The sequence below is a fragment of the Streptomyces sp. NPDC001156 genome (genome assembly GCF_053598275.1).
Window position 1 is genome coordinate 1 of sequence record NZ_JBSFJX010000035.1, and the last position, 57,184, is coordinate 57,184.

Genomic DNA, 57,184 nt, shown 5'->3' on the forward strand with positions numbered 1-57,184 from the left:
ACGACATTGGCGGCGACGGCGTCGTGGCCCTCGCGGAAGACCGTCGCGGAGATCTCGAACTCCTCGCCCACCACCGCCTTCGCCGGACGGCGGCCCTGGAGGACGAGGGGGCGTACGTCCAGTACGGGGATCCGTCCCACAACGGGACCGGCTTGCGGGTTGAGGGTGGGACCCGGGCCCGCGGCGGGTGTCCGCGGAGCGGGGGGCACGGTGTCGGTCTGCTGTGTCGAGGATGAGCCGGTTGCCGGGGCTGCCGGCGAGTGGTGCGTCGGGGGCATGACCGCTCCTGTCCGCGTCAACGTCGGTGGCGGATGAGGGTGTCGGAAGGCGAGGTACCGGAGGAGCCTTCCACCCTGCGGGGGTGGGCATTCCGGCACTTTCTTAACTACTCACGCGTATGTCTACCTTCAAGACCGGCCGCATCCGTAACAGCGAGAAAATGTCCGGTCCCGCCTGCTGGAGGGGCGAGGCCTGCAACGTTACGCGTGTCCGGTTAATTCTTGTTTACGCGTGCCCGGTCGGCCGCAGTCAAGGATTGTCCACTTGCGTCGGCCTGTTCGGTGATCCGGCGCCGGTGCCCTTGACCGTGCCGGAGACCGCACGCTCACGAGCGCCCGGCTCACCAGCGCCGGGGAAACCCGGTGCCGGCCGGCGGGACGGAGCGCGAAGGCGTCCGCGACGTGCGCAGTCGTCATCGACGACTCGGCACCGTCGGGCCGAAGTTCACCTGGATCGGGGCTTCCCGGCGCGGCCGGTACGCCCGTGGGAGGGCTTTCGTCCGGCGCGAGGCCACCCGTCGACCGGGAGGGCGGAACCGGTCATATCAGCCCTCCTCGGCATGTAAAGGTTGCGTTGTTTTTTTGGACTGCTCGCGCAGGAGCGGGCGAGGGGGAGCGGCCGGGCGATCGCGACCCGTCCGGCGCGCGAGGACCGGGCCGTTCGGGCCCGATCGGGGTTCCGGAGCGCCGCTGCCGGGGTCCGTTCACCGCGACCGCGGCTGCCTGCGAACCCCTCGGGAAGCGAAACGCGCCCTTGCCGCGCGGCGTACCGTCGGGGGTGACACTCCGCGTACGTCCCCCGTGAAGGTGGAACTCGTGAAGGCCATCCGCAGGTTCACCGTACGTCCCGTCCTCCCCGAAGCCCTTCACCCGCTGAGCGATCTGGCGCGCAATCTGCGCTGGTCGTGGCATGCGGAGACCCGTGACCTCTTCCAGTCCGTCGACCCCGAGCGATGGGCGTCCTCCGGCGGCGACCCGGTGCGGCTGCTGGGGAGCGTGCCTCCCGCCCGGCTCGCGGAGCTCGCCGAGGACCGTCGCTTCCTGCGGCGTCTCGCCGCGGCCACCGACGATCTGGCCGACTATGTGACCGGCGACCGCTGGTACCAGTCCCGTGCGTCCGACTCCGACCTCCCCGCCGCCGTCGCCTACTTCTCGCCCGAGTTCGGCATCACGGCGGCGCTGCCCCAGTACTCCGGCGGCCTCGGCATCCTCGCCGGCGACCATCTGAAGGCGGCCAGCGACCTCGGCGTGCCGCTGATCGGCGTCGGACTGCTCTACCGGCACGGCTACTTCCGGCAGACCCTCTCGCGGGACGGCTGGCAGCAGGAGCACTATCCGGTGCTCGACCCGAACGAACTGCCCGTCGTGCCCCTGCGCGAGCTCGACGGCACCCCTGCCCAGGTCTCCCTCGGCCTGCCCGGCGGCCGACGGCTGCAGGCCCGTATCTGGCTCGCACAGGTGGGCCGGGTACCGCTGCTGATGCTCGACTCGGATGTGGAGGAGAACGCCCTCGGCGAGCGGGGCGTCACCGACCGGCTGTACGGCGGCGGCAGCGAGCACCGGCTGCTCCAGGAGATGCTGCTGGGCATCGGCGGGGTACGCGCGGTGCGCACGTACTGCCGGCTGACCGGGCACCCCGAGCCCGAGGTCTTCCACACCAACGAGGGCCACGCCGGCTTCCTCGGCCTGGAGCGGATCGCCGAGCTGTCCGACGCCGGCCTCGACTTCGACTCGGCCCTGGAGGCGGTGCGGGCAGGGACGGTCTTCACCACCCACACACCCGTCCCGGCCGGCATTGACCGCTTCGACCGGGAACTGGTGGCCCGGCACTTCGGACCCGGCGCGGAGCTCGAGCGGATCGAGGTGGGGCGGATCCTGCGGCTCGGGATGGAGACGTACCCGGGCGGCGAGCCGAACCTGTTCAACATGGCCGTGATGGGCCTGAGGCTGGGCCAGCGCGCCAACGGCGTCTCCCTGCTGCACGGCAATGTCAGCCGCCAGATGTTCTCGGGCCTCTGGCCGGGATTCGACGCGGACGAGGTGCCGATCACGTCCGTGACCAACGGGGTGCACGCGCCGACCTGGGTGGCGCCGGAGGTGTTCCGGCTCGGGGCGCGGCAGATCGGCGCCGAACGCACCGAGGACGCCATGACGGTGGGCGGTTCCGAACGCTGGGACGCGATCGCGGAGATCGCCGGCCAGGAGATCTGGGACCTGCGCCGGGTGCTGCGCGAGCAACTGGTGCTGGAAGTGCGGGAGCGGCTGTACGCCTCCTGGCGGCAGCGCGGCGCCGGGACGGCCGAACTCGGCTGGATCGACGGAGTCCTGGACCCCGACGTGCTGACGATCGGCTTCGCCCGCCGGGTGCCGTCGTACAAGCGCCTGACGCTGATGCTGCGCGACCGGGACCGGCTGATGGAGCTGCTGCTGCATCCGGAGCGCCCTGTCCAGATCGTGGTGGCCGGCAAGGCGCATCCGGCGGACGACGGCGGAAAGCGGCTGATCCAGGAGCTGGTCCGGTTCGCGGACGACCCCCGCGTGCGTCACCGCATCGTCTTCCTGCCCGACTACGGCATGGCGATGGCGCAGAAGCTCTACCCCGGCTGTGACGTGTGGCTGAACAACCCCCTGCGCCCGCTGGAGGCCTGCGGGACGAGCGGTATGAAGGCGGCGCTCAACGGCTGCCTCAACCTCTCCGTCCTGGACGGCTGGTGGGACGAGTGGTACCAGCCGGACTTCGGCTGGGCGATCCCCACCGCCGACGGCGTGGGAACGGACGAGGACCGGCGCGACGACCTGGAGGCGGCGGCGCTGTACGACCTGCTGGAGCAGCGGGTGGCGCCGCGCTTCTACGAGCGGGGCCGGGGCGGGCTGCCGGACCGCTGGATCGAGATGGTCCGCCAGACCCTCATGAACCTGGGGCCGAAGGTGCTCGCCGGGCGGATGGTGCGCGAGTACGTGGAGCGCCTGTACACCCCGGCGGCCCATGCGCACCGGGCGATGACGGCGGACGCGGCCCGGGAGCTGGCGGGCTGGAAGGCGCGGGTCCGGGCGGCCTGGCCGGGTGTGACGGTCGGCCATGTGGAGACCTCGGCCGCGACGGCGACGGCGGAACTGGGCACGACGCTCTCGCTGCGGGTCCGGGTCGGTCTCGGCGACCTGGGGCCCGACGACGTGGAGGTCCAGGCGGTCTCGGGGCGCGTCGACACGGACGACCGCCTCGAGGACGCGACGGCGACGGCCCTGAAACCGGCGGACGCCCCGGACACGGACGGCCGCTGGGTGTACGAGGGTCCGCTGTCACTGGATCGGACGGGTCCATTCGGCTGTACGGTCCGGATCCTTCCGGCCCACCGGTTGCTCGCGTCGGGCGCGGAGCTGGGCCTGGTGGCGGTACCGGCGGAGGAGCTGGCCGAGGCCGCAGGGGTGCTGATGCGGTGAGGACGCGTGCCGGCCGCCGCCTGTAAATGGCGTGGACAAGCCCCCCAACTCCTCATACGGAACAGATAAGTTGTGTCCAAAATCCACAGTGGACAACTGGGGGGCGTGGACATGAGCACGGCAGTGGCCGGCAGCACCGAGATCGTGCGGGCGCGGGAGGAGCATCTCGAGGAGATCCTCGCGTTGGCCGAGTCCTGGCGCCTGGACACTACCGACCCCGGACGCGCAGGACGCGACGGATTCCTGGTGTCCCGCTACACCATCGACGACTATCGGAACCGGCTCACCACGGCCGAGCACTTCTGGGTGGCCGTGAAGGGCGGCCAAGTGCTCGGTTTCGTGCTGGCCTACAGCGACGAGCGCATCGAGCCCGACGAATGGCTCAACCACCGGATCAAATGCACGCTCGGTGCGTTCCTCGTCATCAAACAGGTGTGCGTCGCCCGCTCCGTGGCCCGCTCTGGCATCGCCTCCGGGCTCTACCACCATGTGCTGGAGCAGTGGACGACGAGCCCGGTGATCGCGGCGGTCGTCTGTGTGCCCTACAACGAGGCGTCCGTCGGATTCCACCGCAAACTCGGTTTCGACGAGCTGACCCGGCTCACCCCGCCCGACGGCATTCAGCGGATGGTCTGGGTGGCGCGCAAGCCGAAGGAGGCACTGCTGCAGGCCCAGTACGCGGTCGCCGTCGACTTGTACAAACACGAGGACAACACCAACTGGCAGAAGCTGAACAACTTCTTCTACATCACCGCCGGTCTCGCCGCGGCGCTCGGGTTCACGTTCGGCGCCGACAAGGACTCCGGCTTGGCGCAGGACGTACGGAGCCTCGCGGTGGTCATCTGCGTCATCGGCCTCGGTTCCGCAATCGCCTTCGCGCAGATGCTGCGATTCGGCCGACGCTACCTCAGCGCCCGCAAGCACTCCGCGATGGAGCTGGAGGAGGTGCTGGCCTGGCACGGGGGGCAGCGGATCGTAGGAAGGGAAGCCGAGGCCGCGGGCAACGAGTGGCTCAAACAGTCGCCGACCGGGTTGGTGATGGTTCTGCTGCCGGCTCTGGTCGCGGCGTCCTGGACGGCGATGCTCATCGTGACGCTCCTGCACTGAGCGCTTCGGTGAAACGGGCGGTGCAGGATGCCTCAGACGGGGGAGTGCGGCTCGCACAGCCGGCGCATTGCCGCTCCGCAGCGTCGCGCGTATGCCTGCTGGAATCCTCGGGCCGCCGGGCCGCCTGCCTTCGCGTACCACTTGGCCGGGCGGCTGAAGCCCATGACCGTCAGCCAGACCGTGCCGTCTCCGGTGCGGTCCACGACGAACGCCTCCTCGCCACACTCGGGGTGGCCCGGCAGCGTGCCGTAGGCCCAGCCCGTGCGGCGGTGTTCCTCCACCGTCCAGACCACCCGGCACGGGGCCTTGATCACGCCGGCCAGGGTGACGGTGACGTCCACGCCCGGTGCCGCCCGCTCCGCGTCGACCTGGACGCCGACGCCCAGCGACCGGTGCATCTCCCAGCCGAGGAGGGCCTCGGACGCCCGGTCGAAGACCTCCTGGCCCTCGCCGATCCGCGTGCGGACGTGCAAGGCGCGGAAGCCGTCGGGGCAGTGACCGGGCTCGCGGGTCGCGCCGACATCCTCATAGGTGAAGTCCGCCAGTGACATGAGACCCCAGCGTAGGGCGGCCCCCTGCGCTGCCTTCGCGCCGGGGGCCGCTGTGTCGCTCTGTGCGTACTAGCTCACGTTGACTGCGGACCAGGCCGCCGCCACCGCGTTGTACTCCGCGCTGCCGGAGCCGTAGAGGGCGGCCGCCGCGGAGAGGGTGCCTGTGCGGGCGGACTTGTAGTTGGTCGTCGACGTGAAGTACGTCGTCAGCGCCTTGTACCAGATCTGCAGCGCCTTGGCGCGGCCGATGCCGGTGACGGTGGAGCCGTTGGACGTCGGGGAGTTGTAGCTGACCCCGTTGATGGTCTTGGCGCCGCTGCCCTCCGAGAGGAGGTAGAAGAAGTGGTTGGCGACACCGGACGAGTAGTGCACGTCGAGGTTGCCGACGGACGAGGACCAGGAGTCGGCGGAGCCGCCGTCCTTGCTGGGCTTGTCCATGTAGCGCAGCGGGGTGCCGTCGCCGTTGATGTCGATCTTCTCGCCGATGAGGTAGTCACCGGGGTCGGAGGCGTTGTTGGCGTAGAACTCCACGCCGGTGCCGAAGATGTCCGAGGTGGCCTCGTTCAGGCCGCCGGACTCGCCGGAGTAGTTCAGGCCCGCGGTGTTGGAGGTGACGCCGTGGCTCATCTCGTGGCCGGCCACGTCCAATGAGGTCAGCGGGTGCGTGTTCCCGGACCCGTCACCGTAGGTCATGCAGAAGCAGCTGTCGTCCCAGAACGCGTTCACGTACTGGTTGCCGTAGTGCACCCGGGAGTAGGCGGCCTTGCCGTCGTTCTTGATGCCGCTGCGGCCGAAGGTGTTCTTGTAGAAGTCCCAGGTCACCTGAGCGCCGTAGGCGGCGTCGACGGCCGCGGTCTGGTCGGTGGTGGAGCTGGAGGCCGAACCGGTGCCCCAGGTGTCGTCGGCGTCCGTGAACAGGGTGCCCGCGGAGGAGCTGGTGCCGTGCGCCTTGTTGTACGTCTTGTGGCCGCCGCGCGTGGTGTCGTTCAGCTGGTAGGACGAGCCCGACAGGGTGGTGTTCAGGCTGACTGTGCCCGAGTACAGGCTCTTGCCGGTGCCGGTCTCGATGCCCTGGTACTCGAACAGCTTCTTGCCGGTGGCGGCGTCCGTGATGACGTGCAGCTGGTTCGGGGTGCCGTCGTCCTGGAGTCCGCCGACGACCGTCTCGTACGCGAGGACCGGAGTGCCCGAGCCGGCCCAGACGACCTTGCGCGGCGCGGCGTCGGCGGCCGTCCTCGCCGAGCCCACCGACCGCGCGGCCGTCACGGCCTGCTTCTCGGCCTTGGCCGCGGTGATCTGCGGCTTGAGCGAGGCCACCTTGATGGCCGCCTTGTTCGCCCGGGTCACGCCCTCGGTCCTGCCGGACCCGGACTCATGGACGACGAGGTCGCCGCCGAGGACCGGCAGACCCGCGTAGGTGCGCTCGTAGCGGGTGTGGACGGTTCCGTCGGCGTCCTTCACGACGTCCTTGACGACCAGCTGCTCCTTGACGCCCAGGCCTATCTTCCGGGCCGTCTCGGACGCGCCGGCCTGGGCCTCCTTGATGAGGGAGGTACGCGCGGCCGCGGACAGCGCGAGCGGGGCGGCGGCGAGCGGCTTGGCGCTTGTGCCGGCCGGGGAGGCGGGGACCTGGGCGGAGGCGGCACCCGTGCTCAGGCCCGTGGTGAGCAGGGCCCCGGCGGCGACGGCGGTGGCGACGGCGAGAGTGGTGCGCTTGTGACGCGCGTAGAGGGGAGTCACGCAAGCTCCTTCTGTGGGGGCGCTCATGCGGCGTGGGGTGGCCGCACGGACGGAATGAAGTTGCGGTGCGGGTGAGCCGTGCGGTGGAAGAGTGACACTCAAGTCGCGTACATGTCAGGACCCCGACATGATGTTGGCTGAAAAAACACAGCCGAGTGAACGTTGCGGGAACGTGAACGGGCGCCGCCCCGGGGTGTCGTGACCCCGGGACGGCGCCCTGTCCATGCCACTTCCCCGTGAGGTCTACGGGAAGGTGAGCTTCCAGCTGTTCAGCTTGCCGGTGTCCAGCCTCGCCTGGTCCTGGACCTTCAACTTCCAGGTTCCGTTGGCCGTTTCGGACGAGGCGTTGACGGTGTAGGTGGCGTTCACGTTGTCCGCCGAGTCGGAGGAGCTGAAGTTCTTCAGGCGGTACGAGGCGCCCGAGGGACCCACCAGATCGATCACCAGGTCACCCCGCCAGGTGTGGGTGATGTCCACGGTCACCTGGAGGTTGCTCGGCGCGTTTCCGGTCCTGCCGGACACGTCGATCGACGAGGTGACCGCGGGCCCGTTGTCCGGAATGGACAGCGGGGTCGTGTTCTCGTACGAGGTCCCGCCACCGCCGCCCCCGCCGGAGCGGGATCCGACCGCGACGGCCGCCCACGCGTCCTGCACCGCCTTGTACTCGGCGCTGGTGGTGCCGTACAGCTCGCCCGCCGCTGCGAGCGTCCCGGTGCGCGCCGCCGCGTAGTTGGTGGTCGAGGTGAACTTGGTGGTGAGTGCCCGGTACCAGATCTGCAGCGCCTTGTCGCGGCCGATACCGGTGACCGGGAGGCCGTCCGCCGTCGGCGAGTTGTAGCTGACGCCGTTGATGACCTTGGCTCCGCTGCCCTCGCTGAGCAGGTAGAAGAAGTGGTTCGCGGGGCCCGACGAGTAGTGGACGTCGATCGACCCGATCCCCGAGTACCAGCTGTCCTTGGACGCGCCGTCCTTGCTGGGCTTGTCCATGTAGCGCAGCGGGGTGCCGTCGCCGTTGATGTCGATCTTCTCGCCGATGAGGTAGTCACCGGGGTCGGAGGCGTTGTTGGCGTAGAACTCCACGCCGGTGCCGAAGATGTCCGAGGTGGCCTCGTTCAGGCCGCCGGACTCACCCGAGTAGTTCAGGCCCGCGGTGTTGGAGGTGACACCGTGGCTCATCTCGTGGCCCGCCACATCCAGAGCCGTCAGCGGGTCCGCGTTGGCCGAGCCGTCGCCGTAGGTCATGCAGAAGCAGCTGTCGTCCCAGAACGCGTTCACGTACGAGTTGCCGTAGTGCACCCGGGAGTAGGCGGCCTTGCCGTCGTTCCTGATGCCGCTGCGACCGAAGGTGCTCTTGTAGAAGTCCCAGGTGGTCGCGGCGCCGTAGTGCGCGTCTGCGCCTGCGGTCGCGGCGTTCGACGTGGTGCCGTTGCCCCAGGTGTCGTTCGACTGCGAGAACAGCGTGCCGGTGCCGGACGTGCCGCGGTTGAGGTTGTACGTCTTGTGGCCGCCGCGCGAGCCGTCGTTCAGCGTGTACGTCGAACCCGACTGCGTGGTGGTCAGGGTGACCTGGCCGCTGTACTGGGTGTTGCCGATGCCGTTCTTGATGCCCTGGTACCGGAAGAGCTCCTTGCCGGTGGCCGCGTCGCTGATGACGTGCAGTTCGTTCGGGCTCCCGTCGTCCTGGAACCCGCCGATCACCGTCTCGTACGCCAGGACCGGCTTGCCGCTCGCCGCCCAGATCACCTTGCGGGGCGCGTGGTCGGCATCCGTCCTCGCCGAGCCCGCCGCCCGTGCGGCGGACAGCGCCTGCTTCTCGGCCTTGGCGGCGCTGACGGCCGGCGTGAGCGAGGCGACCTTGATGGTGGCCGTCGTGGCCTTGACGACCCGCTCGGTCGCGCCGGACGTGGCCGTGTCCACGACCAGATCGCCGCCGAGGACCGGAAGGCCCGCGTAGGTGCGCTCGTAGCGCGTGTGCAGGGTGCCGTCGCCGTCCTTGACCACGTCACGGACGGTCAGCTTCTCCTGCGCCCCGAGGCCTATCGCCCGGGCGGTGTCCGCCTTCGCCGCGTCGGCGTCGCGGATCAGCTCGGCGCGCTGCGAGGGGGAGAGCTTCAGGGCCATGTGCGCGGGGTCGGCCTTGCCGGCGGCGGGGCCGGTCGGGGCGGCGTTCGCGGCGCCCGACTGGACGGCGGCGGCCAGCAGGGCGGACACGCCGACGAGGGCGACGGCTGCGGCGCGCCGCGCGGGGGTGTGGGAGGTGCGTCTGCGAGAGGGACTGCTGCTCACACTGACTCCTTCTGCATGGCCGCGGATCGCGCGGCCAGGAGAGACCGGACGGAAGTCAGCCGTCCGGGCAGAACAGGCGGAACGCGGAACCAGGTGCATGAAGGTGACGGGCCACCGCACAGCGGGAAAACTGTGGGGTTGCTGTGAAGCGGCCGTGGGAAGCGTGCCAGAGGACGCCGCTTCCTGTCAGGAGCGCGTCAAGAACTTGTCCGGAATCGTTCGTTGGCCGGGAGGTCGTGTTCGGTATACGAACTGTTCGTGTTGCGGGGCCGGTTCAGGCGGAGGCCAGGTGGGTCTTCAGGGCCAGATGCACGTGCAGCGCCCGGTCGCCGTGGCGCCATTGCGGGCCGAGCAGTGCCGAGATCCCGTCGATGCGCTGATAGAGGGTGTTGACGTGGATGTAGAGCCCCGTGGCGGTACGGGTGAGGCTGCCGTCGCGGGCGAAGTATGTGAGCCCGGTGCGCACCAGGGCGCTGCCGCGGGTCTCGTGGTGGTCGAGCAGCGGGCCGATGGTGCGGCGGACGAAACGGGCGAGTTCCTCACGCCCCGCCTGACCGAGCAGGATGCCGAGGTCGTCGCGGGACGCTCCCTCGCCGGCCCGGTCGAGGGCGAGCAGGACGTCGACGCAGCCGGACCGCGTCGCGGTGCGCCTCGACGATCGCCGCCGCCCCGGGCGTCGCGGACTCCCCGCCCACGGTGACCGGACGCCCGGACCCGGCGGCCAGAGCCCCCGCCAGGGCGCGGGCGGCGCCGCCCGGCTCCCCGGCGCCGGGCAGGACGACGACGGTGCTGCCGCCGTACTCGCCCGCGACGCCCCGAGCCGGGTGGCGTAGGCACCGGCCGCGTCCGTGACCCGGCGCCGCCCGCCGCGGTCCTCGCCGCGGGACACCAGGACCACGTGCTCGCGCTCCAGATCCAGTCCCAACAGCAAGGACCGGCGGCGCAATCCCTCCCGTGCGGTGGACCTTCTACCCGTTCCTCATCAACTGCGGGGACGACCCGCAGGGCGAGATACTCCGGCACTGGCTCGGCGACCGCAACGTCAACCCGGCCGCCGCCACCCAGACCGGCACGTTCAGCGAGTACGACCAGGACCGCTACACCCCCGGCGGCTGGACCCAGTGGTACACCCTGGCGAGCTCGGGCTACCTCTACACGCCCGCCTCCTGCGCGGCGGGCGAGGCGTGCAAGCTGGTCGTCGCCCTGCACGGCTGCCTCAGCGACAACACGTTCGTCGGCGACCGCTTCGCCCGTGAGTCCCACCTCAACGAGTACGCGGACACCAACCACCTGGTGATCCTGTACCCGCAGACCGACATCAGCCTGCTGCGCCTCAACCCCCAGGGCTGCTGGGACTGGTGGGGATACACCGGCGGTGACTACGCCCAGAAGTCGGCACCGCAGATGCGCACGATCATGAACGAGGTCCACGCCCTCGGTGGCTGACCGGGCCCGCGGTGAGCGAAGCGAAGACCGAGGACCCGCCCGTGCTCCGTGCCGCCCCATGCCGGACGGTACGGAGCACGTCTGCACGACTCTGTCCGCAAGACCGCACCACGTCCGCTCAGGCCAGACTGTCCCGCCACGCCCGGTGCAGATCCGCGAACCGGCCGGTGCCCGCGATCAGTTCGGCCGGGCTGTCGTCCTCGACGATGCGGCCGTCCTCCATGACCAGGACGCGGTCCGCGATCTCCACCGTCGACAGCCGGTGGGCGATCACGACGGCCGTGCGGCCGCGCAGCACCGTCTCCATCGCCCGCTGCACGGCCCGTTCCCCGGGGATGTCCAGGGAGCTGGTCGCCTCGTCGAGGATCAGGACGGCCGGGTCCGCGAGCAACGCCCGGGCGAACGCGACGAGTTGCCGCTGCCCCGCCGAGATCCGGCCGCCGCGCTTGCGCACGTCGGTGTCGTAGCCCTCGGGCAGCGCGCTGATGAAATCGTGCGCGCCGATCGCCTTCGCCGCCTGCTCGATCTCCTCGCGGCTCGCGTCTGGACGGCCGATCGCGATGTTGTCGGCGACCGTGCCGGAGAACAGGAACGCCTCCTGGGTCACCATCACGACACCGCGCCGCAGCTCGGACAGGGCGAGGTCGCGCAGGTCCACTCCGTCCAGCAGGACCCGGCCGTCGGTGGGGTCGTAGAAGCGGGCGAGCAGTTTGGCGAGCGTCGACTTGCCGGCGCCCGTCGCGCCGACCACCGCGACCGTCTGCCCGGCGGGCAGGGTCAGCGAGAACCGCGGCAGCACCTCGCCGCCCGTGCGGTACGCGAACCGGACGTCCTCGAAGACGACCGTGCGGCCCGGGTGCTCGCCCTCCCGTGCGGGCAGCCGCACCGGGGTGGACGGCTCGGGGACCGAAGGGGTCTGCGCCAGCAGCCCCGCGATCTTCTCCAGTGAGGCCGCCGCCGACTGATAGGCGTTGAGGAACATCCCGAGCCGGTCGATCGGGTCGTACAGGCGCCGCAGGTAGAGCACCGCGGCCGCCAGCACGCCCAGCGCCAGCGAGCCCTCCGCCACCCGGTACGCGCCCCACAGCACGATCCCGGCCACCGCGGTGTTGGCCACCAGCCGGGAACCGACGACATACCGGGCCATCTCCAGGAGCGCGTCGCCGTTGGTCCGCGCGTGCCGCTCGTTGAGGACGGCGAAGTCGGCGTCGTTGGCCGCCTCGCGGCGGAACGCGCGCACCGGCCGGATGCCGTTCATCGTCTCCGCGAACTTCACGATGACCGCGGCGATCGCGGTGGACCGGCGGCGGAAGATGCGGCCCGACCGGCGCTGGTAGATCCGCACCAGCCCGTACAGCGGCACGAAGGACGCCACCGCGACCGCTCCGAGGCCGAGGTCCAGCCACAGCAGCATCGCCGAGATGTAGACGAACGACAGGATCACCGTGACGAGTTCCTGAAGGCCCTCGGCGAGCAGTTCGCGCAGCGACTCGACGTCCGTCGTGGAGCGGGAGATCAGCCGGCCCGAGGTGTAGCGCTCGTGGAAGTCGACGCTCAGTGCCTGGGCGTGCTTGAAGATCCGGCCGCGCAGCTCGAGCAGCACATCCTGGTTGACGCGGGCCGAGGCGCGAATGAACACGTACTGGAGCCCGCCGCCGGCCAGGGCGGACAGCAGATAGGCCACGGCCACCGCGATGAGCGGGCCGCGATCGTGGTGCCGGAAGGCCGGGACGGCGCGGTCGATGGCGTACGCCACCAGCAGCGGGCCCACCTGCACCGCGGCCTGCTGTAGCAGGAGCAGCAGGCAGGTCACCACGACCCGGGCCCTCAGCGGGGCGAGCAGCGAGCGCAGCAGCGCGGCCGTGGCGCCGGGGAGCGTGGGCAGGGCGTCCCGGTCGAAGGGGTCGTCGGAGGCCGCGGGCGGCGGGTCGGGCCGTTTGCCGGTCGCGTCCTCGCTGTCCCCGTTCTCCTCGCCGTTCGGCGCGGTCGACCGGGGTCTCCGCTGCTCGGACGAAGGTGAGAGCTTGGGGAAGGGCGCCGTCATCTGGCCTCCTCGCTGTTCCCGGAGTCTCCGGACATCAGATGGGCGTACTCGGCGTTCGTGCGCAGCAGTTCCTGGTGGGTTCCGACGGCGGCGATGCGGCCGCCGGAGAGGAGGGCGACGCGGTCGGCGAGCAGGACCGTGGACGGGCGGTGCGCCACCACCAGGGCGGTCGTCCCGCTCAGCACCTGGCGCAGAGCCGCCTCCACCGCGGCCTCCGTGTGCACGTCCAGGGCGGACAGGGGGTCGTCGAGGACCAGGAAGCGGGGGCTGCCGACGACCGCGCGGGCGAGCGCGAGACGCTGCCGCTGGCCGCCGGAGAGGCTGAGGCCCTGCTCGCCGACCTGGGTGCGGGCGCCCTGCGGAAGGGCGTACGCGAAGTCGGCCTGGGCGATGCCGAGGGCACGCTCGAGCTCCTGCTCGCCGGCCGTGCCCGGGGCGCCCATGAGAACGTTGTCGCCGACGGTGGCGGAGAAGAGCGTGGGCTCCTCGAAGGCGACGGCCACTCTCGTCCGCAGGTCGTCGCGGGACATGGCCGTGATGTCCTCGCCGTCCAGCGTGATACGGCCTGAGGTCAGCTCGTGCAGCCGGGGAATGAGCGCGGTGAGCGTGGTCTTCCCGCTGCCGGTGGCACCGACGAGTGCCATGGTCTCGCCGGGGCGGATGTGGAGGTCGATGCGGTCGAGAACGGGGAGCGAGTCGGCGGCGGCGTCGGGGTACCGGAACCGGACGCCGTGGAACCGGAGCCCGCTGTCCCCGGATTCCGGCGGCAGGCTGTCCTGGGCCGCGGGCCGTGCAGACTCGGGCGTCTCGTCTATGACTTCGAAGAACCGTTCCGTCGCCGTCGCCGCCTCCTGGCTCATCGCCAGCAGGAACCCGATCGAGTCGACGGGCCAGCGCAGCGCGAGCGCCGTGGACAGGAACGCCACCAAGGTCCCCGCGGAGAGCGCGTCGTTGGCCACCTGGATGATGCCCAGCACCAGCGCGGCCCCGATCGCCACCTCCGGCAGGGTGACGATGACCGCCCAGATCGACGCGAGCAGCCGCGCCTTCTCCAGCTCCGTACCGCGCAGGGTCCGCGACAGTTCGCCGAACGCCCGCGCCTGGCTGCGGTGGCGGCCGAACCCCTTGACGATCCGGATGCCGAGCACGCTCTCCTCGACCACCGTCGTCAGATCGCCCACCTGGTCCTGCGCCCGCCGCGCCACCAGCGCGTACCGCCGCTCGAAGATCGCGCACATGACCACGACCGGGATGCCCGGTCCCAGGATGACCAGTCCGAGCGTCCAGTCCTGGACCAGCATGATGATCACGCCGATCAGGATCGTCACCCCGTTGACCAGCAAGAAGGTCAGCGGGAAGGCAAGGAACATACGCACCAGCATCAGATCCGTCGTGCCCCGCGACAGCAGCTGGCCCGAGGCCCAGCGATCGTGGAAGGCGACCGGGAGCCGCTGCAGATGCCGGTACAGATCCGCCCGCATGTCCGCCTCGACCCAGGACAGCGGCCGCGCCACCAGCCACCGCCGTATCCCGAACAGCACCGCCTCGGCGATCCCGAGCAGAAGCAGGTACAGCGCCCCGAGCCATACGCCCGCGGGGTCCCGGTCGGCCACCGGTCCGTCCACGAGCCACTTCAGGACGAGGGGGATCACCAGGCCGACGCAGGACGCGACGATCGCGATGAACGCGGCCGTGAAGAGCCGCGTCCGCACCGGCCGCACGTACGGCCACAGGCGAAGCAGCGTCCGGACGGCGGAACGGTCCTTGGGTGTTACACGTTGTGTGGGCATCAGGGGCGAGCCTACGGTTCGGCACTGACAGTGCCCACCGAGTTTTGGCCGGACCCTGGTCCGCCTGAGGACCTACGACCTGGGTCTTCGACGGGCCGTAAGGCCGTGGCCGCCAGCCGGCCGGTACTCCTGCACATGCGTCCCCCTCGGCTCAGTCCACCACCCGGAGCAGCAGGACCGCCCGCGCCGGCACCGTCACCGTGGCGCCCGCCCGGTGCACCGTCCCCGGCGCCTGCGTCTGCTCCTCGCGGGAGGTGTCCACCACCAGTTCGTACCGCCGTGCCCACGGCGGACCGGGCAGCACGAAACTCGCCTGGCGGTCCCCGGCGTGCAGGACGGCGAGGAAGCTGTCGTCCACCACGGGCGCGCCCCGCGCGTCGCGGCCCGGAATGTCACGGCCGGAGAGATACATGCCCAGCGTCGCCGCGGGCGCATACCAGTCGCGTTCCGTCATCTCGGCCCCGCGTTCCGTGAACCACGCCAGGTCCCTGAGCCCGTCCGCCGAATGGGCCCGCCCGGAGAAGAACGCCCGGCGGCGCAGCACGGGATGACGGTGGCGCAGCTCGATCAGCCGTGAGGTGAGGTCGAACAGCGCGCGCCAGCCGGGCTCCTCCTTCAGGCTCCAGTCCACCCAGCCGATCTCGTTGTCCTGGCAGTAGGCGTTGTTGTTCCCGCGCTGGGTGCGGCCCATCTCGTCGCCCGCCACCAGCATCGGCACCCCTGTCGACAGCAGCAGCGTGGTCAGCAGGTTGCGCAACTGCCGCCGTCTGAGGGCCCGTACGCGCTCGTCGTCCGTCTCGCCCTCGGTGCCGCAGTTCCACGAGCGGTTGTTGTCGGAGCCGTCCCGGTTGCCCTCGCCGTTGGCCTCGTTGTGCTTGCGCTCGTACGACACCAGGTCGCGCAGTGTGAAACCGTCGTGTGCCGTGACGAAGTTGACCGACGCGTAGGGCCGCCGGCCGCCCCACGCGTACAGGTCGCTCGACCCCGACAGGCGGTACCCGAGGTCCCGTACGTCCGGCAGCGCACCGCGCCAGAAGTCCCGCACGGCGTTGCGGTAGCGGTCGTTCCACTCCGTCCACAGCGGTGGGAAGGCCCCGACCTGGTAGCCGCCCGAGCCCACGTCCCACGGTTCCGCGATCAGCTTCACCCGGCGCAGCACCGGGTCCTGGGCGATCACCGCCAGGAACGGGGACAGCATGTCGACGTCGTGCATCGACCGCGCCAGCGCCGCCGCCAGGTCGAAGCGGAAGCCGTCCACGCCCATCTCCGTCACCCAGTAGCGCAGGGAGTCCGTGATCAGCCGCAGGACGTGCGGCTGCACCACGTGCAGCGTGTTGCCGCAGCCGGTGTAGTCCGCGTACCGGCGGGCGTCGGACTGCAGCCGGTAGTAGCCGCGGTTGTCGATGCCCTTCAGGGACAGCATCGGGCCCAGTTCGCCCGCCTCCGCCGTGTGGTTGTAGACCACGTCGAGGATGACCTCGATGCTGGCCGAGTGCAGCGCCCGCACCATCCGCTTGAACTCGCCGACCTGCTGGCCTGTTGTGCCGGAGGCCGCGTACGCCGCGTGCGGGGCGAAGTAGCCGATCGAGTTGTAGCCCCAGTAGTTCTTCAGGCCCCTTCTGAGCAGATGGTCCTCGTGCGCGAACTGGTGCACAGGCAGCAGCTCCACAGCCGTCACGCCCAGCTTCACCAGATGGTCGACGGCCGCCGGGTGAGCCAGACCGGCGTAGGTGCCCCGCAGCTCCTCGGGGATGTCAGGGTGCAGCCGGGTGAAACCGCGGACGTGCAGCTCGTAGATGACCGAATCCGCCCACGGGGTCTTCGGACGCCGGTCGTCCGCCCAGTCGTCGTCATCGTGCACGACCACGCCCTTGGGGACGTACGGCGCCGAGTCCCGTTCGTCGCGCACGGTGTCCGCGACGTTCTGCTGCGGCCAGTCCCGCACATGGCCGTACACCTCCGGCGGCAGGCCGAAGTCGCCGTCCACCGCGCGCGCGTACGGGTCGAGGAGCAGTTTCGCCGGGTTCCAGCGCGCTCCGGTCCACGGGTCCCAGCGTCCGTGCACCCGGTAGCCGTACCGCTGCCCGGGCATCACTCCGGGCACGAAACCGTGCCAGATCTCGTGCGTCAGCTCGGTGAGCCGCACCCGGGTCTCCCGGCTGTCGGCGCCCCGGCCGTCGAACAGGCACAGTTCCACCGCCTCGGCACCGCCCGCCCACAGCGCGAAGTTGGTGCCCACGACCCCGTCCGGGCCCGCGCGGAAGCGCGCCCCGAGAGGGGTGGGCGCGCCCGGCCACAACGGCACGGCCGGCACCTTCTGCCGACTGCCGTCGAGCACGGCGGCCGGGCGCGCGGACCGTTCGTCGTCCGCCCGCTCCCCCTGCACTGCCTCCTGCTCGGCTGCGCTGGACACCTCTCAGCCTCCCCGCGGCTCGGTGGGGCGACACGGAAAGAGGGCGCACGGTGCCCCGCCCTCTTCCTGGCTTGCTCGCCTCCGGGGCGCCGGAGCCGGTGCCGGGAGGCCGGCCGTGCTCAGCCCCATGGGCGTTCGCACGCTCGGCCTCTCGGTTCCGGCACGCCCCTGCGGCTCACGGGCGCGGCTCCCCATCACGTCGTCCTCCCCACTGTTCTGCCCAGAGCGTGGCTCGCACTCACGTTTCCCCAGCAGGGGCTGGGTCGTTGGGATCGTCGTGATGCACGTACAGACGCGCGCGCGGCGCGCAGGGGCCGCACTGGCCGCGGCACTGATCTGGGCTGCTGTGCTGACGGGCTGCACTTCGCACGGGTTCGACGACCTGCTCGGCAAGGCGCATGCTCCCGACGAGGTCATCCGCGTCTCTCCCGACAACGGCAGCAAGGACGTTGGTGCCGGCCGGAGGCTGCGGGTCCGGGTGCCGAGCGGCCGCCTGGAGTCGGTGACCGTCGTCAGGTCCCTGGACGGTCAGGACACACCCGTGCCCGGCCATCTCTCCGGTGACGGCCGCGTTTGGGAGCCGGACGACCTCCGACTCACCCTCGCCGCCAAGTACACGGTCGACGCGGTGGCCGACGACGGCGGCGGCCATCGTGCCGCCCGCCACGCCACCTTCACCACCTTCGTCCCCGACCAGCGCTTCATCGGGTACCTGATGCCGGAGAACCGAGCCGTCGTGGGGACCGGAATGATCGTTTCCGTGCAGTTCGACCGGAAGATCGAGAACCGCGCCGTCGTCGAGCGCGCGATCCGGGTGAGCTCAAGACCCCCTGTCGAGATCCGCCCGCACTGGTTCGGCGAGGACCGCGTCGACTTCCGGCCCGCGACGTACTGGACCCCCGGCACCCGGGTCACGGTCGCCCTGCGGCTGCGCGACGTCGAGGGCGCGCCCGGCGTGTACGGACGGCAGTACAAGGACGTCCACTTCACCGTCGGCCGCAGCCAGGTCTCGCTCGTCGACGCGGCGGCGCACACCATGCAGGTCCGCCGCGGCGGCGTGCTGGTGGCCACCGTGCCGATCACCGCGGGTGCCCCCGAGAGCACCACGTACAACGGAAAGATGGTGGTCATGGAGATGCTCGAGGTCACGCGCATGGACGGCCGCACGGTCGGCTTCGGCGGCGAGTACGACATCCCCGACGTCCCGCACGCCTTGCGCCTGACCGAGTCCGGCACCTTCGTGCACGGCAACTACTGGGCCCCGAACGCCCCCGGGCACATCAACGTCAGCCACGGCTGCGTTGGTCTGAAGGACGTCAAGGGCGGCGGCGCCGAGACCCCCGCGCGCTGGTTCTTCGACCGCAGTCTCGTCGGTGACGTCATCGAAGTCGTGCACAGCGATGACAAGAAGGTCGCTCCCGACAACGGGCTGGGCGGATGGAACATGACCTGGAGCGAGTGGACGTCGGGCAGCGCGGTCCGGTAGCCGGGCCGGGGGCGCGCGGGGGGTGTGCACCTGATGGTCCCAATGCGCCTGAGCACGCCGCTGATTTGGGACTGAACAGTGACAATCGCGGGGAGTCATCGGGGCAGGGGGTGTGATTAATTTGCGCAGTGCACGCGGGTGTCGCGAGCTGTAGCCGCAAGGACGCGCCGGTGCCGGAAGGCCAAGTGAGCAGAGAGCCCCGAGGGCCGAGCACGATCGGTGTTGCGGCACCGGCTCGGCCGGTTCCGGGGCGGGGAAAAGTGGCGGGGTGCGGGCCTCAACAGGCCGTGCGAGGGGAGAAAGAACGTGAACGGGCGACCGATATCGGGGGCGTCGGTTGGTACGCGGATGCGTACGGGACGGAAAGGACTGTCGGCGCTGATATTCGGCGCCCTTCTGGTCACCGCCACCGCGTGCGGCGGGGGCGGGCACTCGGGGGCGACCACCGCCGACGGCAAGGGGCATGAGTCGGCCAAGGCCGCGAGCAAGCAGTCGCAGGCCGTGGTCACCATAGCCCCGAAGGACGGGGCCAAGGCCGTGGACACGAGCGGTGCCCTGAAGGTGACGGCGGCCAAGGGCAAGCTGACCGAGGTCAAGGTCGAGGACTCCAAGGGCCACGAGGTCACCGGGGCGATATCCGGCGGGGGTGCGACCTGGACGCCCTCCACGCACCTCGCAGCGGCCACCACGTACAAGGTGCACGCGGTGGCCAAGGACTCCGCGGGGCTGACCTCCGCCGAGGAGTCCTCCTTCACCACGCTGACTCCGCAGAACACCTTCATCGGCAACTTCACCCCCGAGGACGGTTCCACGGTCGGTGTCGGGATGCCGTTCTCGATCCGGTTCACCCGGGGCATCACCCACCCGGACGACGTGGAGAAGGCCATCTCCATCAAGACCGAGCCGGCCGTCGACGTCCGCGGCCACTGGTTCGGCAACGACCGGCTCGACTTCCGGCCCGAGAAGTACTGGAAGGCCGGCACCAAGGTCACCGTCAGCCTCAACCTCGACGGCGTCGAGGGCCGGCCCGGTGTCTACGGCAAGCAGGCCAAGACCATGCACTTCACCATCGGCCGCAGCCAGGTCTCCACCGTCGACGCCAAGACCCAGAAGATGGTCGTCAAGCGCGACGGCAAGGTCTTCAAGACCCTCTCCGTGACCACCGGCAAGCCGGGCTACGACACCTGGAACGGCCAGATGGTCATCAGCGAGCGGTTGGTCGTGACCCGGATGAACGGCGAGACCGTCGGCTACGGCGGCGAGTACGACATCAAGGACGTACCGCACGCCCAGCGCCTGACCGACTCCGGCACCTTCATCCATGGCAACTACTGGGGCGGCGGGGCCTTCGGCAACTACAACGCGAGCCACGGCTGCGTCGGTCTGCGCGATGTGCGCGGCGGCTACGACAAGTCGGTGCCGGCCGCCTGGTTCTACAACAACTCGATGATCGGTGACGTCGTGGTCGTGCAGCACTCCAACGACAGGACGGTCTCCCCGGACAACGGGCTCAACGGCTGGAACATGCCCTGGAGCGAGTGGATCAAGTAGGCCCGATCCGGTGACCCCGGGCCCGGTGTGCCGCTGTGAGCGAGCACACCGGGCCCGGGGTCGTTAGTGCCCGTTAACCTTCCTGCATGACTGTGCATCTGGAAGTCGCCGAGGGCGTGGGCACCCTCCGTCTGGACCGCCCGCCCATGAACGCGCTGGACGTCGCCACCCAGGACCGGCTCAGGGAACTCGCCGAAGAGGTCACGCGCCGCGAGGACGTGCGCGCCGTGGTCATCCACGGTGGGGAGAAGGTGTTCGCGGCGGGCGCGGACATCAAGGAGATGCAGGGCATGGACCACGCCGCGATGGTCCTGCGCTCCCGCGCTCTGCAGGAAGCCTTCACCGCCATCGCCCGTATCCCCAAGCCGGTTGTCGCCGCCGTCACGGGCTACGCCCTGGGTGGAGGCTGCGAGCTGGCGCTGTGCGCCGACTACCGCATCGCGGCCGAGAACGCGAAGCTGGGGCAGCCGGAGATCCTGCTCGGCCTGATCCCCGGTGCGGGCGGCACTCAGCGCCTTGCGCGGCTCATCGGCCCGTCCAAGGCCAAGGACCTGATCTTCACGGGCCGGATGGTGAAGGCGGACGAGGCGCTGACGCTGGGTCTGGTCGACCGGGTGGTGCCGGCCGGGGAGGTGTACACCGAGGCGCACGCCTGGGCCGCCAGACTCGCTCAGGGCCCGGCGATCGCCCTGCGCGCCGCCAAGGAGGCCGTCGACACGGGTCTGGAGACGGACATCGAAACGGGCCTCGCAGTGGAACGGACCTGGTTCGCGGGCTTGTTCGCCACCGAGGACCGTGAGCGCGGCATGCGCAGCTTCGTGGAAGAGGGGCCGGGCAAGGCGAAGTTCGTCTGAGCGATCCGTCACCGACCGTGCCCGGCAGCCGACTTCACAAGTAGACGTGAGAAATGTTCAGAAAGTCGCCCTGACCCTCTTGCAGTTGACGCGACGTCTCACCCGGTGTCCCTCGATGGAGCGGTTTATCGCAGCCTTAAGGCAACCTTAAGGCTGTCAACCTGAAGACACTTGGCGATTGCCCCCCACTGGCCTGTTCCCGCAGGTCAGTGGGGGTGCGCTCGGCCCACTGTTGCGCCTGGCATATGCCGACCGAATGGTGTGGAAAGTGTGCTTGCAGGGGTCGTGTTGCGCCGTAACGCCTCCGAACAGCCCCTTGGGTCGCCATCATGGATGCATGGCGGGGCTGGAGGGCATCGAACAGCCGCGGCGGCACGCAAGTGCGACCGCGGCGCGCTGGTCGCCTGCGGTCGAGGACGAACGGGCGCTCAAGGCACTGGAGTTGTGCGGCAATCCCACGGAGGCGGAGGTATCGCTGCCGTCCCGGCCCGAATCCGCGGCCACCGCTCGCCGGCTCGCCCAGGTCGTGATCCTGCGTCACTGGGGGCTGACCCCGAGGATGACCGAGGACGCGGTCCTGCTCGTCTCCGAGCTCGTGGGCAACGCCGTTCGGCACACCGGGGCGCGCTCCTTCGGGTTACGGATGCGCCGGCGCCGGGGGTGGATCCGTATCGAGGTCCGCGATCCCTCCCGCGGCCTGCCCTGTCTGATACCGGTTCAGGAACTGGACGTGAGCGGCCGCGGACTCTTCCTCGTGGACAAGCTCGCCGACCGGTGGGGCGTCGACCTGCTGCCGCGCGGGAAGACGACCTGGTTCGAGATGCGGGTCGCCGACCGCTGACGGCGGCCGCGCGCCCGCCCGGCGGCGCCCGCGCGCCCGGCGGCGCCCGCGCGCCCGGCCCGGCGGCGCCCGCGGTACCCGTCCGCGTACCGCTCCGGACGCCACGACCGACGGACGGTCAGGACCCCCTGCGACCCGCCCGACCTTCCTTGGGTCAAATCGCCCGATTTCCCGTCACCTTGTCCTTAAATGGGGAGAGTGACTACGCCCGTCCCTCCTACCCCACCGGACCGTGAGACGGGCACCGCGCGCACGGTGCCCGGCCGCCGGTCGGCACTGCGCGCGGGCGCGGGGCTCGCCGCAGGTACGTTCGCCACAGCCTGTTCCCCCGGTGGCCACATCCTCCACCGGCCCGTCGAGTCTCCCGCCTCCGCCGCCCCGCGCTCTCCGACCCCAGCACCCGAGCCCCGCGCCTATGCGCAGCAGCCCGGCCAGATCGACCACGGCCCGCGGGACCGCCCCCGGGTCGCCCTCACCTTCCACGGCCAGGGCGATCCCCGTTTCGCCAGGTCCATCCTGGACACGGCGGAGAAGGCGGGCGCGAAGATCACCGTGCTCGCGGTCGGCACCTGGCTCGACCAGCATCCCGAGGCCGCCCGCCGCATCCTCGCCGGCGGTCACGACCTCGGCAACCACACCCTGCGCCACCTCGGCATCAACACCATGTCCGAGACGGACGCGTACGCCGAGATCCAGGGGTGCGCGCAGCGGCTGCGGCGGCTGACCGGATCCATCGGCACCTGGTTCCGGCCCTCCCGCGCCCCGCGTGCCACCCCGCTCGTCGAACGCCTGGCCCGTCTCTCCGGCTATCCGCACGTCCTGTCGTACGACGTCGACTCGCTCGACTACACCTCGCCGGGCGCCTCCGCCATCACCCGCAAGGTGGTCGGCGAGGTGCGCAACGGGTCCGTGGTGAGCCTGCATTTCGGGTACGCGGACACGGTCACCGCTTTTCCCGCCCTGCTGAAAGAACTCGAACGCCGCGGCCTCACCGCGGTGACCACCACGGAGCTGCTGAGCTGATGCCCTCCACGACCGTCACGCGTGTACTGATCGCCGGCGCCGCCCTCGCCGTGCTCGCCGGATGCAGCAGCGGATCCGCCCACAAGGACAAGGGCCTCCCGTCCAAGAGCCCGGGCAGGACCGCACAGCGGCAGATGACTGTCCAGACCCTGCCGGGCATGCCGCCCGTGCTCGACCCGAAGGACGTCTACGCGGCCGACCGCCCGAACCAGCTGTCCCCGGTGGTCAAGGGCTTCCCGTCTCGCATCTACGTCCCCAACACCAACTCCAACACCGTGTCCGTCATCGACCCCGGCACCTACAAGGTCATCGACACGCTCCGGGTCGGCCGCCAGCCGCAGCACGTCGTGCCGTCCTGGGACCTGAAGACGCTGTGGGTCAACAACGACCTGGGCAACTCCCTCACCCCCATCGACCCGAGGACCGGTCACGCCGGCAAGCCGGTCGACGTGCACGATCCGTACAACCTGTACTTCACGCCGAACGGCAAGTACGCGGTGGTCATGGCATCCAGGGACCGCCGGCTGGTCTTCCGTGACGCGCACACCATGAAGGTGGCGAAGTCCGTGCCCGTGGACTGCGCCGGCGTCAACCACGCCGACTTCTCGCTCGACGGCCGCTACTTCATCGTCTCCTGCGAGTTCAGCGGCGAACTGCTCAAGGTCGACACCGAGAAGATGGAGGTGCTCGACCGGCAGAAGCTGCCGGTCCGCGGTTCCATGCCGCAGGACGTCAAGGTCGCGCCGGACGGCAGGACGTTCTACGTCGCCGACATGGTGGCCGACGGAATGTGGATCCTCGACGGCGACACCTTCGGCAAGCCGACCTTCCTGTACACCGGCAAGGGCGCACACGGCCTGTACGTCAGCCGCGACTCCCGCGAGATGTACATCTCCAACCGGGGCGAGGGCACCGTCTCCGTCTTCGACTTCACGACGAACCGCCTGACCAAGAAGTGGCGTCTGCCCGGCGGCGGCAGCCCGGACATGGGCGGCGTCTCGACGGACGGCACGGTGCTGTGGCTCTCCGGCCGCTACAACTCCGAGGTCTACGCGATCGACACCCGCACCGGCCGGCAGCTCGCCCGGATCAAGGTGGGCAGCGGCCCGCACGGCCTCGCGGTCTACCCGCAGCCCGGCCGCTATTCGCTGGGGCACACGGGTGTCTACCGATGAGGCGCACACGGCCGTGACGGCGGCTCCGGACCACCCTGGCAACGGCGAGTCCCGCTTCACGCGACGAGCAATGCCTCCGACGCCACCGGACGGTAACCAGCCGCCTGGAACGCCCGCAGACTGCGGGCGTTCCCCGCCGAGACCTGGGCCCACACCGGTTCGCCCCCGCCCAGCTGCCGCGCCGCCGAGACGAGCGCCCGCCCCAGTCCCTGGTGCCGTACGTCCGCGTCCACCTCGACGGCGGCCTCCAGGCGCCCCGCGACCCCGCGTCCCAGCACGAGGACACCGCCCGGCGTGGACCACACCCGCACCTCGTCCCGCCGTCTGAGGGAACTGACGACCCGAGGATGGGCGGGATCGTCGATCTTCTTCAGCGTGAGCGGCGGCTCGCCGGGCAGTGGGGAGCCGACCATGAGCACGTCGATCGTGTCGCTCCGGCGTTCCGTCCGTTCCATGAAGGCCGCCAGGAACCGTGCGTTCATCGTGGCGGCCAGCGCGTCGCAGTCCGTGCGCTTCAGCGTCTCGCGCACCCACTGCGGATCCTCGTCCGTGAACACGACGGAGTGCGCGGTGAAGGCGATGACCCCCGCGTCCCGGGGGGAGGGCTGGCGTACGACGCTGGTGGCGCCGTCCGCTGGAGGGAAGACGCCCCGTGCCGCCGCCTCCAGAATGTCCCGCAGACTCTCGGACATGGGTCCGTCCCTCCGGCTTGAGTCTCCACCCACTGGAAGGCCCAGACTCGCAGACATGATCGAAAACGGCACCGGCCTGTTCACCATCGGCGAACTGGCCCGGGCCACCGGACTGACCGTCCGCACCATCCGCTACTGGTCGGACGAGGGCGCCCTGCCCCCGTTGGCCCGGTCCCGGGGGGGCTACCGCCTGTACGACGCGGCGTCCGTGGCCCGCCTCGAACTGATCCGCACCCTGCGCGAACTGGGCCTCGGTCTGGACGACGTCCGCCGGGTGCTGGGCGGCGAGACGACCGTCGCCGAGGTGGCGGCGACGCATGTGGCGGCCCTGGACGCGCAGATCCGCGCCCTCAGGGTGACCCGGGCGGTGCTGTCGACCGTGGCGCGACGTGGCTCGAGTACGGAGGAGATGACCCTGATGAACAAACTGGCACGGCTGTCGGCGGCCGAGCGGAAACGGATCATGGAGGAGTTCGTGGAGGAGATGCTCCACGGGCTCGACACCGTCGACCCGGAGATCCGGGAGCGGATGCGGAACACCGCAGCGGACCTGCCGGAGGACCCGACGCCCGAGCAGGTCGACGCCTGGGTCGAGCTGGCCGAGATGATGCAGGACCCCGGGTTCCGGGCCCGGATGCGCAAGGCGGCCGAGTTCAACGCGGCCGACCGGGGGCCCGACGTGCCCGCCGGGGCGTCGATGTGGTTCGCGAGGCGTCTCGTCGACTTGGTGGGGCCGGCGCGCGAGCGCGGGGTGGCGCCCGAGGCGCCCGAGGCCGACGCGGTGCTGCGCGAGCTGCTGGGGAACGCCGACCGGACCGCCGTGCTCGAGCGTATGGAGACGGCCTTCGACGAGCGGGCCGCACGCTACCGCGAACTGCTGTCCGTCGTGAAAGGGCAGCCGGCACCGCCGCACAGGGAGGAGTTCGCCTGGGTGGTCGCGGCACTGAGGGCCCGGGCGGGCGGCTAATCTGACCTCCGTCAGTAGGACGGCCGTACGACGGCCAATGCACCAAGAAGGGGCGGATCGGTGGCGGACATCGAGGAAGCACGCATGCAGTTCGAGCGGATCGATGCGGACGGTGACGGGTTCATCACCGCCGCCGAGTTCAAGTCCGCCCTGGCCCAGGGCGGCGACTGGAACGTCACCGACACGGTGGCCGAGAGCATCATCAAGACCCGTGACCTCAACGGTGACAAGGTGCTGTCGTTCGACGAGTTCTGGACGTACCTGAGCAAGTGAGCAGGAGCCGAGGGGGCGCCCGCCCGGCGGGGAATGGGCGCCCGCTCGGCGTGCCGCCGTCAGCCGTTCGGCGTATATCCGGAATAGGCCGTCCGGCCCGGGGGTTGGTGCTGCCCGCACACACCGTGCGAGCACACGACCCCCGGAAGGGCGAGGCCAGTCATGAAGATCGGCATCATCGGCGCGGGAAACATCGGCGGCAATCTCACCCGGCGGCTCACCGCCCTCGGCCATGAGGTCTTCGTCGCCAACTCCCGCGGTCCGCACACGCTCACCGCGCTCGCCGAGGAGACGGGCGCGACCCCCGTCCCGGTCGAGGAGGCCGCCCGCGGCGCCGAGGTCGTCGTGATCACGGTCCCGGTGAAGGCGGTCCCGCACCTGCCGTCCGGAGTGCTGGACGGGGCGGCGGAGGGCGTCGCCGTGATCGACACCGGCAATTACTACCCCCGGGAGCGGGACGGACGGATCCCGGGCATCGAGGACGAGGGCGTCACCGAGAGCCGCTGGACCGAACAGCAGATCGGCCATCCCGTCGTCAAGGCCTTCAACGGTACCTACGCCCAGGACATCCTGGATGGCCCCCGCCCCGCCGGCGACCCCGACCGCATGGCGCTCCCGGTCGCGGGCGACGACGCGGCGGCCAAGCGCCGGGTGCGGGACCTCATCGACGAACTCGGCTTCGACACGGTCGACGCCGGCGGTATCGACGACTCCTGGCGTCAGCAGCCGGGCACCCCGGTCTACGGCCTGCGGGCCGGGACCGACGGGGTCACCAAGGCACTGGCGGAGGCGGCCCCCGAACGCACGCCGGAGTTCCGCGGCTAGGTCCGGACCGCCTCGGGGGACCGGTGCGGCCCGTCCGGCAGCCGCACGCGCCGCACCGGCCCCGCGACACGTGCGCTCAGGCGCTCCCGGCCCACTCCCGCAGCGCCGTCTTGGTGGTGAAGTTGGCGACGTCCTTGTCGATGGGGTCGGAGGAGTACTGGTGGAAACGCCATGCCGCCTGGATGCGCGGCTTGCCCGCGGTGACGTAGTCGGCGATCCACAGGCCGTCGCCCGCGTACGACGTGGTGTCGACGGTCAGCCAGAAGTTCCGGTTCGTGTACAGGACGACCCGGTTGTCCGGCCGGAGCTGTTTGACCTTGCGGATGAACAGGTCCTTCTCGGCGTTGCTCGCGTGCGTGCCGTCGCCGGTCGTCTCCCAGTCGACGGCCAGCAGGTCGCCGGCCTTCTCCGGGGTCTTGCCGACGAAGTACTCCGCTTGGGCCGTGAGGTTGCCCGGCCACAGGAAGTGGTAGAAGCCGACGACGCAACCGGCGTCCCGCGCGGTCTTGGTCTGGGCGGTGAGTTTCGGGTTCACGTACGAACGCCCCTCCGTCGCCTTGATGAAGACGAAGGAGAGGCCGCTCGTGTCGTATGCGGATGACTGGTATGCGCTGACGTCGACGCCTCGCAGCATGGGGGCTCCCTGAGTGTGCTGGTGGGGGTACAGGGATGGTTGCCTGTTTCGCCTGGCACGGGTGATATGCCCCAAAAGCACGAAGGTCAGCCCCGATCGGCCACCGAACCAAGGACGGAGGGCGAGGCGGCGGCCCAGTCGGAGGTGATCACGCTGGCGTGGTCGGACGCCAGCAGCCCGAGCCGTGCCGCCACTTCGGCGTCCGTGGGGTTCGTGGACGAGATCGCGGGGGACACGTTCGCCGCGTCCGTCATGATCAGGAAATAGTGGCTGGTGTCGTACCAGGACGTGTCGTAGCCGTTGTTGACGTACGTCGAGGCATCCCCGTCGAAGAACACGAACCACGGGCGGATGGACGTGTCGTAGCGGCTGGTGCGCGGATCACCCGAGGCGGCGCCGAGCACGGCGGGGAAGGCCTGGGCCTTCGAGATGTTCCCCGCGGCGTACAGGTCGCGCAGGTAGTCGCCGTACTCCCGGTCCGTCCAGTAGTGGTCGAACGGGTTGTTCATCTCGACCGTGCCGGGGATGAGTTCGAAGAGGACCTTGCCCTTGAGGTCGTCCCGGGAGGGCCAGGCGTTCGCCCTCGCGGCCGCGTCGAGCGTCGAGTACGTGGAGCCCAGCAGGTCGGACGGCTTGTAGACGATGCCGCCGAGCTTGGCGGACACCAGTGCGTCGAACTCGTCGGGTCCGAGGCCGCCGTTGTTGTTGAAGCCGTTCTTCATCTCCACCTTGAAGACGATCGGCCGGTGGTCGGGGTGCAGTTGATGCCAGGCGGCGATGTTGTCGAGGCAGCCGCCGAGGTCCTGGTTGCGGCTCTTGCTGTACAGCTCGCCCGGCGTCTTCGCCGCCTCGCAGTTGTTGTCGTTGCCGAACGGATTGCTGTGGCTGACCCGCCAGCGCTTGGTGATGCTGTCGGTGTAGACGTCGAGTTCGAGCAGCGAGGCACCGGAGTCGAGGGCCTGCGCGAAGTAGGTGTACTTGGCCTTGTCGTAGGCGTTGTGCGTTCCGATGGTGGTCGCGTCGGAGAACTTGGGCGCGGCCGCCTGGGCGGTGCCCCCTGCTGTCATCAGCATCGCGGCGGCACCCAGCAGCACCGCCAGCCGTCTTGTCGTCCGCACGTGTCAACTCCCCTTCGAAGGCGCCGAGTTGATGGCAGCCTAGGGAGAGTGGATTACCGTGCGGTAGCCCCGGGGGGAACATCGGCCTCGGGGGTCGCGGCGACCTGCGACCACCCCGGAGTCATGGGTGTGGGAGCCGGCGCGGCCGGATGTCGATCGTGCGGACGCGCAGCTGCATCAGCAAGCGATGCCGCGCTTGTCCATGGAGTCCTCTACTATGCGCAGCCCTTCCATGCCCGGCAGCTTCGCGATGTGCGAGTCGATGTCGCGGATGAGTCTGCGGCCCTCGGGGCCTGCGAAGAGGTGGGTCATGACGTGCGTGACCTCGCTTTCGGACATGACGCCCGAGCCGACCGGGCCCCAGGCTTTCTCGAGCGCGAACCGGGCGAACACACGGGCCTTCTTGCTCGCCGCGAGCCGTTCACGCGCCTGCGACGCGTAGAACGCGACGTGCTTCGTCTCCTGCTGTGCGATCCGCTTCAGCAGCGGTACCAGCACCGGGTGGCTCTCCAGCGCGGCAAGCCGGTGGTACGCCGCGGTCGCCGACCACTCGTTCGCCGCACCCCACGCCATGTGCACGGCGACGAAGTCATGTCCGATGAGCCGGCTCATCGCCGTCTGCTTCACCGTTCCCAGGCGGTCCCTCCAACCGAGCTTCAGACGGGTCGCCTTGAGCTCGTCGAAGTCGATTCGGACGCCGTGGCGCTCGAGCACGGCCGCGAGCGCTTCGCCGTGCCAGAACTCCTCGCGGTTCCACATCGTCATGAAAGCACCCACCGCGGGCTCGTTGTGAGACGGGGTCGTCAGCAGATCACGCATGTAGCAGACCGTGTGGTATTCGATGTCGCACATGTAGCGCAGCGTGCGCAGCGTCCCCACGGGCAGCGGGTTGCGCTCGAACTCGTCGAAGTCGAGGTCGGCCCACTGCACCCCGGTGGAGTTCTTCGTGTACTTGTCTATGTCGAAAGCCATCAGTCACTCTTCTCGTCGGTGCGCGCCGCAGTCGTCACCCGTGCAGCGATGACCTCGCTGCGTACACCCGAACCGCCTCTCTTCCAGCGGTGGATGTCCCAGTTCCTCTGGTGCGACTCGCGCGCCAGTTCGGCGTCGGGGTTGATCGCCGAGGGCTTGCCCAGCAGCGAGAGCCACGGCAGGTCGGAGTGGCTGTCGCCGTAGCCGTAGGAGGCCGCGAGGTCGTAGCCGCCCTCCTCGGCGTACCGCCGAAGCCACGCGGCCCTCGCCTCGTCGACGAGCGGCGGCTTCGCGAGGTAGCCGGTGAGCACATCGTCCTTCACGTGCATGGAGCTCCCGACGACCTCGTCGAACAGGCCTGCGAGCGGAGCGGCGAGCAGGCCGATGGAGCCGGTGACCAGGATGGTGCGGTGTCCCGCCGCCCGGTGCTCGCGGATGCGCCCCAGGGCGTCCGCGCTCGTGTGCCGCAGCATCGTGTCGGCGTAGCCGCGCCGTACGACCTCCTCGAGACGGGCGACGGGCATGCCGTGGTAGCGGCGCAGGAACGCACGGATGAACTCGCCTCGGTCGCGCTTCTCGGCGCGGAGGTAGCCGGGCAGCGAGGCGAGCAGGTCCGCGACCTCCTTCGGCCAGGCCGCCTTGCGGAAGCCTGAGGTACGCACCCAGAGGTACTGCTCGACGATGTTCGAGTCGACGACGGTCCGTTCGAGGTCGAAGACGGCGAGCACGTCGGTACGCTGCGGCAGCTCGGGTTTCGGGCGGTTCGCCGGCCGGGCGGTGGTGGCCTTCCGGCGACGGTGGGCCGCTGTCAGCTCGCTCATCGCGGGGAGGTGCACCTTCTGCAGGTACTCCTCCCAGTCGATCCGCTCCACATCGAAGCCACGGTCCTCGCGCGCCTCGGCCGGAAGAGCGTTGTTCAGTGCGCGGGCGTTGCGGTCGTCGAAGATGATCTCGGTCCGCACATACGCGCGGTAGAGGTCGGTGAAGTTGCTGAGGGTGGCGATGCCGGCGCGCAGCTTGGCGTTCTCGGCCGCGAGAGCACGCTTGCGCTCGTCGTTCGGCATCAGCCGCAGACCGGCGTCCCACAGGTCGGCCTTCTTCTTCGCCAGCAGAAGCCGTCGGTTGAACTTGCGCTCGCCCGCGAACTTCCAGGTCGGTACCTTGACGAAACCGTCCTCCTTGGGCAGCGGGTGCTGCGTGTAGTAGTCGCGTACGTTCTCGTACATGCGGTGGAAAGGCAGCGGATTCGACGCGCCCGAGGCGATGTGGAAGTACGTCGGTTCGTCGACAGGGGCCGGGTTGGCCGCCGCGGCGAGGATGGCGTTGACGACGAAGTCGACGGGGATGACATCGAGGATCGAGTCGGGCAGCCCCGGGAAGTCCGGCAGCTGGCCGCGGCCGTAGGCGAAGATCAGCGGATCGGCGACCTTGAAGCCGTCGATCCAGCCGGGGAACGGATGCTGGAGGGCGCTCTCGATGATCGAGGGCCGAACCACCGAAAGCCGGTGCCCGGCCTCGCCCCAGAGGTCTTCCGCGGCACGTTCCGCGAGCGCCTTCGTCAGTGTGTAGACGTCGGTCCACCCCAGGCTCTGGGCGCGCCGCCGGCCGGCGTCGACGAGGTGGGAACGCACCCACTCGCGCCGCGCGTTCTCGCTCGCGCGGGCCGCCGCGATCGGGCCCTCCTTGCCGTGGTTGCCGCGGGCGCGGGACATGAACCGCTCGAGCTGCGCCGGTTCCCGCGAGGTGAGCTCGGTGCGTTCGTGGGCCTGTGTCGCCGAGGTCCACTCGGTGCGCCAGTCGACGTCGTGCTCGAGCTTGGCCTCGGGCACCACACCGCGACGGAGTCCCCCGACGTAGCAGGTCGACACGTGGACGACGTGCGGGTCCGATCCGGAGGCGAGCAGGGCCTGGTAGAGGCTTACGGCGCCGTTGACGTTCGTGTCGAACGCCTCATGGATGGGCGGGTCGAACGAGACGGTCGACGCCGAGTGGATGACGACGTCGAGGTGGGAGGGAAGCTCAGGGATGCCGGTCATGCTGCCGTCGAGCACCGTGATCCGCTCACGGGCGATGCGCTCGGCCTCCTCGGCCCCCACAGCATCCCGCCAGCGCTCAAACACGGGTTTGCGCAGAAGCCTGCGGAGCCGGTCCTGCCCGGTCTGTCTGCCCTTCCCGCGTACGAGGAGCGAGATGCGGGTGGCGGGGTGATCGGTGAGCAGCCGCTCGAGCACGGCTTGCCCGACGAAGCCGGTCGCGCCGGTGAGCAGGACGTGCGCGCTGCCGAGTTCGGTCTTCGCGCTGTGCGGCATCACGGAAGGAGCCTCGATTCCACGGTGGATGCGACACCGGGACCGATGCCGGGGAGCGCGGCGACCATCGCGCGGATACGGCCCGCCTCGGCCCGTCCGCTCTGGTCGCCGAAGACATGGCGTTCGAAGAAGGTGCGCTCGTGCTTGGAGCGATCGACCGAGCCGAGCGGCCAGGCGGAGTGCCGGAGGGCGCGGCGGGTGATGCGCTGGGCGCGGACCGAGTGCCCGAGCCGCCGCTGCGACTCCTCGGCGAGGAAGCGGATGTGGCGCTGCTTGATCGCCACCACGGGGTTGATGATCGCCGCCACGGCGGGGGACACCCCGGCCAGGGGCCGGTAGGCCGCCTGCGTGATCCATTCGTCCACGAGGCTCGTCGTCACGTGTGCGGCGACGATCTGCGTACCGGTGACGGTGGCGATGAGGGAGCGACGGATCGGGCCACGGCGCTCGCGGCGCTCCGCCAGCACCCACCGTGCCGGGCCGGCGCTCGAAGGGAGGTCGCGGGCGGCGGGAGAAGCATCCAGGACGGCATCGAGGGCGTCGGCGATCCAGAACCTCTCGAACATCCACGTGGTGAGGAACGCGGTGACCCGGGCGTCCTTGTGTGTCGCCGTCACGAGGAGGTCGCGCACGCGGGGCAGCGTCGCACGTTCCATGTCGCGCAGCGCGCGAACGAGCCGGACGGATTCGGCGTCGAGCGGCTCTTCGGCGAGCGACCCGAGGTCGAGCGTTCCGCGGTGGCTGCCGTGTGCCGTACGGGCGAACTCACGCATGTCGAAGCCCGCTGTCTCGGGCGGCGCGGTCGTTGCTTCGTCGTTTGAGTTCATGCACGGACTTTCTGGGGCCGGAGCCGGGGTGGGTAACTCTGCAGAGGCCCCGGAACGTGCGAAAAGCCGTCGGGGGCTGTCACGTGAGACCGGGTAACCGGCGCATGTGTGACACGCGGCCTGATTCCGCATGGAGGCGGATGGTGAGAACTGCGCACTTTCGGCGGGACAACCCACGTCGGCACAGCACGCGATGAGGGTCTGTGGTCACAGGCCGATTCCTGAGTCCGCATGAGCATGTGCGGAAGCTCGTGTCACAGGTTCGATGCGTGCCCGGTCTAAGGGGACGAGCCGAGAAAAGAAGGGTGTGTCATGCGCGAGGAGTCAGCCATCGGCTGCTGCACGACCGCAGCAATTCACCTGGGTCGGCTCGTCGGGCATCGAACGCGGAAGCTTTCTGGGATCTCCACGTTCGCGCGCAGAAGCGGGTTGTTAACCAGGCGGTTCGGAAAGGCGGTGTCGGGCTCGACAGCGTGACCCGCTCGCCACCCCATGTAATAGCTACGAGCGGGGAGTTCGAATGTCGAGCAGATGCCGTATGAAACTATGCTGAGCCGTCCGGGAGTGGCACTTGTCACCGGTGCCACGTCGGGTATCGGAGCAGCGTTCGCGCACGCTCTGGCAGACCGTGGATGGGACCTTGTCCTGGTGGCGCGCGACAGGGAGCGGCTCGGCCGGACGGCGGTCGAGCTGGAATCCCGGGGTCGTGCCGTCGAGGTGCTGCCCGCCGACCTGTCCGATCGCGCCGATGTCGAGCGTGTCGCCGCCCGGCTGGAGGACCCCGCCCGTCCGGTGGACATGCTCGTGAACAACGCCGGTTTCGGCGTGCACGCACCGATCACCTCGGCCGACACCGCTCCGCATGACCGGGCGATCGAGGTCATGGGGCGCGCGGTGCTGGTGCTCGCCGGCGCCGCTGGGCGGTCCATGCGCGAACGCGGGCACGGCGCGATCGTCAATGTGTCGAGCACGGCTGGGTTCGTCACGATGGGGAGCTATTCGGCCGTCAAGGCCTTCGTCACCTCGCTCACCGAGGGACTGGCGAACGAGCTGCATGGAACGGGCGTCACCGTGACGGCACTTTGTCCGGGCTGGGTCCGCACGGAATTCCACGCCAGGGCCGGAATCCGATCGTCGAGCATTCCGGACTTCCTCTGGCTCGACGCCGAACGACTCGTGGAGACGAGTCTGCGCGACGTGCGGCGCGGACGGGTGATCTCCATGCCGAGCTTTCGGTACCGGCTGCTCATCTGGTTCACGCGTCATCTTCCGCGCCGCACGGTGCGGTGGATCTCGCGACGGATCTCAGCCGGCCGCAACGACAGTCCCACTCACTGAACGACAGTCCCACTCACTGAAAGAAGCAGTGCGGGCGAGCCCGCACCGGAAGGAAGCGGATGCCCGCGACGATGCGCGACCGTTTCACCTCACGCTCGCACGCAGCGGCGCGTTTCGTCGCGCAGCGAGGGCTGCTGAAGCCCGTCGTCTGGAGCGTGACCAGCGTCACGGTACTTGGGCGCGAGCGCCTGGAGAACGTCGAGGACACGTATGTCGTCGTCGCCAATCACACCTCGCACCTCGACACGCCCCTCATCATGGGCGCGCTGCCCCGCCGACTGGCGCGCTACCTCGCGGTGGGAGCCGCCGCCGACTATTTCTTCGACGTGTGGCGGCGGCGAGGCCTCACGGCACTCTTCTTCAACGCCTTCCCGGTCGACCGCACCGGAGTGAACGCGCGCAGAGTGAGCGCCAAGTCGTTGCTGAACCGGGGAGTGCCGCTCCTGATCTTTCCCGAGGGCACCCGCTCGCGCGACGGATCGCTCGGGGCGTTCAAGCCGGGGGCGGCGGCGCTCGCCTCGTCGGCCGAGGTGCCGGTGCTCCCCGTCGCGGTCATCGGCGCGCATGCGGCGCATCCCCGCGGATCCAATTGGCCCCAACCGGGCCGCCTGCCGGTCGGGGTTGTCTTCGGCGAACCGCTCACCGCCTTTCCCGGAGAGTCGGTGAGCGAGTTCACCGAACGCATCCGCTCGGCGATCGTCGCTCTGGCCGAGGAGAACTCCGACCGCATCCTCGGCGCGCATGCCACCTCACGTCGTCATACCTGAAGGAGACCGTCCGTGACCGAACCCACCAGCCGCACCGACGCGATGCGCACCGGTGATGTGAGACACATGAAGTGGTGGGGCTGGGGCGTGGAAGGCGTCGGCTTTCATCACGAGGACAAGCCCGGTTTCGCGCCGTTCGTCCAGAAGGCCGTCGGTCTCGATCTCTGGAAGGTCGAGCCCACCGAACGGCCCGACTTCTCCGAGTTGAAGGTGCCGGCCTCGACGGCACCGGAGGAATTCCTCACGGTCCTGAGCGGCATCGTCGGAGCCGGGAACGTCGTTGTCGACGACCTGTCCCGGGTCGTCCACACGTACGGCAAGAGCCTGCGTGACCTGGTCCGCATCCGATCCGGCGAGATCGCGCGCAGTCCCGATGTGATCGTCTACCCGGCCGATGAGGCGGAGGTGCAAAGCGTCGTCGAGGCGGCTGTCGAGGCGGACGCCGTGATCATCCCCTTTGGGGGCGGCAGCAATATCGCGGGCAGCCTCGAGCCGCACCCGGACGAGTCGCGGGTGGTCGTTTCACTCGACCTCGGCCGCCTGGGCCGGGTGCTGGAGATCGACACCGACGCCGGGCTGGCGCGCATCCAGGCCGGGGCGCTGGGCCCTGATCTTGAGGCTCAACTCAACCGGGACGGCTGGACGATGGGGCACTTCCCCGACTCGTTCACCCACTCGACGCTCGGTGGGTGGGTCGCCACGCGCTCGTCCGGCATGCAGTCGGACAAGTACGGCGACATCGCGGACATCGTCAAGGGGCTGCGTGTCGTGCGGGCCGGCGGCGTCCTCGTGATCCGTGCCGTTCCGAGCGCGTCGACCGGGCCGAGCGTGCGGGAGATGGTGGTGGGCTCGGAGGGGCGGCTCGGCGTCATCACCGAGGTCACGGTGCAGGTGCACCGGCTCCCGGAGAGGCGTGGCATCTACGCCTACTTCTTCAAGAACCTCGACCACGGCCTCGCCGCGATGCAGGAGATCGCCGAGAGTGACGTCTCGCCCTCGGTCACCCGTGTTTCGGACGCCCATGAGACGGGCTTCTCCCTGGCGACGAGCAAGGAGTCGAAGGGCATCCAGAAGATGGCACAGGCCGGCCTCATGGCGTATCTCAAGAGGCGTGGCTGGGACCTCGACGAGATGTGCCTCTCCTTCATCGGTTTCGAGGGCGGCGAGGCGTACGCGAAGCGGCAGAAGTCGCTCGTCGACCGGATGGTGCGCAAGTATCACGGCATCGGCGTCGGCAAGGGACCCGGTGCGCTCTACGACCAGAAGAAGTTCGACACGCCGTACATCCGCGACTTCCTGCTCGATCGCGGTGCCGCAGGCGACGTGAGCGAGACCGCCGGTCCGTGGTCGAAGCTGCGCGGCATCCACGCGGCGGTCTACGAGGCGGCCGACCGCGCCTACGAGAAGATCGGCCGCAAGGGCTGGACGATGTCGCATATGTCGCACTCGTACCACTCTGGCGCCTGTCTCTACTTCACTTTCGCCTTCGTCTTCGGTGACGACCCTCTCGGCGAGTACGACACGGTCAAGCGCGCCATCCAGCAGGCGTTCGTCGATGCCGGCGGCACCATCTCGCACCACCACGGGGTGGGCCTGGAGCACGCCCCGTGGCTGGAGGAGGACATCTCGCCTCAGGGCGTCGCGGTCATGTCGGGCCTCTTCGGCGCTGTCGACCCGGGCGGCAACTTCAACCCGCGCAAGATCGTGGTCTGAGCGCGGCGTTCCATGGCCCGCGCGTATGGGCGGTGCGCGGGCATCGGTGCGGCCACGCCGCGACCGCGGCACCGAGATACCCGTCCTCCTCGCGGATGGGGACGGTCTTGGGCGTCGGCGGACCACTGAGTGGCGTCGTAGAGGCCCGGTCGAGCCGCCGCGCGGGAGGTCACCGAATCAGGGCCCGTCCCCTCAGCACTCGATGATGTTGACCGCCAGCCCGCCGCGCGCCGTCTCCTTGTACTTCACGCTCATGTCCGCGCCGGTCTCCTTCATGGTCTTGATGACCTTGTCCAGGGAGACCTTGTGGGTGCCGTCGCCGCGCATCGCCATACGGGCCGCCGTGACGGCCTTGACCGCCGCCATGCCGTTGCGCTCGATGCACGGGATCTGGACCAGACCGCCGACCGGGTCGCAGGTCAGGCCGAGGTTGTGCTCCATGCCGATCTCGGCCGCGTTCTCCACCTGCTCGGGGGTGCCGCCCAGCACCTCCGCCAGCGCGCCCGCCGCCATCGAGCAGGCCGAGCCGACCTCGCCCTGGCAGCCGACCTCCGCGCCCGAGATCGAGGCGTTCTCCTTGAAGAGCATGCCGATGGCGCCGGCCGCGAGCAGGAAGCGCACGACCCCCTCCTCGTCGGCGCCCGGCACGAAGTTGATGTAGTAGTGCAGGACCGCCGGGATGATCCCCGCCGCGCCGTTCGTCGGGGCGGTCACGACCCTTCCGCCGGCCGCGTTCTCCTCGTTCACCGCCATCGCGTAGAGGGTGATCCACTCCATCGCGCGGGACACCGGGTCGCCCTCGGCGCGCAGCTGGCGCGCGGTGACGGCGGCGCGGCGGCGCACCCTGAGGCCGCCGGGCAGGATGCCCTCGCGGGACAAGCCACGCGACACGCACGCCTGCATGACCCGCCAGATGTCGAGCAGCCCCGACCGGATCTCCTCCTCCGTGCGCCAGGCCCGCTCGTTCTCCAGCATCAGCGAGGAGATGGACAGGCCCGTCTCCTTGGCCAGGCGCAGCAGCTCGTCGCCGGTGCGGAAGGGGTACTTCAGCACCGTGTCGTCCAGCTTGATGCGGTCCGCGCCCACCGCGTCCTCGTCGACGACGAAGCCGCCGCCCACCGAGTAGTACGTCTTCGCCAGCAGCTCGGCCCCCGAGGCGTCGTACGCCCACAGCGTCATGCCGTTCGCGTGGTACGGGAGCGTCTCGCGCCGGTGCAGGATCAGGTCGTCGAAGGAGAACGCGATCTCGTGCTCGCCGAGCAGCTGGATCCGGCCGGAGGTCTTGATGTCCTCCACCCGCTGGTCGGCGGTCTCCACGTCCACGGTGCGCGGCGAGGCGCCCTCCAGGCCGAGCAGCACCGCCTTCGGCGTGCCGTGGCCGTGGCCGGTGGCGCCGAGGGAGCCGTACAGCTCCGCGCGTATGGACGCGGCCGAGTCCAGGAGGTCCTCATTGCGCAGCCGGTGGGCGAACATGCGCGCCGCGCGCATCGGGCCGACCGTGTGGGAGCTCGACGGGCCGATGCCGATCGAGAACAGGTCGAAGACCGAGATGGCCACGGTGTCTCCTCAGTACGGGGGTGGTGCGGGGGCCGGCCGGGCACCGGGCACGTCCAGTGTGCGCGGTGCCCGACCGAAGTGACTTACTTGGTGAGACCCGGGTACAGCGGGTGCTTCTCGGCCAGGGCCTTCACCCGGGCCTTGAGCGCCTCGGCGTCGTAGGACGGCTTCAGCGTCTCGGCGATGACGTCAGCGACCTCGGCGAAGTCCTCGGCCGTGAAGCCGCGGGTCGCCAGGGCGGGCGTGCCGATGCGCAGACCCGAGGTGACCATCGGCGGGCGCGGGTCGTTCGGGACCGCGTTGCGGTTGACCGTGATGCCGACCTCGTGGAGGCGGTCCTCGGCCTGCTGCCCGTCCAGCTCGGAGTCGCGCAGATCGACCAGGACGAGATGCACGTCCGTGCCGCCGGACAGAACGGAGACACCGTGCTCCCGGACGTCGTCCCTGACCAGGCGCTCGGCGAGGATCCGCGCGCCGTCGAGGGTGCGCCGCTGCCGCTCCTGGAAGTCCTCGGAGGCCGCGACCTTGAAGGCGACCGCCTTGGCCGCGACCACATGCTCCAGCGGACCGCCCTGCTGACCCGGGAAGACCGCGGAGTTGATCTTCTTGGCGAGCTCGGCCGTCGACAGGATCACGCCACCGCGCGGACCGCCCAGCGTCTTGTGGGTCGTGGTGGTGACCACATGGGCGTGCGGCACCGGGTTCGGGTGCAGCCCCGCCGCCACCAGTCCGGCGAAGTGCGCCATGTCGACCATGAGGTATGCGCCGACCTCGTCCGCGATCCGCCGGAACGCGGCGAAGTCCAGTTGACGCGGGTAGGCGGACCAGCCCGCCACGATCAGCTTCGGCCGGGTCTCCTTGGCCAGCCGCTCCACCTCGTCCATGTCGACGAGACCGTCGGCACCGACGTGGTAGGGGACCACGGTGTAGAGCTTGCCGGAGAAGTTGATCTTCATTCCGTGGGTCAGGTGCCCGCCGTGCGCGAGGTTCAGACCCATGATCGTGTCGCCGGGCTGCAGCAGCGCGAACATCGCGGCCGCGTTGGCCTGCGCGCCCGAGTGCGGCTGCACATTGGCGTGCTCGGCGCCGAAGAGCTCCTTGACGCGGTCGATGGCGATCTGCTCGACCACGTCGACGTGCTCACAGCCGCCGTAGTAGCGGCGGCCCGGGTAGCCCTCGGCGTACTTGTTGGTGAGGACCGAGCCCTGCGCCTCCATGACCGCCACCGGGGCGAAGTTCTCGGAGGCGATCATCTCGAGGGTGGACTGCTGGCGGTGCAGTTCGGCGTCGACGGCGGCCGCGACGTCCGGGTCGAGCTCGTGCAGCGGGGTGTTCAGAACAGACATGTGTGCGGGTGACTCCTCAGCCGGCGATGTGGGTGTCGTACTCATCGGCGGAGAGCAGGTCGGCCGGCTCCTCCGTGACGCGCACCTTGAACAGCCAGCCGCCCTCGAAGGGGGCGGAGTTCACCAGCGACGGGTCGTTCACCACGTCCTCGTTGACCTCCGTCACCTCGCCGCTGACCGGCGAGTAGAGGTCGCTCACCGACTTGGTCGACTCCAGCTCACCGCAGGTGTCACCCGCGGTCACCGAGTCTCCGACCTCCGGGAGCTGGACGAACACGACATCGCCGAGCGCGTTGGCGGCATGCTCCGTGATGCCGATCGTCGAGACGCCGTCCTCGGCGGCCGACAGCCACTCGTGCTCCTTGCTGTAACGCAGCTGCTGGGGGTTGCTCATGGCCTGAATTCTCCTGTACGCGGGGAGTGGTGGTGAAAGGGGGACTGCTGGAGACGTGTGTGACCAGGGTCTACGGGTGGGGTGCCACGCCCGCCCCCGGCCCAGTCTCTACTTCTGGCGCTTGTAGAACGGCAGCGCCACGACCTCGTACGGTTCATGGCTGCCCCGGATGTCCACCCCGACCCCGGGCGTGCCCGGTGCGGAGTGCGCGGCGTCGACGTAGGCGATCGCGATCGGCTTGCCCAGCGTGGGGGAGGGCGCGCCGGAGGTGACCTCACCGATCACCTCGCCGCCGGAGACGACCGCGTACCCGGCGCGCGGGACGCGACGGCCCTCGGCGACCAGCCCGACGAGGACCCGCGGCGGGTTCTGCTCCGCGCGCTCCGCGGCCCCGAGCAGCGCGGCGCGCCCCACGAAGTCGCCCTCCTTCTCGAACTTCACCACGCGGCCGAGACCGGCGTCGAAGGGGGTCAGGGAGGTGGTCAGCTCGTGCCCGTACAGCGGCATGCCCGCCTCCAGGCGCAACGTGTCCCGGCAGGACAGCCCGCAGGGGATGAGGCCGACGGGCGCGCCCGCCTCGGTCAGCGCCTGCCACAGCTTCTCGGCGTGCTCGGGGGCGACGAACAGCTCGAAGCCGTCCTCGCCGGTGTAGCCGGTGCGCGCGATCAGCGCCGGGACGCCGGCGACCGTGCCGGGCAGACCCGCGTAGTACTTGAGGCCGTCGAGGTCGGCGTCGGTGAGGGACTTCAGGATGCCGGGCGACTCGGGGCCCTGGACGGCGAGCAGCGCGTAGGCGTCGCGGTCGTCGCGCACCTCGGCGTCGAAGCCGGCGGCGCGCTCCACGAGGGCGTCCAGCACCACCTGGGCGTTGGAGGCGTTGGCGACGACCATGTACTCCTGTTCACCGAGCCGGTACACGATCAGGTCGTCGAGGATGCCGCCGTCCTCCCGGCAGATCATGGTGTAGCGGGCCCGGCCGACGCCGACGGAGGAGATGTTGCCGACCAGGGCGTGGTCGAGGAGTCGGTTGGCCTGGGGCCCGGTCACGGTGATCTCGCCCATGTGCGAGAGGTCGAAGAGGCCCGCCTTCGTCCGGACGGCGATGTGCTCGTCGCGCTCGGATCCGTACCGCAGGGGCATGTCCCAGCCGGCGAAGTCGGTCATCGTCGCGCCGAGCTCACGATGCCGGGCATCAAGGGCGGTGCGGCGCAGGGGGCTGCTGCTCATCGGTTGTGCTCCCAAGGCGATGGGGGTCCCCCGGCGCGAGCGAAGCCGAGCGTGGGGGAGGGCGAGGTCGTTCCTCCCCATCTGTCATCGGAACCTGAGAGGTTCGCCATGACTCCCGCGGCGGGTCGTCACGGCTTGCACCTTGGGTGGAGCCGTCCGAAGCGGCTCGCTTTCCAGATGTGCCTCGCCCGCGCGGTATCGGGGCCTGAGAGATTCAAGGGAGGGACTTGCTCCTTCGGCGCCCGGACGGACGTACGGCGGACGTACGCGTACCCGGGACTCTCCCGCGCGGATTCAAGCGGCCGGTATGCAGTTGGCGCGCACATCATTGCACGCATCGCCGGATGGTGGCAGGGCCGCATCCGGAACCGGCCCGCGGCGGTACGCGAACGAAATCGCGAGACGCGCACATTACCTTCTCTTTACACTCGGTGGGGAGTGACTTCCTGACCAAGGGAGGGCGATGACAGTGGACAGGCCCACGGCGTATGCCACGACCTCGGGCATCGCGGTGCCCGGGCAGCCCGGCACCCCGGCGCGGGAGGCCCGCGGACCCCGGCGGAAGGCCGTGGTCCGGGATCTGCGCGCCTGCGCGGGGCGCAGCCCGCACGGGCTCACCTTCTCGGCGGGCGACCTCGTCGTCGTCACCGGTCTGCCCGGCAGCGGCAAGTCCACGCTGATGCGGCGCGCCGTACGGGGCGTGCGGGTCGACTCCCAGGACACCCGCGACCGCTGGGACACGCGCGTGGCCCGCTTCCTGCCGTACGGGGTCTACCGTCCCCTGGTCCGTCTCGCCCACTACGCGGGTCTGCGCCGCGCCCTGCGCGCGGGCACCGGGGTCGTCGTGCACGACTGCGGCACCCAGGCCTGGGTGCGCGGCTGGCTGGCCCGGGAGGCCCGGCGCCGGGGTGGCACACTCCATCTGCTCCTGCTCGACGTCCCCCCGGACACGGCCCTTGCGGGACAGTACGAGCGCGGCCGAGGTGTCTCGCGGTACGCGTTCGTCAAGCACCGCCGGGCCACCCGCCGCCTGCTGCGCGCCGTCGAGCAGGGCCGGCTGCCCGAGGGCTGCGGCTCGGTGGTGCTGCTCGACCGGGACGCGGCGGACGTCCTGCGCCGCATCGACTTCGCGGCCTGACCGCCCCCGCACCCCTGGCGCTAGCCTTTGGGGCCACAGCAGTGGTTCTGAGCAGGCGGTAGAACAGATGGACTTCCCAGCGGATCTTCCCGCGGACTTTCCCCCACAGGCGCACCCCCATCCGCACGGCGGATGGCCGGGCAACGAACTGGAGGAGGTGCTCTCCGCCTCGCTCGGCGTGCCCTCGGCCGGCGGCCGGATCATCGAGGTCCTCGGCCGCAGCTTCGTCTGGGTGCCGCTGCCCAACGACGGCGGACCGCACAGCGGCCCCCTCGACCTCCCCACCCTTCAGATCGAGGGCCAGGCCTACGTCCCGGTCTTCAGTTCGGAGGAGCAGTTCCGCCAAGTCGTCGGCAATCACATGTCGTACACGATCGCGCCCGCCGTCGAGTTCGCCCGCGGCCTGCCCCCGCAGGTCGGTATCGCGGTCAACCCGGACGGAGTGGTCGGTGTGCCGCTGCCGCCCGACGCGGTGGCCGAGCTGTGCCGCACCGGGCGCACCCCGCTCGACGGGCTGGTGAGCGGCGGCCGTGTCCGTCTCTTCGAACCCGACTGGCAGGACGAGCCGGTGGACTTCCTCGCCGCCGCCTCGGCCGAGTTCGCGCCGACCGGCGCGGTGCTCACCGCGCGGCGCTGCCTGGCCGCGATCGAGACCGCCGACCCCGTGATGTTCATAGGCGTTGAGCTCTCCTCCTGGGAGGCTGACGCACGCAGCCTCGTGCTGGACGCGCTCGGCCGGGCGCTCGGCAAGGTGCCGGTCAAGACGCCGGTGAACATGGTGTTCCTGGACGTGGCCCAGGATCCGGTGGGGGACTGGATGCGGGAGCGGGTGCGCCCCTTCTACCAGCACGGACTGTGAACCGTCCGCAGGCTTGGCGCGGGACGCCGGACCGAAGTGGGGTGGCGCGCATCAAGTTGCTGTCAGTATGGCGCCTTAACCTGGTTTCATGGCCGCAGCGGGAGTGGCCCGCGTCCGGCCGGGTCCGGCCCGCGGCGACGCCGCAGGAGGATCCGGTCTCCCCGGGGCAAGGGAGAATGACCCGGTCGGGGCGGTGCGGCTGGAATCCGCCCGCGCCGCAGCGGAGAGATCCGTCGGGGTCGGCAGGTTCGTGGTGAAGGGGCGGTAGAGGGTGAGCGCGTCGTCGGGCACGGCCGCGGCCGGGCAGGTCGAGCACATGCTGCGCCAGGTGACGCCCGGGCGTTACGACGCCTACGAGGCGCTCCTTCACGCGCTCGCGACCCCCTCCTCCGGGCAGGTCTGGATGCTGCTCTGGCACGGCCAGGCGGGCTCGCCCGACGCCCAGTACGGGAACATGGAGGTGGCCGGCCACGGCTACGCGCCCTGCGTCACCTCCGCCCAGGAACTCTCGGCCAGCGGCTGGAACCGCTCGTACGAGGTGGTCGACGGCCTCGACGTCGCCCGCACCCTCTACCCGGACCACTACGGCCTCTGGCTCAACCCCCACGCGCCGGGCGGCGGTGTCGGCATCCCCTGGCTCGATCTGCGCCGCATCGCCACCGGTCTCGAACGCCAGCCCGCGGGGCCGCTGAGGCTGTCCGAACCGGCCCTGGAGATCCCGCAGTTCTACGCCCTCCTCACGCAGAACGCCCACCGCACGGCCGCGGTCCGCTCGCTGCGCCGGGCCTGGGTGCAGCCCGCCCACGGCGCTCCGTACCTGGTGATCGGCCTGGATGTGTACGACACCTCACCGCTCGCCGTCGACTCGGTGCGCGCGATGATGCAGCAGTCCGTCGTGGCCGTGCCCGAGGGACTGTCCGTGTCGACCGTCGCGATGTCCGACGAGTACGACCCGGTCGTGATGTGGCTGCGCGCAGGCACCCGCCCGTTCTACGACCGCGAGGCCCACGCGGCCCAGGCCCCGGCCGTGGGCGGGTACGGCTATCCGCCGGCCCGCGGGGCCTACTGAGTTCGGCACCCCGGCGTCCGCCGCCGGATCTCCTCCAGGGGGACTTCTTCGCGCGTAGAACAGGGAGGACGATCACGCTTTGGTGTGCTGTGTGCCAAATGAGGCACGTCCGACGCCCGCTACCCGCTGTCCGGATAACGGAACCCCCCAGACCTCATCACGTTTACGCATCCATTCACCGCCAAGTCTGGCAAGTGATCGCCGATGCGTTGAAGACTCCCGCTTCAAGGGGTTCGCCCCTGTGTACGACGGACTGTTTCATGCCGCCACAGCGGCAAGCGCGGGCCGGTCACCGCCGGTTGAGAGGGGTCCCTGCCAGATGACGGCACCATTGCACGAGCCGACCGCGGAAGCGGCCCCAAGTGCTGCCGAGGAAGCGGCGGTCGCCAGAGCCGACGCGAAGGCCGTACAGGGGCGTTCCCTGGGCCGGATCGCCTGGGAGCGACTGAAGAGGGACAAGCTCGCCCTCACCGGCGGGGTAGTCGTGCTCGTCCTCATCCTGGTCGCCGTGCTCGCGCCGGTGATCACCAGCCTGGTCGGGCAGGATCCGGACGCCTACCACGAGAACCTGATCGACCCGCTGTTCGGTACTCCCACGGGCTCCCTGGGCGGCATCAGCGGCGACCACCTGCTGGGCGTCGAGCCGGTCAACGGCCGCGACATCTTCGCGCGCATCCTCTACGGCGCCCAGATCTCCCTCCTGGTCGGCTTCCTGTCGGCCGTGGTCGCCGTGGTCCTGGGCACCGTCCTCGGCATCCTGGCCGGCTTCTTCGGCGGCTGGGTCGACTCCCTGATCAGCCGCGTCATGGACGGTCTGCTCGCCTTCCCGCAGCTGCTGTTCACCATCGCCCTGGTCTCCGTCATGCCGAACGACATGCTGGGCCTGTCCGGCTCCAGCGTGCGCGTGCTGGTGATGATCGTGGTCATCGGCTTCTTCGGCTGGCCCTACATCGGACGCGTGGTGCGCGGCCAGACCCTCTCGCTGCGCGAGCGCGAATACGTCGAGGCCGCCCGATCGCTGGGCGCCGGGCGCTTGTACATCCTGTTCAAGGAACTGCTGCCCAACCTCGTCGCCCCGATCATCGTGTACACGACGATGATGATCCCCACCAACATCCTCACCGAGGCGGCACTCAGCTTCCTGGGCGTGGGCGTCAAGCCGCCCACGGCCTCATGGGGGCAGATGCTCTCCAGCGCGATCGACTACTACGAGTCGGACCCCATGTACATGGTGGTCCCGGGTGTAGCGATCTTCATCACTGTTCTCGCCTTCAACCTCTTCGGCGACGGCGTGCGGGATGCGCTGGACCCGAAGGGCTCCCGCTGAACTGCCGTACCCCAAGCGTCCCGTGCCACTGACACGGGGTCTCTCATCTAAACCGGAGGATCCGAGATCGTGACTACCCAACGCACCTCAGGGCGGCGGAAGCAGGCGTTGGCCGCTGCTGCCGCGGTCGCCGCGCTGCTGACCACGGCGGCGTGCGGCGGCGGTGGCGCTGACGACAACAAGGGCTCGAAGACCGGTGCCGCCGGCTTCGACGCGGCCAACAACAAGGTCGCGCAGGCCTCCCTCGCCAAGAAGGGCGGCACGCTGCGGTTCGGTGGCGCCCAGGACGCCGACTCGTGGGACACCACGCGTGGCTACTACGGCTTCATGTGGGACTTCGCGCGCTACTACAGCCGCCAGCTCGTCACGACCAAGGCCGAGCCGGGCAAGGCCGGCGCCGAGCTGACCCCGGACCTCGCCACCGGGCTTGCCAAGGTCTCCGACAGCGGCAAGACCTACACGTACACGCTGCGTGACGGCGTGACGTGGGAGGACGGCAAGCCGATCACGTCCAAGGACGTCAAGTACGGCATCGAGCGCGTGTGGGCGCAGGACGTGCTGTCCGGTGGTCCGACGTACCTGAAGGACGTCCTCGACCCCAAGGGCCAGTACCAGGGTCCCTACAAGGACAAGTCCGCGGACAAGCTGGGTCTGAAGGCGATCGACACGCCGGACGACAAGACCATCGTCTTCCACCTCCCGAAGGCCAACTCGGACTTCGAGGACATGCTGGCCCTGGTCTCGGCCTCCCCGGTCCGCCAGGACATGGACACCAAGTCCAAGTACGGTCTGCACCCCTTCTCCTCCGGCCCGTACAAGTTCCAGTCGTACAGCCCGGGCAAGGACCTGACCCTGGTCCGCAACGACCAGTGGAAGCAGGCGTCGGACCCGGTCCGCAAGGCCTACCCGGACAAGATCACCGTCCAGTTCTTCTCGGACGCCAACCAGCTGGACCAGCGTCTGCTCAACGGTGACCTGGACCTGGACATCAACCAGACCGGCATGTCGCCGCAGGGCCGCACCACCGCCCTGAAGGAGCACAAGGCCAACCTGGACAACCCGGTCTCCGGCTACATCCGTTACGCGGTCTTCCCGCAGAGCGTGAAGCCGTTCGACAACATCGAGTGCCGCAAGGCCGTCATCCTCGGCGCCGACCACGTGTCGATCCAGACCGCCCGTGGCGGCCCGATCGCCGGTGGCGACATCGGCACCAACATGCTCCCGCCGTCCATCCCGGGCGCCGAGGGCCAGAAGTACGACCCGTTCGAGATCGCCGGCGCGAACAAGAACGGCAACGAGGCCAAGGCCAAGGAGGCCCTGAAGGCCTGCGGCAAGCCGAACGGCTTCTCCACCACCATCGCCGTCCGCAACAACAAGCCGGTCGAGGTGGCCACCGCCCAGTCCCTGCAGGCGTCGCTGAAGAAGATCGGCATCACCGCGCAGATCGACCAGTACGACGGCTCGCAGACCACCGGCATCATCGGCAGCCCCTCGAACGTGCAGAAGAAGGGCTACGGCATCATCATCATGGGCTGGGGCCCGGACTTCCCGTCCGTCCAGGGCTTCGGTCTGCCGCTGTGGGACAGCAAGTACATCCTGCAGAGCGGTAACAACAACTACGCGCTGATCAAGGACAAGGCGATCGACGGCCTGTTCGACGACTACGTCAACACGCTGGACGCCGCCGGCAAGACCAAGATCGCCACGGAGATCAACCACAAGGTCATGGAGGGCGCCTACTACATGCCCTTCACCTTCGAGAAGTTCATCAACTGGCGCGGGGACAACCTGGCGAACGTGTACACGACCGACGGCTACAGCGGCACGTACGACTTCGTCAACCTCGGCCTGAAGTCCGCGAAGTAGAACCGGCACACCCGCCGTACGGCACGAAAGGCAGGTGAAGGCCGGCGACGCGTGATCGCGGGCCACCGGAAGACCTCCGGTGGCCCGTGGTCCGCGGCGGGCCGAGAGCTGTGCTCGCTTACCTCATCAGGCGGCTGTTCGCCGCCGCAGTGATGCTCGTGGTCATCATCATGGTGGTCTTCGGCATCTTCTTCCTCGTCCCCAAGTGGGCGGGCGTGGACATCGCCACGAGCTTCGTGGGCAAGCAGGCCGACCCGGCCGCCGTCGAAGCGGTGCGTGTGAAGCTGGGGCTCTCAGACCCGATCTACGCTCAGGTCTGGGAGTTCTTCAAGGGCATCTTCGCGGGCCGCACCTACGCGGCCGGCGGTGACGTCACCCACTGTGCCGCGCCGTGCTTCGGCTACTCCTTCCGCAGCGAGCAGGCCGTCTGGCCGGTGCTGACCGACCGCTTCCCGGTGACCCTGGGCCTGGCGCTCGGTGCCGCCGTGCTGTGGCTGGTCTTCGGTGTCGCGGCGGGTGTGCTCTCCGCGCTCAAGCGCGGCAGCATCTGGGACCGCGGCGCGATGGTCGTCGCGCTGTCGGGCGTCTCCCTCCCGATCTACTTCACGGGCATGCTCTCGCTGGCGATCTTCGCCTTCGGGCTCCACTGGATCGACGCCAAGTACGTGCCGCTGGATCAGAGTTTCACCGGCTGGCTGGGCGGCATGATCCTCCCGTGGATCACCCTCGCGTTCCTGTACGCGGCGATGTACGCCCGTATCACCCGCGCCACCATGCTGGAGATCCTCGGTGAGGACTACATCCGCACGGCGCGCGCGAAGGGCCTCAAGGAGCAGGCCGTCATCGGCAAGCACGCCATGCGCTCCACGATGACGCCCATCCTGACCATGCTCGGCATGGACCTCGGCGCCCTCATCGGCGGCGCGATCCTGACGGAGTCCACCTTCAACCTGCCCGGCCTCGGCCGCGCGGTGCTGGACGCCATCAAGAACCAGGACCTGCCGATCATCCTGGGCGTCACCCTGATCACTTCTCTCGCGGTGCTGATCGCCAACCTCGTGGTGGACATCCTGTACGCCGTGATCGACCCCCGAGTGAGGCTCTCATGACCGAACTCAGCAAGACCGGAGCTGCCGTGGGCGAGCCCACCTCCGCCTCGTCCGCCCCGACCTCCTTCCTGGAAGTGCGCGACCTGAAGGTGCACTTCCCGACCGACGACGGTTTGGTCAAGTCCGTCGACGGCCTCAGCTTCAAGCTGGAGAAGGGCAAGACCCTCGGCATCGTGGGCGAGTCGGGTTCGGGCAAGTCGGTGACCTCGCTCGGCATCATGGGTCTGCACACCGCCGGCCAGTACGGCAAGCGCAAGGCGCAGATCTCCGGCGAGATCTGGCTGAACGGCACCGAGCTGCTGTCCGCCGACCCCGACCACGTGCGCAAGCTGCGTGGCCGTGACATGGCGATGATCTTCCAGGACCCGCTGTCCGCGCTGCACCCGTACTACACGATCGGGCAGCAGATCGTGGAGGCGTACCGGATCCACCACGACGTCGACAAGAAGACCGCCCGCAAGCGGGCGATCGAGATGCTCGACCGGGTGGGCATCCCGCAGCCGGACAAGCGGGTGGACGGCTACCCGCACGAGTTCTCCGGCGGTATGCGCCAGCGCGCGATGATCGCGATGGCGCTGGTCAACAACCCCGAACTGCTCATCGCGGACGAGCCGACGACCGCCCTGGACGTGACCGTCCAGGCGCAGATCCTCGACCTGATCCGCGATCTGCAGAAGGAGTTCGGCTCCGCGGTCATCATCATCACCCACGACCTGGGCGTCGTCGCCGAGCTGGCCGACGACCTCCTGGTGATGTACGGCGGCCGCTGTGTGGAGCGCGGCCCGGCCGAGAAGGTGTTCTACGAGCCCCGACACCCCTACACCTGGGGTCTGCTCGGCTCGATGCCGCGTCTGGACCGCGAGCAGCAGGACCGCCTGATCCCGGTCAAGGGCTCCCCGCCCTCGCTGATCAACGTCCCGTCCGGCTGTGCCTTCAACCCGCGCTGCCCGTACGCCGACATCCCGAAGGACAACGTCACCCGCACGGTCCGCCCCGAGCTGACCGAGGTCGGCAGCCAGCACTGGGCCGCCTGCCACATGACGCAGGAGCAGCGGGAGCGTATCTGGATCGAAGAGATTGCGCCGAAGCTGTGAGCGAGAACCCCAAGGACGCAGCGGTGACCATTCCCGCGCAGAGCGATGGTGCCACCCTCACCAAGGACGCCGCTCCCGGCGAGACCCTGCTGAAGGTGACCGGGCTCCAGAAGCACTTCCCGATCCGCAAGGGCCTGCTCCAGCGGCAGGCCGGCGCGGTGCGTGCCGTCGACGGCCTCGACTTCGAGGTCAAGGCCGGCGAGACGCTCGGTGTCGTGGGCGAGTCGGGCTGCGGCAAGTCGACGATGGGCCGGCTGATCACCCGGCTGCTCGAACCGACGGCCGGCACGGTCGAGTTCCAGGGCAAGGACATCACCCACCTCGGCGTGGGCGGTATGCGTCCGCTGCGCCGCGATGTGCAGATGATCTTCCAGGACCCGTACTCGTCGCTGAACCCGCGCCACACCATCGGCACGATCATCGGTGCTCCCTTCAAGCTCCAGGGCGTCGTGCCCGAGGGCGGCATCAAGAAGGAAGTCCAGCGGCTGCTGTCGGTCGTGGGTCTCAACCCCGAGCACTACAACCGCTACCCGCACGAATTCTCCGGCGGCCAGCGCCAGCGCATCGGTATCGCCCGCGCGCTCGCGCTCAACCCGAAGCTGGTCGTGGCGGACGAGCCGGTGTCCGCGCTGGACGTGTCGATCCAGGCGCAGGTCGTGAACCTGCTGGACGACCTCCAGGAGGAGCTCGGCCTGACGTACGTGATCATCGCGCACGACCTCTCGGTCGTCCGGCACGTCTCGGACCGGATCGCGGTGATGTACCTCGGCAAGATCGTGGAGCTGGCGGACCGCGAATCGCTGTACAAGGCGCCGATGCACCCGTACACCAAGGCGCTGATGTCGGCGGTTCCGATCCCGGACCCGAGGCGCAAGAACGCCAAGAGCGAGCGCATCCTGCTCAAGGGCGACGTCCCCTCGCCGATCGCGCCGCCGAGCGGCTGCCGTTTCCACACGCGGTGCTGGAAGGCGACGGAGATCTGCCGGACGACCGAGCCGCAGCTCATCGAGCTGAAGCCGGGGCAGCGAGTGGCCTGCCACCACCCGGAGAACTTCGAGGACCAGGCTCCGCAGGACACGGTGCTGCTGTCGGCCGCGAAGGAAGCGGCCGAACTGGTGGCCGACGAGGTTCTGGCGGAGTCCGCTGCGACATCGGCGGCGGTGGCGGCGGAGGTGGAGGCTGCGGCCGCCGCGGAGACCGCGGCTGACACGGAGACCGCGGCCGGCACGGCCTCGGACACCGAGGAGCCGGCCGAGACGCCCGCTGGGGCTGCTTCCGAGGAGACCGCCTCCGAGGAGTCGGAAACCGACGGCACGAAGTAAAAGACATTCGCTCACGCGTATGCCCCGGAAACCGCAGGACTGGTTTCCGGGGCATACGTGTCGAGGAGGCGATCCGGGGATCAGGAACTGGTCTCCCAGTAATGCCACCCTACGGAACTCGCCGGCAGTTTCGCCGTGCCCGAGGCGAGCGTCGTGACCGTGCAGTTCGGGTTTGTGCGGTTCGATTCCCAGCTGACCTGGTAGCCGTTGGAGCCGTACTGCAGATTGCCGTACTTGCGGGCGTTGATGTTGTGCGAGTACGTGTGGCCGGTCGTGACGGCCACGGACTTCGTGATGCTGCCGCTCACCGACGCCTTGGCCGAGGCGAACAGGTAGCTCGCGCTCACCTCGAGCGAGGCGGACACGCTGTAGGTGATGGTGGTGGCCCGCGTGACGGAGGCCGTGATGGTGCCGCCAGGTCCGTCCTTGAAGTACGCGCCCTTGGCCGGAAGGCGATAGGCCTTGTGCGACTTGATGAGAACCCCGTAATCGACCGGGCACGACCTCTTCGGCGTGACGACCGCGGACGCCGGTGCCGCCCCCGCGAGAACCGGCATGATTCCGGCCACGACAAGTGCGGCCAGCTTTGCTCTCTTACGCATGAGAGAGTCCCCCATGTTGAGTGGTCGGATCTCCGCTGCTGCGGAAATCGGTCAAGCGCGAGCGAGCCTATGAATTTGACAGGGTGCGGTCAATCTTCCCCTTAATTGGTTGAGGAAGAATTGAGCCTGCGGCAGTGCCGATTCAAAAGTCCCGTAAATTCTTCGAAAAAGAGTGGTGCCGAATGCGATTTTGGGTCCCGCCCCGGTGGGCGTGCCCGCTGGAGCGGCAGGGCCTTCCGGCGGGGTGGGGGCGGGGCGACGGTTCGACGGGCTGCCCGGCAGTGACTCCTGCGGCGGAGTCGGCTTTGCAACATCGGCGTTTCCGTCCTGATACCTTGCTTTGCAAGGTGCACTCGCTTCAATGAGTAAGAATATAAGGGTGCTCCAGCAACTGTTCAGCCCTTCGGTCCAGCACACGCTGGACCTCGTCGGCATCTTCGTCTTCGCGATCTCCGGCGCGCTGCTGGCCGTCCGCAAGAACTTCGACGTCTTCGGTATCGCGGTGCTCGCCGAGGTCACCGCGCTGGGCGGAGGGTTGTTCCGTGACCTGATCATCGGGGCCGTGCCGCCGGCCGCGTTCACGGACCGGGGGTACTTCCTGACCCCGCTGCTCGCCGCCCTGCTGGTCTTCTTCCTCCACCCTCAGGTGGAGCGGATCCAGGTGGCCGTCAACGTCTTCGACGCGGCCGGTCTCGGTCTGTTCTGTGTGGCCGGGACGACGAAGGCGTACGAGTACGGGCTCGGCGTCACCTCGTCCGCCGCCCTGGGCCTGGCCACCGCCGTGGGCGGCGGCGTCCTGCGCGACGTCCTCGCCAACGAGGTGCCCTCGCTGCTGCGCTGGGACCGCGACCTGTACGCGGTACCCGCGATCGTCGGCGCCACGATGGCCGCGCTGTGCATCCGCTACGAGGCCCTGACGCCCTTGACCACCGGGCTCGCGGTGGTCACCGCTTTCGCACTACGCCTGCTGGCGATGCGGTTCCACTGGCGAGCGCCGCGCGCCTGGAACCGGCGCTCCACGGTTGCCGAGGAGTAGCCGCGCCCTCGGTCCCGCCGGTCATCTGCTGGGTCAGCCAGGTGAACACGTACGGGATCTGCGGGCGCCACAGGGCCATGCTGTGGCCGCCCGCGCTGCGCGGGATCAGCACCGCGCGGACCGTGGTCGGCGGTTTGGCGATCTGCTGCAGCGCCGCGGCCGCCTGGTAGCCGTCGCCCAGCTGGCCGGACAGGTACAGGGAGACGCGAGGCGGGATGCGGTTGTCCTTGAGCAGGTAGTACGGGTTGTTCTGGCGGCGCAGCTCGAGGCTCTGGGCGGCGAGCGAGCGGCGTTCGCCGATCGGGTCGTTGTAGCCGGAAAGACTGATCGCCGCCCGGTAGCGGTCCGGGTGTGCCACCACGAGTTTCGTCGCGCAGTGCGCACCGGCCGAGTAGCCGGCGGCAGCCCAGCCGTTCGGCGCGGACCGGGCGCGGAAGTTGTCCGTGACCATCTTGGGCACGTCGATGCTGAGCCAGGTGTCGGCGTTGACGGTGCCCGGGATGTTCGCGCAGCCGGTGTCGACCTTGGCGATGAGGTTGGTGCGCGGGGCCACGAGGATGAACGGCGCCACCTGACCGCTGCGCATCAGCGGCAGCAGCTGCTCGTGCACCTTCAGCGATCCGAACCAGGCCTTCGCCGAGCCCGGGTAGCCCGAGAGCAGCTCGACGACGGGGAACTTCTTGTTCCGGTAGGCGGGCTCGTAGTACTGCGGCGGCAGCCACACATAGACCTCGGCGTCGACGCCGGACACCCGCCCCTTGAGCTGGGTGACGCGCACGCCGCCGGCCGCGTGCATGGCGGGTCCGTCGGCCCGGGTGAAGGTCTGGCGGACTTTCGGCAGGGCCTTGATCTGGATGCCTCCGGTGCCGTCCTTGCCGAGGTCGGCGGCCTGCTGCACATGGTTTCCGGTGCCGAGCAGGTCGCCCCAGTTGTCGTACAGGTTGTTGGCGTTGTTCACCAGTACGAAGACCAGGGTGACCGCTGTGGCCTGGGCGAACAGCAGCATCAGCATCCGGGCGGCGTGGCGCAGCACCACCGGGCCGCGGATCCGGGACCACAGGAGAAGCGGCAGGATGATGGCGACGGCCACGAGGGCGATCGACGTGAAGAGGAACGGCGTCCCGGTCAGGCTCATCGGCGTATCCGGCTCTTCCTGTGAACGGGCGGAACTGGCTGTACGTCTTCTCAGAGGGAAGCCGGGGGGTGCCGGTCACGGACGAGTACGGACACTTACCTAAAAATTGCCAAAACCACACCCGTGGGTGGCCGGGTCCATGCGGGGTTTCAGGCGATCGTCATGTGACGGCAACAACCAAAGCTACTGCTTAGTAATTTCCTGTTGTACCGTTCAGGTATGCCAGAAGCAGCTACCGCACAGGCCGCGCGAGCCACGATCGGCGACAGCGAGTTCGACCGCGACACCGCCGTCACCCTCCGGGAACCCGGCGTCTACGACATCGACCTCTCCGCCGGGTGGACGATCATCAAGGCCGTCAACGGCGGCTATCTGCTGGCAGTCCTGGGTCGGGCCCTCGCGGACGCCCTTCCGCACCGGGACCCGTTCACGATCTCCGCGCACTACCTCACCGCGTCCACCCCCGGTCCCGCGGTGATCCGTGCGGAGGCCGTCCGTACCGGCCGCACCCTCTCCACCGGTCAGGCGTCCCTCTTCCAGTACGACGGCGAGGGCCGCGAGGTCGAGCGGATCCGCGTCCTCGCCTCCTACGGCGACCTCGACTCGCTGCCCGACGACGTCCGGACGAGCGCCGAGCCGCCCGCCATTCCGCCGATGGCCCAGTGCTTCGGCCCCGAGGACGGTCCCGCACCGGTCTCCGGCAGCTCGGCCATCACCGAGCGGCTGAAGCTCAAGCTCGACCCCGCCACGCTGGGCTGGGCCCTCGGCTCGCCCTCCGGCAAGGGCGAGATGAGGGCGTGGTTCGGGCTGGCCGACGGCCGCGACCCGGATCCGCTCTCGCTGCTGCTCGCGGTGGACGCGCTGCCGCCCACCGCCTTCGAGCTCGGGATCTCCGGCTGGGTGCCGACCGTCGAGCTGACCGTGCATGTGCGGTCCCGCCCGGCGCCGGGACCGCTGCGTGTCTCGATCACCACCCGCAATCTCGCCGGCGGCTTCCTGGAGGAGGACGCCGAGGTCTGGGACAGCAAGGACCGTCTGGTCGCCCAGTCCCGGCAGCTGGCACGGGTCAGGCTCACCAGCTTGATTAGCGAAGCGTAGCGAACCTGTGGCAGAGTGCTACGAGCATGCCCGGCGCCCAGGCGACGTCGGGCACCCTCCTCGGTCGGGTCTTGCGGCCCGGTCGACCAGTGTCCGGAGGGACGTGCCACGCGGGCTGGCGGCTCCTGTCGTTCAGTACCAGGGCACGAAGGCGATTGGCTCCCAAGGCTGAGCAACGCTCAGGCTCGCTAAGCCAATCAGAGACGCTGGCCTGAGCCGCGCCGAGGAGCCTGGGCGCGCCTTACTGCGCTCCTGTGTGGCTCGGCCGGCAGGAGGTCGGCCGGGGCGCCTCCCCGGCTGCTCGGGGGTGCCGTCCGGCGGTCCTGGCGGTGGCCAGGGCGGCTGCGGTGGTGTGAGGGAACGGCCCGGCGACCGCCTGTATGGACGCCACGGGCCCCACGCGCCGGTACGTCGGCGGCGCACCCGCTGAACGGGTGCGGCGCCGACGGCCGTTATGGGCGTGGTGCCTGTCGGGTCATGACTTCCAGTGGTGGCGGCCGATGCTGATGAGCCGCAGCCGCTGCACCGCCACCCGGGACACCCGGTCCCGCTCCTCGGCGGGACCCTCCATCGCCTCGAGGAACTGAGAGGCCGTCATCAGCATCTGGTCGACGTAGAGACCGGCGAGCATCAGCAGATCCGCGTCGCTCCACCCGGCGGACTCGGAGTGTTCGGCCAGGGCCACCTTCACCTCCTCGGCGAACCGCGCCAGTTGCCGCCGGATCGCCTCCCGCACGGGCTGGACGCCGCCGTGCCGTTCGCGTGCGATGAAGCGGACGTGTGCCGGATACGCGTCGACATGGCGCGCGATCAGGGCGACGGCGCGGACGATGCGTTCGTCGCTGTCACCGGACGTGGCGACCGTGGACTCGATCATCGGGTGCAGGCTGCCGAGCGCCTCCTCGACCAGCTCCACACCGAGGTCCGCGGTCGAGCGGAAGTGCCGGTAGAAGGCGGTCGGGGCGACGCCGACCGCCCGGGTGACCTCGCGCAGGCCCAGGCTGCTCAGGCTCTGCTCCTCCAGCAGCGCGAGCGCCGCGTCCAGGAGCGCCTGCCGTGTCTTCTGCTTCTGGGCCTGCCGGATTCCGAGGGTGTGACTCATGCCATGCAGTTAACAACTGTTCTCTGGAATTGCAAAGCTGTCGGAGGCGTTAGACTTAGAAGTCAGTGAACGAGTGTTACCACAACCGTTCACCGAAATGTAATGAGAGGCATCTCGGAGGGGGATCTCATCCCATGCTGTTCCTCGTCGCCGCGCTTCTGCTGCTGGGCGCCGCCCTCGGCACCGTGGCCCACGCCCCGCTCCCCGTCACCCTTGCCGTCGCGGCCGTGATCGCCGTATGGCTCGTGATCTTCGCGATCCGCGAGCGGCACGGGCGCCGGCGGCAGACATCCGCCCACTGATCCGCGTACCCGAACCCACTGCCGGGAGTTGACGCAGCATGCAACTGACCGCCGCACGAACCGAACGACCCGCACGAGCCGAGGCCGGCACCGCGCCGGCCCGTACCGGCGGGCGCGACGCGGACGGCATGGCCGTCGCGTCCTTCATCCTGGGCCTGCTCGGCCTCCTCGTCCTGAACGTCTTCCTGGGTCCCATTGCCATCGTCCTGGCGGCCGTGGCCATGTGGCGCGGCACCCGCCGCCGGGGCCGTGCACTTCTGGGGCTCGGCCTCGGCGTCGCGGACCTGGTGGTTCTGGTGACGCTCATCCAGCTGGACCACACGGTGTCCTGGAACCTGTGACGCGAGCGGCGAGCCGCACGCACCTCATGAGCCGCGAACCGTGAACCGGCGGCTGGCGAGGGGCCCGTGGACGACGGGCCGACCGCCGGTGCCGCCGCCAGGGCCCGCCTGGGCGGAGGCCGTACACCGACGGCCCGTAGAATCGGGCCCACCATGGCTTACCTCGACCACGCCGCGACCACCCCGATGCTTCCCGAGGCGGCAGAGGCACTGACCGCGCAGCTCGGCATCACCGGAAACGCCTCCGCGCTGCACGCATCTGGTCGCCGTGCCAGGCGCACCGTGGAAGAGGCCCGCGAGACCCTCGCCGAGGCGCTGGGCGCCCGCCCCAGCGAGGTCGTCTTCACCGCCGGCGGTACCGAGGCCGACAACCTCGCGGTGAAGGGCCTGTACTGGGCCCGCCGCGACGCCGACCCTGCCCGCACCCGCGTCCTCTCCAGCCCCGTCGAACACCATGCCGTGCTCGACGCCGTCCACTGGCTCGGCGAACACGAGGGCGCCACGGTCGAGTACCTGCCGGTCGACTCCTACGGCCGCGTCCACCCGGAGACCCTGCGCGAGGCCATCGCCCGCAACCCCGACGACGTGGCCCTCGCCACCGTCATGTGGGCCAACAACGAGATCGGCACGGTCCTGCCGGTCCGTGAACTGGCCGATGTGGCGGCGGAGTTCGACGTTCCGCTGCACTCCGACGCGGTGCAGGCCTTCGGCCAGGTCCCGGTCGACTTCGAGGCATCGGGACTCGCCGCGATGACGGTCTCCGGCCACAAGATCGGCGGACCGTACGGCATCGGCGCAC

General features: G+C 69.7%; 48 protein-coding genes, 1 pseudogene and 2 riboswitches (1 of these 51 cut by a window edge). Of the genes and pseudogenes, 28 read left to right on the forward strand and 21 right to left on the reverse strand.

Translation table 11 applies throughout. From position 1 onward, the window contains the following. Nucleotides 1-278 (reverse strand): maltotransferase domain-containing protein (locus ACWDA7_RS18870; protein WP_450605390.1); only part of this gene is annotated, 278 nt, incomplete at its 3' end. A gap of 816 nt (nt 279-1,094) precedes the next feature. Between ACWDA7_RS18870 and ACWDA7_RS18875 the strand changes: the two genes are divergently transcribed. After that, on the forward strand, nt 1,095-3,719 hold the full coding sequence (locus tag ACWDA7_RS18875) for a glycosyltransferase family 1 protein (RefSeq protein ID WP_450605391.1): 2,625 nt from the start codon (nt 1,095-1,097) through the stop codon (nt 3,717-3,719). Nucleotides 3,720-3,830: 111 nt separating this feature from the next. Continuing rightward, nucleotides 3,831-4,826 carry a GNAT family N-acetyltransferase gene (locus ACWDA7_RS18880; protein WP_450605392.1) on the forward strand — a complete coding sequence of 332 codons (996 nt, stop codon included), beginning with the start codon at nt 3,831-3,833 and terminating at the stop codon, nt 4,824-4,826. Between the two features lie 32 nt (nt 4,827-4,858). Here the strand turns inward: ACWDA7_RS18880 and ACWDA7_RS18885 are convergent, their stop codons facing one another. The 4 genes from ACWDA7_RS18885 to ACWDA7_RS18900 all read right to left on the reverse strand — a co-directional run bounded on the left by ACWDA7_RS18885 (nt 4,859) and on the right by ACWDA7_RS18900 (nt 10,334). Next, the gene (locus ACWDA7_RS18885; RefSeq protein ID WP_450605393.1) at nt 4,859-5,377 is read right to left on the reverse strand and encodes a DUF1990 domain-containing protein; all 519 of its coding nucleotides are present in this window, start codon (nt 5,375-5,377) and stop codon (nt 4,859-4,861) included. Between the two features lie 69 nt (nt 5,378-5,446). Next, nucleotides 5,447-7,117 carry a M4 family metallopeptidase gene (locus ACWDA7_RS18890; RefSeq protein ID WP_450605394.1) on the reverse strand — a complete coding sequence of 557 codons (1,671 nt, stop codon included), beginning with the start codon at nt 7,115-7,117 and terminating at the stop codon, nt 5,447-5,449. 243 nt (nt 7,118-7,360) lie between these two features. Continuing rightward, nucleotides 7,361-9,403 carry a M4 family metallopeptidase gene (locus tag ACWDA7_RS18895; protein WP_450605395.1) on the reverse strand — a complete coding sequence of 681 codons (2,043 nt, stop codon included), beginning with the start codon at nt 9,401-9,403 and terminating at the stop codon, nt 7,361-7,363. A 274-nt stretch (nt 9,404-9,677) separates the two neighbouring features. Next, the gene (locus ACWDA7_RS18900) at nt 9,678-10,334 is read right to left on the reverse strand and encodes a PucR family transcriptional regulator (protein WP_450605396.1); all 657 of its coding nucleotides are present in this window, start codon (nt 10,332-10,334) and stop codon (nt 9,678-9,680) included. A 23-nt stretch (nt 10,335-10,357) separates the two neighbouring features. Here ACWDA7_RS18900 and ACWDA7_RS18905 point away from each other — a divergent pair, with 23 nt between their 5' ends. Further along, nucleotides 10,358-10,849: a PHB depolymerase family esterase gene (locus ACWDA7_RS18905; protein WP_450605397.1), complete on the forward strand. Its 492-nt coding sequence runs from the start codon at nt 10,358-10,360 to the stop codon at nt 10,847-10,849. A gap of 118 nt (nt 10,850-10,967) precedes the next feature. Here the strand turns inward: ACWDA7_RS18905 and ACWDA7_RS18910 are convergent, their stop codons facing one another. The 3 genes from ACWDA7_RS18910 to glgX all read right to left on the reverse strand — a co-directional run bounded on the left by ACWDA7_RS18910 (nt 10,968) and on the right by glgX (nt 17,096). Further along, nucleotides 10,968-12,893 carry an ABC transporter ATP-binding protein gene (locus ACWDA7_RS18910; protein ID WP_450605398.1) on the reverse strand — a complete coding sequence of 642 codons (1,926 nt, stop codon included), beginning with the start codon at nt 12,891-12,893 and terminating at the stop codon, nt 10,968-10,970. Beyond that, on the reverse strand, nt 12,890-14,683 hold the full coding sequence (locus ACWDA7_RS18915) for an ABC transporter ATP-binding protein (RefSeq protein ID WP_450605399.1): 1,794 nt from the start codon (nt 14,681-14,683) through the stop codon (nt 12,890-12,892). The genes ACWDA7_RS18910 and ACWDA7_RS18915 overlap by 4 nt, the downstream gene beginning before the upstream one ends. Nucleotides 14,684-14,834: 151 nt before the next feature. Continuing rightward, nucleotides 14,835-17,096, reverse strand: coding sequence for a glycogen debranching protein GlgX (gene glgX / locus ACWDA7_RS18920; protein WP_450605400.1), 2,262 nt, complete (start codon nt 17,094-17,096; stop codon nt 14,835-14,837). 280 nt (nt 17,097-17,376) lie between these two features. Between glgX and ACWDA7_RS18925 the strand changes: the two genes are divergently transcribed. The 6 genes from ACWDA7_RS18925 (at nt 17,377) to ACWDA7_RS18950 (ending at nt 24,026) form a co-directional block, all read left to right on the forward strand. Beyond that, nucleotides 17,377-18,582, forward strand: a complete 1,206-nt coding sequence (locus tag ACWDA7_RS18925; protein ID WP_450605401.1) for an Ig-like domain-containing protein — start codon at nt 17,377-17,379, stop codon at nt 18,580-18,582. A 348-nt stretch (nt 18,583-18,930) separates the two neighbouring features. Further along, nucleotides 18,931-20,133, forward strand: a complete 1,203-nt coding sequence (locus ACWDA7_RS18930; RefSeq protein ID WP_450605402.1) for a L,D-transpeptidase — start codon at nt 18,931-18,933, stop codon at nt 20,131-20,133. Between the two features lie 86 nt (nt 20,134-20,219). Further along, nucleotides 20,220-20,987 (forward strand): enoyl-CoA hydratase/isomerase family protein, encoded by a 768-nt coding sequence (locus ACWDA7_RS18935; protein ID WP_450605403.1) that lies wholly within the window; start codon nt 20,220-20,222, stop codon nt 20,985-20,987. 337 nt (nt 20,988-21,324) lie between these two features. Beyond that, nucleotides 21,325-21,828, forward strand: a complete 504-nt coding sequence (locus ACWDA7_RS18940) for an ATP-binding protein (RefSeq protein WP_450605404.1) — start codon at nt 21,325-21,327, stop codon at nt 21,826-21,828. Between the two features lie 189 nt (nt 21,829-22,017). Beyond that, on the forward strand, nt 22,018-22,851 hold the full coding sequence (locus tag ACWDA7_RS18945) for a polysaccharide deacetylase family protein (RefSeq protein ID WP_450605405.1): 834 nt from the start codon (nt 22,018-22,020) through the stop codon (nt 22,849-22,851). Further along, nucleotides 22,851-24,026: a YVTN family beta-propeller repeat protein gene (locus ACWDA7_RS18950; protein WP_450605406.1), complete on the forward strand. Its 1,176-nt coding sequence runs from the start codon at nt 22,851-22,853 to the stop codon at nt 24,024-24,026. Before ACWDA7_RS18945 ends, ACWDA7_RS18950 begins: the two co-directional genes overlap by 1 nt. Before the next feature lie 56 nt (nt 24,027-24,082). Here the strand turns inward: ACWDA7_RS18950 and ACWDA7_RS18955 are convergent, their stop codons facing one another. Beyond that, entirely contained in the window at nt 24,083-24,718 is a 636-nt protein-coding gene (locus ACWDA7_RS18955) for a GNAT family N-acetyltransferase (protein ID WP_450605407.1), read from the reverse strand. A gap of 55 nt (nt 24,719-24,773) precedes the next feature. Here ACWDA7_RS18955 and ACWDA7_RS18960 point away from each other — a divergent pair, with 55 nt between their 5' ends. The 3 genes and pseudogenes from ACWDA7_RS18960 to ACWDA7_RS18970 all read left to right on the forward strand — a co-directional run. Then, nucleotides 24,774-25,685, forward strand: coding sequence for a helix-turn-helix domain-containing protein (locus tag ACWDA7_RS18960; protein ID WP_450605408.1), 912 nt, complete (start codon nt 24,774-24,776; stop codon nt 25,683-25,685). A 60-nt stretch (nt 25,686-25,745) separates the two neighbouring features. After that, on the forward strand, nt 25,746-25,958 hold the full coding sequence (locus ACWDA7_RS18965; RefSeq protein ID WP_360997828.1) for an EF-hand domain-containing protein: 213 nt from the start codon (nt 25,746-25,748) through the stop codon (nt 25,956-25,958). A 144-nt stretch (nt 25,959-26,102) separates the two neighbouring features. Then, a pseudogene (locus tag ACWDA7_RS18970) lies at nt 26,103-26,783 on the forward strand (NADPH-dependent F420 reductase); the annotation flags it as partial. A 76-nt stretch (nt 26,784-26,859) separates the two neighbouring features. Here the strand turns inward: ACWDA7_RS18970 and ACWDA7_RS18975 are convergent. The 5 genes from ACWDA7_RS18975 to ACWDA7_RS18995 all read right to left on the reverse strand — a co-directional run bounded on the left by ACWDA7_RS18975 (nt 26,860) and on the right by ACWDA7_RS18995 (nt 32,643). Beyond that, complete coding sequence (locus tag ACWDA7_RS18975) at nt 26,860-27,417, reverse strand: glycoside hydrolase family 25 protein (RefSeq protein ID WP_450605409.1); 558 nt, start codon at nt 27,415-27,417, stop codon at nt 26,860-26,862. An 86-nt stretch (nt 27,418-27,503) separates the two neighbouring features. Further along, nucleotides 27,504-28,535, reverse strand: coding sequence for a phosphatidylinositol-specific phospholipase C domain-containing protein (locus ACWDA7_RS18980; RefSeq protein WP_450605410.1), 1,032 nt, complete (start codon nt 28,533-28,535; stop codon nt 27,504-27,506). Nucleotides 28,536-28,712: 177 nt separating this feature from the next. Continuing rightward, the gene (locus tag ACWDA7_RS18985) at nt 28,713-29,507 is read right to left on the reverse strand and encodes a ferritin-like domain-containing protein (RefSeq protein ID WP_450605411.1); all 795 of its coding nucleotides are present in this window, start codon (nt 29,505-29,507) and stop codon (nt 28,713-28,715) included. After that, nucleotides 29,507-31,816: an HAD-IB family phosphatase gene (locus tag ACWDA7_RS18990; RefSeq protein ID WP_450605438.1), complete on the reverse strand. Its 2,310-nt coding sequence runs from the start codon at nt 31,814-31,816 to the stop codon at nt 29,507-29,509. The genes ACWDA7_RS18985 and ACWDA7_RS18990 overlap by 1 nt, the downstream gene beginning before the upstream one ends. Then, nucleotides 31,816-32,643, reverse strand: coding sequence for a hypothetical protein (locus tag ACWDA7_RS18995; RefSeq protein ID WP_450605412.1), 828 nt, complete (start codon nt 32,641-32,643; stop codon nt 31,816-31,818). The genes ACWDA7_RS18990 and ACWDA7_RS18995 overlap by 1 nt, the downstream gene beginning before the upstream one ends. A gap of 546 nt (nt 32,644-33,189) precedes the next feature. Here ACWDA7_RS18995 and ACWDA7_RS19000 point away from each other — a divergent pair. The 3 genes from ACWDA7_RS19000 to ACWDA7_RS19010 are packed head-to-tail and all read left to right on the forward strand — an operon-like array spanning nt 33,190 to nt 36,461. Then, complete coding sequence (locus tag ACWDA7_RS19000) at nt 33,190-33,981, forward strand: SDR family NAD(P)-dependent oxidoreductase (RefSeq protein WP_450605439.1); 792 nt, start codon at nt 33,190-33,192, stop codon at nt 33,979-33,981. Nucleotides 33,982-34,040: 59 nt separating this feature from the next. Further along, nucleotides 34,041-34,748: a lysophospholipid acyltransferase family protein gene (locus ACWDA7_RS19005; RefSeq protein ID WP_450605413.1), complete on the forward strand. Its 708-nt coding sequence runs from the start codon at nt 34,041-34,043 to the stop codon at nt 34,746-34,748. 12 nt (nt 34,749-34,760) lie between these two features. Beyond that, on the forward strand, nt 34,761-36,461 hold the full coding sequence (locus ACWDA7_RS19010; RefSeq protein ID WP_450605414.1) for an FAD-binding oxidoreductase: 1,701 nt from the start codon (nt 34,761-34,763) through the stop codon (nt 36,459-36,461). Nucleotides 36,462-36,653: 192 nt separating this feature from the next. Here ACWDA7_RS19010 and ACWDA7_RS19015 read toward each other — a convergent pair whose 3' ends face one another. The 4 genes from ACWDA7_RS19015 to gcvT form a co-directional block, all read right to left on the reverse strand. Next, the gene (locus tag ACWDA7_RS19015) at nt 36,654-38,018 is read right to left on the reverse strand and encodes an L-serine ammonia-lyase (protein ID WP_450605415.1); all 1,365 of its coding nucleotides are present in this window, start codon (nt 38,016-38,018) and stop codon (nt 36,654-36,656) included. A gap of 83 nt (nt 38,019-38,101) precedes the next feature. Beyond that, nucleotides 38,102-39,364 carry a serine hydroxymethyltransferase gene (gene glyA / locus ACWDA7_RS19020; protein ID WP_450605416.1) on the reverse strand — a complete coding sequence of 421 codons (1,263 nt, stop codon included), beginning with the start codon at nt 39,362-39,364 and terminating at the stop codon, nt 38,102-38,104. 16 nt (nt 39,365-39,380) lie between these two features. Further along, the gene (gene gcvH, locus ACWDA7_RS19025; protein WP_359395051.1) at nt 39,381-39,758 is read right to left on the reverse strand and encodes a glycine cleavage system protein GcvH; all 378 of its coding nucleotides are present in this window, start codon (nt 39,756-39,758) and stop codon (nt 39,381-39,383) included. A 108-nt stretch (nt 39,759-39,866) separates the two neighbouring features. Continuing rightward, nucleotides 39,867-40,985: a glycine cleavage system aminomethyltransferase GcvT gene (gcvT, locus tag ACWDA7_RS19030; protein WP_450605417.1), complete on the reverse strand. Its 1,119-nt coding sequence runs from the start codon at nt 40,983-40,985 to the stop codon at nt 39,867-39,869. A gap of 71 nt (nt 40,986-41,056) precedes the next feature. Beyond that, nucleotides 41,057-41,168, reverse strand: a riboswitch (glycine riboswitch). Continuing rightward, nucleotides 41,169-41,282, reverse strand: a riboswitch (glycine riboswitch). Between the two features lie 166 nt (nt 41,283-41,448). On the opposite strand from gcvT, the gene ACWDA7_RS19035 reads away from it, so the two are divergent. The 8 genes from ACWDA7_RS19035 to ACWDA7_RS19070 all read left to right on the forward strand — a co-directional run bounded on the left by ACWDA7_RS19035 (nt 41,449) and on the right by ACWDA7_RS19070 (nt 50,769). Beyond that, on the forward strand, nt 41,449-42,123 hold the full coding sequence (locus ACWDA7_RS19035; RefSeq protein ID WP_359395045.1) for an AAA family ATPase: 675 nt from the start codon (nt 41,449-41,451) through the stop codon (nt 42,121-42,123). 67 nt (nt 42,124-42,190) lie between these two features. Further along, nucleotides 42,191-42,982 (forward strand): enhanced serine sensitivity protein SseB, encoded by a 792-nt coding sequence (locus ACWDA7_RS19040; RefSeq protein WP_450605418.1) that lies wholly within the window; start codon nt 42,191-42,193, stop codon nt 42,980-42,982. Nucleotides 42,983-43,298: 316 nt separating this feature from the next. Further along, nucleotides 43,299-44,051 carry an enhanced serine sensitivity protein SseB C-terminal domain-containing protein gene (locus ACWDA7_RS19045; protein WP_450605440.1) on the forward strand — a complete coding sequence of 251 codons (753 nt, stop codon included), beginning with the start codon at nt 43,299-43,301 and terminating at the stop codon, nt 44,049-44,051. 319 nt (nt 44,052-44,370) lie between these two features. Next, nucleotides 44,371-45,378 (forward strand): ABC transporter permease, encoded by a 1,008-nt coding sequence (locus tag ACWDA7_RS19050; protein WP_450605419.1) that lies wholly within the window; start codon nt 44,371-44,373, stop codon nt 45,376-45,378. 69 nt (nt 45,379-45,447) lie between these two features. Continuing rightward, nucleotides 45,448-47,244, forward strand: coding sequence for an ABC transporter substrate-binding protein (locus ACWDA7_RS19055; protein WP_450605420.1), 1,797 nt, complete (start codon nt 45,448-45,450; stop codon nt 47,242-47,244). Nucleotides 47,245-47,354: 110 nt separating this feature from the next. Continuing rightward, nucleotides 47,355-48,353: an ABC transporter permease gene (locus tag ACWDA7_RS19060; protein WP_359395035.1), complete on the forward strand. Its 999-nt coding sequence runs from the start codon at nt 47,355-47,357 to the stop codon at nt 48,351-48,353. Further along, nucleotides 48,350-49,447 carry an ABC transporter ATP-binding protein gene (locus tag ACWDA7_RS19065; protein WP_361822748.1) on the forward strand — a complete coding sequence of 366 codons (1,098 nt, stop codon included), beginning with the start codon at nt 48,350-48,352 and terminating at the stop codon, nt 49,445-49,447. The genes ACWDA7_RS19060 and ACWDA7_RS19065 overlap by 4 nt, the downstream gene beginning before the upstream one ends. 23 nt (nt 49,448-49,470) lie before the next feature. Next, nucleotides 49,471-50,769 (forward strand): ABC transporter ATP-binding protein, encoded by a 1,299-nt coding sequence (locus tag ACWDA7_RS19070; protein WP_450605421.1) that lies wholly within the window; start codon nt 49,471-49,473, stop codon nt 50,767-50,769. A gap of 80 nt (nt 50,770-50,849) precedes the next feature. On the opposite strand, the gene ACWDA7_RS19075 is transcribed toward ACWDA7_RS19070, so the two are convergent. Further along, nucleotides 50,850-51,371, reverse strand: coding sequence for a hypothetical protein (locus ACWDA7_RS19075; RefSeq protein ID WP_450605422.1), 522 nt, complete (start codon nt 51,369-51,371; stop codon nt 50,850-50,852). A 379-nt stretch (nt 51,372-51,750) separates the two neighbouring features. Between ACWDA7_RS19075 and ACWDA7_RS19080 the strand changes: the two genes are divergently transcribed. Further along, a complete protein-coding gene (locus ACWDA7_RS19080) occupies nt 51,751-52,407 on the forward strand; it encodes a trimeric intracellular cation channel family protein (protein ID WP_450605441.1) in 657 nt (218 codons plus the stop codon). On the opposite strand, the gene ACWDA7_RS19085 is transcribed toward ACWDA7_RS19080, so the two are convergent. Beyond that, the gene (locus tag ACWDA7_RS19085; RefSeq protein WP_450605423.1) at nt 52,316-53,542 is read right to left on the reverse strand and encodes an alpha/beta hydrolase; all 1,227 of its coding nucleotides are present in this window, start codon (nt 53,540-53,542) and stop codon (nt 52,316-52,318) included. The genes ACWDA7_RS19080 and ACWDA7_RS19085 overlap by 92 nt on opposite strands. Nucleotides 53,543-53,761: 219 nt before the next feature. Here ACWDA7_RS19085 and ACWDA7_RS19090 point away from each other — a divergent pair, with 219 nt between their 5' ends. Next, nucleotides 53,762-54,640 carry a thioesterase family protein gene (locus ACWDA7_RS19090; RefSeq protein WP_450605424.1) on the forward strand — a complete coding sequence of 293 codons (879 nt, stop codon included), beginning with the start codon at nt 53,762-53,764 and terminating at the stop codon, nt 54,638-54,640. A 475-nt stretch (nt 54,641-55,115) separates the two neighbouring features. On the opposite strand, the gene ACWDA7_RS19095 is transcribed toward ACWDA7_RS19090, so the two are convergent. Continuing rightward, nucleotides 55,116-55,742, reverse strand: coding sequence for a TetR family transcriptional regulator (locus ACWDA7_RS19095; RefSeq protein ID WP_450605425.1), 627 nt, complete (start codon nt 55,740-55,742; stop codon nt 55,116-55,118). Between the two features lie 134 nt (nt 55,743-55,876). On the opposite strand from ACWDA7_RS19095, the gene ACWDA7_RS19100 reads away from it, so the two are divergent. From ACWDA7_RS19100 to ACWDA7_RS19110, 3 genes are all read left to right on the forward strand, one after another. Beyond that, entirely contained in the window at nt 55,877-56,044 is a 168-nt protein-coding gene (locus ACWDA7_RS19100; RefSeq protein WP_450605426.1) for a hypothetical protein, read from the forward strand. Between the two features lie 38 nt (nt 56,045-56,082). Beyond that, complete coding sequence (locus ACWDA7_RS19105) at nt 56,083-56,385, forward strand: DUF4190 domain-containing protein (RefSeq protein ID WP_450605427.1); 303 nt, start codon at nt 56,083-56,085, stop codon at nt 56,383-56,385. Between the two features lie 153 nt (nt 56,386-56,538). Then, nucleotides 56,539-57,184, forward strand: the 5' portion of a protein-coding gene (locus tag ACWDA7_RS19110; RefSeq protein WP_450605428.1) for a cysteine desulfurase family protein. Its footprint extends 518 nt past the window's final position; 646 of the gene's 1,164 nt are visible here — the first part of the coding sequence; its start codon is at nt 56,539-56,541; the stop codon falls past the right edge of the window.

Coding starts and splice junctions, on each gene's coding strand:
- ACWDA7_RS18880 (WP_450605392.1), top strand. CDS start 3,831: ATGAGCACGGCAGTGGCCGGCAGCACCGAGATCGTGCGGGCGCGGGAG.
- ACWDA7_RS18885 (WP_450605393.1), bottom strand. CDS start 5,377: ATGTCACTGGCGGACTTCACCTATGAGGATGTCGGCGCGACCCGCGAG.
- ACWDA7_RS18910 (WP_450605398.1), bottom strand. CDS start 12,893: ATGACGGCGCCCTTCCCCAAGCTCTCACCTTCGTCCGAGCAGCGGAGA.
- ACWDA7_RS18915 (WP_450605399.1), bottom strand. CDS start 14,683: ATGCCCACACAACGTGTAACACCCAAGGACCGTTCCGCCGTCCGGACG.
- ACWDA7_RS18925 (WP_450605401.1), top strand. CDS start 17,377: ATGCACGTACAGACGCGCGCGCGGCGCGCAGGGGCCGCACTGGCCGCG.
- ACWDA7_RS18930 (WP_450605402.1), top strand. CDS start 18,931: ATGCGTACGGGACGGAAAGGACTGTCGGCGCTGATATTCGGCGCCCTT.
- ACWDA7_RS18935 (WP_450605403.1), top strand. CDS start 20,220: ATGACTGTGCATCTGGAAGTCGCCGAGGGCGTGGGCACCCTCCGTCTG.
- ACWDA7_RS18940 (WP_450605404.1), top strand. CDS start 21,325: ATGGCGGGGCTGGAGGGCATCGAACAGCCGCGGCGGCACGCAAGTGCG.
- ACWDA7_RS18945 (WP_450605405.1), top strand. CDS start 22,018: ATGGGGAGAGTGACTACGCCCGTCCCTCCTACCCCACCGGACCGTGAG.
- ACWDA7_RS18950 (WP_450605406.1), top strand. CDS start 22,851: ATGCCCTCCACGACCGTCACGCGTGTACTGATCGCCGGCGCCGCCCTC.
- ACWDA7_RS18955 (WP_450605407.1), bottom strand. CDS start 24,718: ATGTCCGAGAGTCTGCGGGACATTCTGGAGGCGGCGGCACGGGGCGTC.
- ACWDA7_RS18960 (WP_450605408.1), top strand. CDS start 24,774: ATGATCGAAAACGGCACCGGCCTGTTCACCATCGGCGAACTGGCCCGG.
- ACWDA7_RS18975 (WP_450605409.1), bottom strand. CDS start 27,417: ATGCTGCGAGGCGTCGACGTCAGCGCATACCAGTCATCCGCATACGAC.
- ACWDA7_RS18985 (WP_450605411.1), bottom strand. CDS start 29,507: ATGGCTTTCGACATAGACAAGTACACGAAGAACTCCACCGGGGTGCAG.
- ACWDA7_RS18990 (WP_450605438.1), bottom strand. CDS start 31,816: ATGCCGCACAGCGCGAAGACCGAACTCGGCAGCGCGCACGTCCTGCTC.
- ACWDA7_RS18995 (WP_450605412.1), bottom strand. CDS start 32,643: ATGAACTCAAACGACGAAGCAACGACCGCGCCGCCCGAGACAGCGGGC.
- ACWDA7_RS19000 (WP_450605439.1), top strand. CDS start 33,190: ATGCTGAGCCGTCCGGGAGTGGCACTTGTCACCGGTGCCACGTCGGGT.
- ACWDA7_RS19005 (WP_450605413.1), top strand. CDS start 34,041: ATGCCCGCGACGATGCGCGACCGTTTCACCTCACGCTCGCACGCAGCG.
- glyA (WP_450605416.1), bottom strand. CDS start 39,364: ATGTCTGTTCTGAACACCCCGCTGCACGAGCTCGACCCGGACGTCGCG.
- gcvH (WP_359395051.1), bottom strand. CDS start 39,758: ATGAGCAACCCCCAGCAGCTGCGTTACAGCAAGGAGCACGAGTGGCTG.
- gcvT (WP_450605417.1), bottom strand. CDS start 40,985: ATGAGCAGCAGCCCCCTGCGCCGCACCGCCCTTGATGCCCGGCATCGT.
- ACWDA7_RS19035 (WP_359395045.1), top strand. CDS start 41,449: ATGACAGTGGACAGGCCCACGGCGTATGCCACGACCTCGGGCATCGCG.
- ACWDA7_RS19040 (WP_450605418.1), top strand. CDS start 42,191: ATGGACTTCCCAGCGGATCTTCCCGCGGACTTTCCCCCACAGGCGCAC.
- ACWDA7_RS19045 (WP_450605440.1), top strand. CDS start 43,299: ATGCTGCGCCAGGTGACGCCCGGGCGTTACGACGCCTACGAGGCGCTC.
- ACWDA7_RS19050 (WP_450605419.1), top strand. CDS start 44,371: ATGACGGCACCATTGCACGAGCCGACCGCGGAAGCGGCCCCAAGTGCT.
- ACWDA7_RS19065 (WP_361822748.1), top strand. CDS start 48,350: ATGACCGAACTCAGCAAGACCGGAGCTGCCGTGGGCGAGCCCACCTCC.
- ACWDA7_RS19075 (WP_450605422.1), bottom strand. CDS start 51,371: ATGCGTAAGAGAGCAAAGCTGGCCGCACTTGTCGTGGCCGGAATCATG.
- ACWDA7_RS19085 (WP_450605423.1), bottom strand. CDS start 53,542: ATGAGCCTGACCGGGACGCCGTTCCTCTTCACGTCGATCGCCCTCGTG.
- ACWDA7_RS19090 (WP_450605424.1), top strand. CDS start 53,762: ATGCCAGAAGCAGCTACCGCACAGGCCGCGCGAGCCACGATCGGCGAC.
- ACWDA7_RS19095 (WP_450605425.1), bottom strand. CDS start 55,742: ATGAGTCACACCCTCGGAATCCGGCAGGCCCAGAAGCAGAAGACACGG.
- ACWDA7_RS19100 (WP_450605426.1), top strand. CDS start 55,877: ATGCTGTTCCTCGTCGCCGCGCTTCTGCTGCTGGGCGCCGCCCTCGGC.
- ACWDA7_RS19105 (WP_450605427.1), top strand. CDS start 56,083: ATGCAACTGACCGCCGCACGAACCGAACGACCCGCACGAGCCGAGGCC.